Below are 54265 nucleotides of genomic sequence, written 5' to 3' on the forward strand. Positions count from 1 at the left end.
GAGCCCGCCTTCGGGGTCGCCTTGCAGGATTAACTGGCGGCCCGCTTCGGGCGCTGCCGGGGGCATACACGCGCTGAGCAGGGCCAGCGGCAACAGCAACGCCAGCACCAACTGGCGCGGCGGACTCTTGAAAACAGCTAATGACGCACGCTTCACGGCGTTCCTCCGACGGGCAGTGTCTGCACCTGATTCAGCGGCAGATAGGTAAACGTGATCGCGTCACGCGTAACCTGATCCACACGGTAAATCCCGAGCAGCACTTCTCCTTGTTGTATGCGGCCCAATGCATCGCAGCGAGCGCAGATCACATATTGCTGGCCGCCCACTTCCACCACGATGCGGTCATTGGCCCCTTCGCGCCAGGTGCCGACCACCTGGAAGGGTAGCGGCGGTGCCATTGGCTTGGGCGTGGGGGTGGGTTTGGGCGTTGGGGTAGGCGGTGGTGGCGGCGGTTGCCAATTCTGGCGCGGAAACAGATCCACGCCGCTGGCACTGCTGGCCGCGCTGGCGTGGCTGGCCACGGCCGAGGCATTCATCAGCGCAGCGCTATGCGCCAGCGCGGCTTCGCTGGCGATGGATGCAATCGCATGGCTGCGCGCGCGCACCGGCATTGCGTTCTCGGCGTTCTCATCATCATTGCGGCCTTGCCACCACGCGTATCCGGTCAGGATGACGGTAATGGCCAGCACAATCTGCAGTGGGCGCGACAGCATCAGCGCACCTCCGTCAGATAGCTGAGCGTCAGTTGCGCGCTCAGATTGTCGTCGCCGATCTGGCTGCGGCTGAACATCAGCGACTCGACGCGTACGCCCGGCAAGGCCTGCAAATCAGCGGCCAGACCGCGCAAATCCGGATAGCGGCCTTGCGCTGGAAATTGAATGCCAAAGCGCATCAGATGGCCGTCGCCTTCGCTCACCGATTTGTATTCGCTTTGCGTAATCGCCACATGGCGCGCATTGGCCAGCTCGGTCAGCTGGCGCAGCAGGTCGGTAAACTGGTCCGGTGTGTCCAGCGGCGCGGGCGCGGCGGCGGCGGCGGCACTGGCCTGGGCGGCGGCGCGTAGCTGATGCCGCGCAGTGTCGAGCGCAATTTCGCGCCGGTCCAGGTCCTGATTGACCGGCACCACGTCCTGGCGATAGATCAACCAGCCCGCCAGCATCAAAGCCAGCCCCACCCAGCCCAGCAAACCGGCCTGGCGCGGCCATTGCCGCAAGGTCCATAACAGGCGCGCGCCATTCATCGCACCACCTCGCGCCAGGTGAATTCCAGTTGCGATTGGGTCGGCTTGAACGGATCAACCACCTTCAAGCCCTGATGCGCAAAGGTCACCTTGCCCACGCGCGGATCGCTGGTCAGGTTGTCGACCAGGCTGAGCGTGTCTTCCAGCGTGCGCGATTCAAGTTCCAGCTTGATGTCATGGTCGGCGGTGACCACTTCGAGCTTGGTCAGGCCGATATCCTTGCTCCAGTATTCTTCCAGCAACGCCAGCGCCGGCATGGGGCTGAGCAACTGGCCCCGGCGGATGGCCGCCACTTTATCGTTCATGGGGGTTTCTTTGCGCGCGGCGATTTGCGCCTGGTCTTGTTTCTGCTTGAGCCACGCCACGGCGTCTTCGCGATCGGCCACCTGTTGCTGGCGTTGGCGTGCAATATCCTGCTGCGCCAATGCCCACAAAATCACCGTCACGCCGACGGCGACCAGCAACAGACCCAGCCACGGCGTGCTGCTCGGTTTACGTTGAAAGTCGAGTTGCACCGGCTTCATGCCGCCACCTCAACCGCGTCGCTGCTGCCACGCAGATCAATGGGCTGGCTAAAGCGCGGATGCACGCCGCCCAACCATTGCAGCGGGCCGTTGCCGGACAAGCTGGCCAGCGGCACATCAGACGAGGTCACATAGATGTGCAGCGGCATGGTTTCGCCACCCAGCACAGCGGCGTCGCGCACCAGTGCGCTCAGTTGCTCGATATCGGGTGCTTGATGCGGCGGCACCGCGTAGGGCTGGGTGATAACGCTACGCCAGCCTTTTTGATAGAACAGACAGGTGGCGTATTCGCTCTCCAGCAGCACCAGCGCAAATTCGCGCGCCTTGAGCCGGGCGTGATGGCGGTTGAGTGCGGTAATCAATAATGGCTCGCACTGACTCAGGCGCAATTTGCCCGCGCGCGCCATCTCAAACACGGTCTGGAACAAACCCTGGTCCACCGCCGCCGCCAGCCGCGCCTGGCCAAAGCCGCCAGGGGCCACGCGTATGCGCCAGGTATCGGTGGCAACCCCATATTGCTGCGCCAGCAAGACCCGGGCGTAACCTTCCCAATCGGCCTCGCGCTTGAGCGACGCTTGCCAGGGCAGCACGGCATAGCGCACCCACGGCGCGCCAAGAATAAGGTTGAGCTGATCCAGCCCCAGACTGCCGCGCGGCGCGTGGCTAAGCAGTTGCTGCAAACGCAGTACCGCGTCGTCACCCACCGCTTGTACTGCGGCATGCGCCCGCTGCAGCAGCGGCGCGCCTTTTTTCTGGCCGAGGGCTAACCGTGGCCCGCTGGCGAGCAACACGTGGCGGCGGGTCAGCCAGGCGGTGTGCTCAATCCACAAACGTGACACGGTTTACTTCCTGCAAAGTGGTTTCACCGCGCGCCACCACGGCCATCGCGGCCTGACGCATGCTCAAGAATCCCAGACTGGCCGCCAGTTGTTTGACTTCAACGGCGGGCGCGCGCCCGGCAATGGCTTGTTTCAATTCATCGTTCAGGCGCAGCACTTCGGCGATGGCTTTGCGGCCCAGATAGCCAGTGCCGCGGCAGTGACTACAGCCGCTGCCTTTGCGAAAGCGCCAATGCGCCACTTGCGCGCGCGTCACGCCGGAGGCTTCCAGCAATTCGTCATCGGGCGCATCGTCGGTCATGCAATGCGGACAAATCTTGCGCACCAGACGCTGCGCCACCACGCCAATCAGCGCATCGACAAAGCTGTTGGGCTCGACACCCATATGCATAAAGCGATCAAGCACTGAAAACACATTGTTGGCGTGCACGCTGGTTAGCACCAGGTGGCCCGTCAGCGCCGCTTGCACCGCGATATTGGCGGTTTCGCCGTCACGGATTTCGCCGACCAGAATTTTGTCCGGGTCATGCCGCAAAATGGACCGCAAACCGCGTGCAAAGCTCAGGCCTTTTTTATCGTTGACCGGAATTTGCAGAATGCCCTGCAACTGGTATTCCACCGGGTCTTCGATGGTGATGATCTTTTCTTCGCCGGTGTTGATCTCAGATAGCGTGGCGTACAGCGTGGTGGATTTGCCCGAGCCAGTCGGGCCGGTTACCAGCAACAAACCGTAGGGTTCGGTGGCCAGGCCGCGGATATTGGCCATGGTGGCGTCATCAAAGCCGAGGATATCCAGCCGCAATTGCTTGAAGGCATCGCCGCCGTTTTGCTTGTCCAGAATCCGCAGCACGGCGTCTTCGCCATAAATCGACGGCATGATCGAGACGCGGAAATCCACATCGCGGCCATTGGCCAGCACTTTAAAGCGGCCATCCTGCGGAATCCGGCGCTCGGAAATATCCAGATCGGCCAATACCTTGATGCGCGAAATCACCTGTTCGGCGGTTTCCACGCCATTGGCGCCGCCGATATGCAACAGCACGCCATCGATACGGTATTTGATCGACAAGCCGGTAGCGGTGCTTTCGAGGTGGATATCCGACGCCTTGGATTTGAGGCCGTCATACAGCGTGGAATTGACCAGCCGCACCACGGGCGAGGCATCGCGCGCGATGGTAGCCAGCGAGATTTCGGTAACGCCCTCATTGCCAGTTTCGGCGTCGGGGCCGGCCTGCATCTGGTCCATGGCGCGATGCGAGGTCTCGAAACTGTCCAGCCATGTGCGCACATCGGAGAAATGCGCAAACGCCGTCACATAGCTGACGTTGAGCCGCTGCTGTGCCCAGTTGCGCGTGATGCGATCAAACGGATCGCCCAGCACCAGGCGCAGATGGCCTTCGGTGTCTTCCACCAGCACGCATTGGCGGCCGACGGCTTCGGCATAAGGCAGCAGATCGTAGCGCGGAAACTGTGCGGTCAGCTCGTCCCGGTCCAGCGCGGGCAAGCCCAGAAAACGGCTGATTTCGGCGCGATAAGTCAGATCATCCAGCCCCAGCGTTTGCTGGATTTGCAGCGGTAGAGCGGCGTCGGTCTGGGTCTGGCGCAGATGGTTGATCAGTTCGAGCGTTAGCGCGGTCATTGCGTGCTCTCGGCCAGCTGGAAGATCGGCATATATAAAAGGAAGACGATGGAGCCGATCATCACGCCGATGATCAGCATCAGAATCGGTTCGAACAGACGGGTAAACATATCGATGGCGCGGTCGAGTTCTTCGTCGCAAAACTGCGCGGCGCGTTCGGCCATGGTGGCCAGCTCGCCGCTTTGCTCGCCCACCCGCAACAGGCGTTCGGCGACGGGCGTGGTCAGGCCATAACGCGGCAAGGTGGCGGACACGGTCTGGCCCGCCTTGATATCGACCAGCGCGCGCGTTAGCGCCAGCCGCATTGGCGTGGGTAGCAATTGCGCCGCCAGCTCCATCGCCGCCACCACCGACAAGCCGCCCGACAACAACAAGCCAACGGTGCGATAAAAGCGCGTGAGCGAAAACAGGCGACGATAGCCATCCAGGCTGGGCAAACGCCAGAACGCTTCTAATAAAGCGGCCTGCACTGCAGGCGTGCGCAGCAACACAATCGCCAGCGCAATCGTGCCGACAATGCCGGCAAACAACACCGGGCCATGGTCATGTACCAGATTGCCCCACCACAGCAGCACGGCGGCGGCAAACGGCAGGTCTTTCATGCTGGCGTAAATCTGGCTGAATTTGGGAATCACATAAAACAGCAGAAACAACATGATGCAGCTGCCGATACTGATGATCACGGCCGGGTAAACCAGCGCCGAAATAATCTTCTTTTTAACCGAAGCCAGCCGCGATTCGTAATGGTGGTAACGCTTGAGCGCATTGGCCAGGTGGCCGGTCTTTTCGGCCGAGCCCACGGTGGCGATATACAGCGGCGGAAAATGCTCGGGCATCTGCCCCAGCACGCGTGACAGCGGCAGGCCCTGATACAAGCCATCAATCAGGCGCGAGAGCACCACGCGGTTGCCGTCGGCAGCGGCTTTTTCCTTGAGGGTTTCTACCGCCTCGACCAGGGTCAGGCCAGCTTCGAGCAGGGCAATCAATTCCTGGGTAAACAGCGACAGCGCAAATTCGCTTTTGCGAAAACTGACCCGATGCTGGGCGTGCGCCGACACCAGCTCCAGCCCCTGCGACGACAGGCGCTGCTTGAGCTCGGCTTCGTTGGCGGCCTCCAGGTCCAGCTCTTGTAACAAGCCGGCCTGGAGCGCTTTGACTTTGTAGCGCATGGCTAGGGGTCAGTGACGCGGGCTGCGTTACTGAAAATACGAGATGTCGGCGTCTTCACCGGTGCCGCCGGGCTTGCCGTCGGCGCCATAGGTGATGAGGTCGAAATCATGGCCGTTTTCGCCAGGGCGGCGATAAACATAGGGGTGATCCCACGGATCGTTGGGCACGTCTTTGGTCAGGTAGGGGCCTTGCCATTTGGCTTCGTCGCCCGGTTTGACGCTGAGTACGGCCAGACCTTGTTCGGTGGTGGGGTAGTGGCCGACATCCAGCCGGTAATGATCAAGCGCGTCGGCCAGTGATTTCATCTGGCTGGCGGCGGTTTTCATTTTGGCTTTGCCGACTTCACCAAACAGCTTGGGCCCGACGTAACCGGCCAACAGCGCAATAATCAACAGCACTACCAACAGTTCGAGCAGCGTAAAGCCGTGCTCGCGCAGATTGCTTCGTTGCATGGATCGAATCTCGGTTCTTATGTATTTGTGGTAACAGCGCCGCAGTCGAAAACGGCGCGGCCGTTGCACATTGAATGTGTCCGTTTCGCGCCGGTTTATTTGTATCGACCGGTTCAGTGCGGTTACTTGTTTGCGGTTACGCCTTGTCATGCGCAACTCCATCCTCTGCGCATCCTATACGGCGCATTTTGACGCTGCAAGCGCATTCACGGCACCGTGCCAACACTGTGCAAACAGGCTTTACTGTAATCAGATCAAATGCCTGCGACGGATGCTTGCCAGAGTGCCGTAACTTACGCCGGGCGGTAAAAAGCGGCCTTCAGGCGGCCTGAATCAGCAAATTTGCGGGGTGCAACGCGGGTACGCATTGGTATCGCTGTAAGAAATGTACTGTCAATGATGGCGCACACCTGACGCAAAAAAGCCACGAAACCGTTTGTGGAATTGCGGCCTGCTGCACGAAACAGGTGCGCAGCCCGCGCGCGCAGTTCAGGGGGAGGGTTGCGGCTTAGCCGTGTAACTCATAATCCAGTACGTAACTATGCCCGCCATCCTGCAACACAATCCGGCAAACCCCACTGATGCCGAACAGATCGCCCGTGCCCGAATCCGGCACGATGCTGATCGATAATTGCGGCTGGCCGCGCGCCATGGTGCCGCTGTGTTGCAGTACAAAGCTGCCTTGCTTGCCGTGCAACATGCCTTCCACCTGTTCGATGGCCACATAGCCGGCCGAGCCTTCCACTTCCGTCATGGCGGTCAACATCTGGCCCCGCCCGGTGGCTTGCAGATCGCCGCTGTAATACTTGAGCAGTTGCAGGCGTGCCAGCGGCGCGGGCAGCAAAGACTGTTGCGTTTCAGGATCGAGATCAGGCGATGTGGGCGTCATCGCAACCGAAAACGCACCGGTGGCTTGGGTCATGCTGGCGGGCTCCGCGCGGATTAACTTGGCTGGTTCCGGGAGCATAGAAAGCCCTGCCCGGCGCCGCCAGCCGTATCCCGTATCTGGCGTGTACCGACGGTGGGCCCGCCCAACGCCAGACGTAAAAAAGACCCGCAGTGCGGGCCTCTCAGGGGTGCAATCAAACTGCGATTGCTTAGCCGAAGCGCTTGCTCACGGAATCCCAGTTCACCAGCTTCCAGAACGCGCCCAGGTAGTTAGGGCGGCTGTTACGGTAGTCGATGTAGTACGCGTGTTCCCACACGTCGGCGGTCAGCAGGGCGACGTCGGCGGTGGTCAGCGGGGTAGCGGCGTTAGAGGTGTTGACGATGTCCACCGAGCCATCCGGCTTTTTAACCAGCCACGTCCAGCCCGAACCAAAATTGCCGGCGGCCGAAGCGTTGAAGGCTTCTTTGAACTTGTCGAACGAACCCCACTTGGCGTTGATCGCGTCAGCCACAGCGCCAGTCGGAGCGCGGTCTGCATCGGATGGGTTCGGTGCCAGGCTTTCCCAGAAGAAGGTGTGGTTCCACACTTGGGCGGAGTTGTTGAACAAACCACCGGCCGGGGCTTTCTTGACCGTTTCTTCGATGCTGAGGTTTTCGAACTCAGTACCTTCGATCAGCTTGTTCAGATTGGTAACGTAAGTTTGATGATGCTTGCCATAGTGATATTCGAGTGTCTCTTCGGACATGTGCGGGGCGAGCGCATTTTTTTCGTAAGGCAGGGGGGGAAGGGTATGTGCCATAGATGTATCTCCTCGGTTGGCGGGACTCGGTTTGGCTACTGCGAGGCCACTCGCGGTCGTTTCAAGATCCCGGAAACGGCTTTTGCGGAAATGCGAGTTTATAACAAATGGGGCAGCGCCCAGCGCATTTCAACCCGAATTGCATAAGTCTTATGTCAGCGTAACGCGGCTTTAGTGCCATAGTGGGGCTGTGGTATCGTGCGTGCCTGGACTGGCGCCGCCAACGGCGCGCAGGCCCGCTTATCGAATATGCATTCTGAAAACTAGCAAGCGCGGTTGCCACCAGCGCTTCCCGGATGGGTTTTATGACCTTTTTGTCGTTGATCATCGCTTTGGCGCTGGAGCAACTCCGCCCCATCAGTAGTCGCAACCCCGCCTACCTGGCTTTTGTGCGGCTAGCCAATAATCTGGAACGCAATCTCAACGCCGGCGAATATCGCAATGGTGTCTACGGCTGGTTGCTGGCCATGCTGCCGCCGCTGATTGTGGCGATCTCGGTGTATTTTTTGCTGGCGCGACACAGCCCGTTAATGGCGCTGTTGTGGAATGTGGCCATCCTGTATCTGACCATGGGCTTCCGCCAGTTCAGCCACGCTTTTTCGGGCATCTCGCGCGCGCTGCAGATCGATGACGTCGATAGTGCGCGTCTGTTGCTGGCCGACTGGACCGGGCAACACACTTCGCAAATGGGGCCCGATGAAATCTCGCGCCTGGCCATCGAGCAAGGCCTGGTCGATTCTTTCCGTTATGTGTTTGGCACCGTGTTCTGGTTTGTGGCTCTGGGCTGGATTGCCGGCCCGGCTGGCGCCGTGCTGTATCGCACTTCCAGCTTGCTGGCGCAGAAATGGGGCGCTTTCGACAACCAGAATGCCTTTGGCCGCTTTGCCACCATGATGCATGACGCGCTCGACTATATTCCGGTGCGCCTGACCGCCGTCAGCTTTGCCATCATGGGCGATTTTCAGGACGCGGTGGATTGCTGGAATGCGCAAGCGCGCACCTGGGCCGATTACACCAGCGGCATCCTGCTGAGCGCGGGCGCTGGCGCCATCGGCATCCGCCTGGGCGATGTGCTGCATCAGGATCACACCGTCAAGTTTCGCCCCGAACTGGGCCTGGGCGAAGCCGCCAACCCGGATTATCTTGCAAGTGCCGTCGGCCTGATCTGGCGATCGGTACTGCTGTGGTTAGCGCTGATCCTGTTGTTCAGCGCCGCATTGTGGATACGCTAGGGCCACGTTAAGACAAACGCCGACGTAAGATTTACGTTGGCGGGCTTTGTCAGATTCGGCGCGCTGGCGCAAAATTACGGCTCTACCTTTGGGAGTACCAGCCGTGCCGCAAATCCAGATTGCCGATCGCACCCTCAACGTTGCGAATATCTTTTGTGTAGGCCGCAATTATCAGGCGCACGCGGCCGAAATGGGCTCCAGCATCGGCGCGGAGCCCATGGTGTTTCTGAAACCCAATTCCGCAATCGTCCGTCCTGGCACCCCGCTGCAACTGCCGGCATGGTCCAAAGAAATCCATCACGAAACCGAACTGGTCGTCGCCATCGGCAAAAGCGGCCGCCATATTGCGCGCGAAGATGCGATGCACTACGTGGCCGGTTACGCCCTGGGCCTGGATCTGACCGCGCGCGACGTGCAAGCCGAAGCCAAGAAAAAAGGCCAGCCGTGGACGTTGGCCAAAGGCTTTGCCGGCGCCGCTGTGCTCGGCAAATTTGTGCCCGCTGAGGCGATTCCCCATCCGGCCGATGTGAGCTTTACGCTGCATATCAATGACGCGCTGGTGCAGCAGGCGCACACGCGCGATATGGCGTTTGATATTCCGGCGCTGATCGCCTGGATTTCTGATCGCTTTGGTTTGACCGAAGGCGATCTCATCTACACCGGCACGCCGGAAGGCGTGGGCCCGATTGTTTCGGGCGACCAGTTGATGCTGCAATTGGGCAATGTGTTGCACGATCACTATCAGGTGGCCTGATGCTGATTCGACAGGCAGGCCCGGACGATCTGGCGGCGTTGCAAAGTTGTTTCTTTGCTTCGGTATCAGTATTGGCCGCGCCGCATTACACGCCGGAACAGCGCCGCGCCTGGGTCGAGCGCGGTCTGGCCGACGGCGCGGCCTGGCGCAACAAGCTGGCCCACAATCATGTCTGGCACGCGCTGGAAGCAGATGTGGTGGCGGGCTTTTGTAGCCTGACGCATGAAGGCGTGGTCGATTGGCTGTTTGTGCATCCTGCATTTGCGCGCAAAGGCGTGGCGCGGGCCTTGTTGCAGCAAGCTGAAACCATGGCGCGCTACGAAGGCTTGAGCCGCATGGAAGCCTTTGCCAGCCTGGCAGCACAGCCGGTCTTTACCGCCTGTGGCTACACGCTGGAGGGGCGCCAGCAAGTGGACATCAATGGCATCAAGCTGGAGAACGCGCATATGCTGCGCGTTCTCGAATAACAGACTGAGCGAGCAGGGCGCTCAGCACGCTTCCAACGTCGACAGATCCCAACGTGGACGCGCGCCGTAACTGTATTGCGGCGTGGCGTACTGCAAGCGCATCGCACCGGCAAACGCAATCATCGCGCCATTGTCGGTGCACAATTCCAGCGGCGGATAGAACACTTCGAATTTGCGCCGACGTGCTGCTTCATTCAACGCGGCGCGCAATTGCTTGTTGGCGCCGACGCCCCCGGCAATCACCAGTCGCGACATGCCGGTCTGCTGCAGCGCCGCCACACATTTCTTCAGTAGCACCTCAACCACCGCTTCCTGAAAGGCCGCACAGATATCGGCACGCGTTTTGTCGTCGATGGGCGCTTGCTGATTCACCAGATTGAGCACTGCGGTTTTAAGGCCAGAGAAACTGAAATCCAGATCGCCGGAATGCAGCATCGGGCGCGGCAATTTAAAGCGCGTGGCGTCGCCGGTATCTGCCAGCTTCGACAAGGCCGGGCCGCCGGGATAACCCAGGTCGAGCAGCTTGGCGGATTTGTCGAAGGCCTCGCCGGCGGCATCATCGACGGTCTCACCCAGAATTTCGTACTGACCTATGCCGCGTACCGCCATCAGTTGGGTATGGCCGCCCGACACCAGCAATGCCACAAACGGGAAATCCGGGCGCGGCTCCGACAACAGCGGTGACAGCAAATGGCCTTCGAGGTGATGCACGGCGACGATGGGTTTTTCCAGCGCAAAGGCCAGTGCATTGGCCACGCTGGCGCCCACCAGCAAGGCACCGGCCAGGCCAGGCCCGGCCGTGTAGGCAATCGCAGCAATGTCCTGGCGCGTGCGGTTGGCTTCCGCCAGGCAGGCTTCGGTGAGCGGCAGCACGCGGCGGATATGGTCGCGTGATGCCAGCTCGGGCACGACGCCGCCGTATTCGGTATGCATGGCAATCTGCGAATGTATGCGATGCGCCAGCAGGCCCTGTTCAGTGTCGTATAATGCGACGCCGGTTTCGTCGCAGGAAGATTCGATGCCTAGCACTAGCATGGGCTCGCCTCGTAAGTCGGGTGGGCAAGGGCGACATCGTACCTGTTCACGCAACACCCGCAAAGCACAGGGTTTTGACACGCGGGCTCAGGTCGTGGATAATCCGTGGCTTTCTTCCGGGCACTAAGCCCTAACAACAGGATTTACGCTCGATGCCTTCTGTTCGCGTTAAAGAGAACGAGCCCTTTGAAGTCGCAATGCGCCGCTTCAAGCGCTCTGTAGAAAAAACCGGTCTGCTGACCGAACTGCGTAGCCGTGAGTTTTACGAAAAGCCCACTGCAGAACGCAAGCGCAAGCTCGCTGCCGCCGTCAAGCGCCACTACAAGCGCCTGCGCAGCCAGCAACTGCCCCCGAAGCTGTACTAAGCCCGGGCAGTCTGCAAGCCAGATTATGAAAGGCCGCACACGTGCGGCCTTTCCGTCTTTGTGTTACGTCGCCGACGTAACGCTTCAATCGCCAAGAGAAATTGATCATGAGCCTTAAAGTACGCATCACGGACGACATGAAAGCAGCGATGAAAGCCAAAGAGACGGATCGTCTGGGCACCATCCGCCTGCTGTTGGCGGCGATGAAGCAACGTGAAGTGGACGAGCGCATCGAACTGGATGACGCCGCCATCGCTGCCATCATCGAAAAGATGCTCAAGCAGCGCAAAGACAGCATCAGCCAGTTTGAGGCAGCCCAACGCCAGGACCTGGCCGACAAAGAAAAAGCCGAAGTTGCCGTGCTGTCGGCTTATCTGCCCGAGCGCATGTCCGAGGCTGAAGTGGCCGCCATCGTCGATACCTGCATCGCCGCACATGGCCAGACCCCGGCCGCCATGGGCAAGATCATGGCCGATCTCAAAACGCAGCTCGCCGGCAAGGCCGATATGGCCGAAGTCAGCAAGCTGGTTAAAGCGCGCATGCAATAAGGCACTGATGCATGATGCCGCGCGCAAACAACGGCCCGGCATTGTGCGTTGTCGACTATGGCGCGCATCCCCGAAGCATTTATTCAGGATTTACTGAACCGCGTTGACATTGTCGACGTGGTTGAGCGCTATCTGCCGCTCAAGAAAGCGGGCATGAATTACTCCGCCTGCTGCCCGTTTCACAAAGAAAAAAGCCCCTCGTTTACGGTAAGCCACAGCAAGCAGTTCTATCACTGCTTTGGCTGCGGTGCGCACGGCTCGGCGGTGAACTTTGTGATGGAATATGAGGCGCTGTCGTTTCCCGAGGCCATCCGCAAACTGGCCGAGAGCGTCGGCTTGCAGGTGCCCGAAGAAGCCGGTGGCGCCGCGGCTGCCCCCAAAGGCGAGCCGGGCGTCTATGACGTATTGAAGACGGCCAGTGAATTTTACCGACAGCAACTGAAAAGCGCGCCCGCCGCCATTAATTATCTGAAGGGCCGCGGGCTGGAAGGGCGTACCGCCGCCCGCTTTGGCTTGGGCTATGCGCCGGGTAGCGGTGGTAACGGCCTTAAAAAGGTCTTTGAAGATTACGACTGGAACAAATTGCTGGCCGAGGCGGGCCTGGTGGGTGAGGACGAAGAATCGCATCGCCGCTACGACCGCTTTCGCGATCGAGTGATTTTTCCGATTCTTAACCAGCGCGGGTCGGTGATTGGTTTTGGTGGCCGCATTATTGGCGATGGCAAACCCAAATACCTGAACAGCCCGGAAACACCGGTTTTCCAGAAAGGCAACGAGCTGTATGGCCTGAGCCAGGCCCGCACCGCCATACGCGACAAAGGGCGCGTGCTGGTCGTAGAAGGCTATATGGATGTGGTGATGCTGGCGCAGCACGGCGTGGAATATGCCGTTGCCACGCTCGGCACCGCTTGCACACCAGTGCACGTGCAGAAACTGCTGAAGCTGGCCGACGAAGTGGTGTTTTGTTTTGATGGCGACAAAGCTGGCCGCAAAGCCGCGTGGCGGGCGCTGGAAAACAGTCTTGAATATCTGGTGGACGGCAAACGCCTGGCCTTTCTGTTTTTGCCGGAAGAGCACGACCCGGACAGCTACGTGCAGCAGTTTGGCCGCGACCGCTTTGAACAGGTGCTTACCCAGGACGCGGTGCCGCTGGCGCAGTTTCTGCTTAGAGAACTGGCAGCCCAGGTTGAGCTGGAAAGCGAAGAAGGCCGCGCGCGACTGGTGCATCTGGCCCGGCCATTGTTAAGCAAGGTCACGGCCCCGGCCTATGGCCTGATGATCCGTAAACGTCTGGCTGAACTATGTCGGCTGGAATTGTCTGAACTTGACCCGATTTTGTCAGGTCGCACCGAACCCGCCCACGCAGCGGCGCCGCAAACTTACGATGATGCGGGCTATCCGCCCGAATTCGACGATGGCTTTGTGCCACAGCGGCGCTTTAAACCACGCGACAGCAATAGCTGGCGCAATGAGGGCGGCAATGGTCGCGGTAACTGGAAAAAGAAGGGCAACTGGCGTGATCGCGACGAAGAACGGCCGCGCTTAACGCCACGCGTGCAGCCCGATATGGTGCAAGGGCTGCTGCAGTTGTTGTTGTTTGAGCCGGTGTTGGCCACCCGCTGTGAACCGGTCTGGCAAAACTGGCCGGCGCATGGCGACGAGCTGCTGCAGGACGTATTGCAATCGGCCCGCACGCATGGTGCGCGCATGAATTCGGCGCAACTGCTGGAATTGTGGCGGGATGATCCGGTGTATGTACGACTGGCTGCGTTGGCCAGTGCCGGGATGTCACGCTTTGAGCGTTGGTCGGAAGAAGAGCGCGAACTGGAGTTTGCCAACGCGCTCCAGGCGGCCGGGCAAAGTCTGATTCGCGCGGCTACACTGAACCGCAAGGCGGAACTCGAGTACCGCCAGGCACATGGAGGATTGTCCGATGTCGAAAGGCAAGAATATATGGCTTTGCTGACGCAGTCCCGAAGCGCCACTACATAGGCGAATTAACTGCCGATACAAATAAACGCCGGCAGATGGCTTGAAATGTGGGCACGTGATAATCACTTCCCACTAAGAACATTGATCTGGCTTCTGGCATCCAGAAGCCGGGTTATCTGATATAATCCTCGGTTTTTCCGAATCTTTCCGAGTCTCACGAGTCATGGCGGCAGAACACGATACTGACAAAGTAGACCTCACCCGCGGCACCGCTCCTGGCGGCAAGCACGGCGAAGAGGATCAGCAACTTGATGCTGAAGCCCGTAAGGCAAAATTCAAGTCCCTGATCGTGCTCGGTAAAGAGCGCGGTTATCTTACGTACGCTGAAATCAACGATCACCTCCCGGAAGACATGCTCGATGCTGAGCAGATCGAAGGTGTGATCAGCATGATCAGCAACATGGGCATTCAGGTTTACGACGAAGCCCCTGATGCTGAAGACCTGTTGATGTCTGATGCTACGCCGGCTGTCGCCGATGACGACGCCGTCGAAGAAGCCGAAGCCGCATTGTCTTCGGTTGATTCCGAGTTCGGTCGTACGACTGACCCGGTGCGGATGTACATGCGCGAAATGGGTACGGTCGAACTGCTGACCCGCGAAGGCGAAATCGAAATCGCCAAGCGGATCGAAGACGGCCTCAAGCACATGATCCAGGCGATCTCGGCTTGTCCGACCACCATCACCCAGATTCTGGAGCTGGTGGACAAGGGCCTGAACGACGAAATCCGCATCGACGACATCATCGACGGCTTTATCGACCCCAACGCGGTTGAAGAAGTAGCGCAACCGCCGGTCGAAGTGGTCGAAGAAGAAGAACTCGAAGACGCTGAAGAAACCGAAGAAGAAGACGAAGACGCTGATGGTAGCGCCGTCTCCGCCGCCAACCTGGAACTGCTGAAGGGCCAGGCGCGCGAACACTTCGAGGTGGTGCGCGAGATGTACGCCCTGATGGTTGCCTCTTTGCAAAAAGAAGGCGTGCAAGGCAAGGGCTATCAAAAAGCGCAACAAGGCATCGCAGACCAGTTCCAGAACATCCGCTTTTCGGCACGCCAGGTTGAAGCACTGTGCGACCAACTGCGCTCGATGGTTGATGAAATCCGCGGTTACGAACGCGAAATCATGGACCTGTGCACGCAGAAAGTCCGCATGCCGCGCGAACATTTCATCAAGACCTTCCCGGGCCGCGAAACCGATCTGGATTGGGTGCAAGAAGAATTGTCGTCGGGCCAGAAGTACGCCGAGGTCCTGGAGCGCTATCAGCACGCCATCGTTGAAAAACAAGGCCGTCTGAAAGAGCTGCAAGAAAAAGCGATGCTCCCGATCAAGGAGCTGAAGGAAATCAACCGCCAGATGTCTACGGGCGAAGCCAAGGCACGTCGCGCCAAGCGCGAAATGATCGAGGCCAACCTGCGTCTGGTGATTTCCATCGCCAAGAAATACACCAACCGTGGCTTGCAGTTCCTTGATCTGATCCAGGAAGGCAACATCGGCCTGATGAAGGCGGTGGACAAGTTCGAATATCGTCGCGGCTATAAATTCTCCACGTACGCCACGTGGTGGATCCGCCAGGCCATTACCCGCTCGATTGCGGATCAGGCGCGCACCATCCGGATTCCGGTTCATATGATTGAAACGATCAACAAGATGAACCGTATCCAGCGCCAGATTCTGCAAGAGACCGGTCTGGAGCCGACGCCGGACGAACTGGCAACGCGCATGGAAATGCCGGAAGACAAGATCCGCAAGATTCTGAAGATCGCCAAAGAACCGATTTCGATGGAAACGCCGATTGGCGATGACGACGATTCGCATCTGGGCGACTTTATTGAAGATGCGGTGACGGTGGCCCCAGCAGAAGCGGCAGTGTATGCCGGCCTGCGCGAAGCCACGCGCGAAGTGCTCGACACCCTGACGCCACGCGAAGCCAAAGTGCTGCGCATGCGTTTTGGTATCGATATGAGCACCGACCACACGCTGGAAGAAGTGGGCAAACAGTTTGACGTGACGCGTGAGCGTATTCGTCAGATCGAAGCCAAGGCTCTGCGCAAGCTGCGTCACCCGACTCGTTCGGAACGCCTGAAGAGTTTTCTTGAAAGCGTGAGCAACGAGCCGTAATATCACGCCTCTTCGTGTGGGCCTTTAGCTCAGTCGGTTAGAGCAGAGGACTCATAATCCTTTGGTCGTGGGTTCGAGCCCCACAGGGCCCACCAATTAGAAGCAGGAATATCAAGCACTTAGCGAAAGGTCAGACGTTGCCGCGTCTGGCCTTTTTTCTTGGTATGGCGTAGTTATGACGAAGTGGTCATCAAGCGCTCTCGCGTGCGATGCCAGCGGTTCGGGCGAACGGTGGGCATAACGCCTTACCATTTCGACCGATTGCCACCCGCCCATCTCCTGTAACGCGGCCAACGGCGTGCCTGCCTGGACTAGCCAACTTGCCCAGCAATGCCGAAGGTCGTGCCGCCGAAAGTTTTCTATGCCAGCCCCCTTGAGGGCTTCTCGCCAAGCTTTGGTATTGGCTGCGGTAAACGGCTTGCCCTTGTACGTGAATACCCGGCTGAGGTGCTTGCCGATCTGGCTGCGCAGAATCGCAACGGCGGTATCGTTAACCGGTGCGCCTATTGCGCGGTCGCTTTTGGATTGGTCGCCGTGCAGGTGAGGGCAATTGAGTAGGCGCTCATTATTAAAAACCCTCAGTTCCAGAATCAAATTAACTCGATTGCACCTGGCCGGACCTGTATGACGAAGCCGTTCAGTGGGGACGTCAATGGTTGGCGGACCATCACTTTTAGTATTGTGGAATGAGAGACAAGATGTACTTGGATCTAATGAGAGAAACTGCTTCAGTGTTTTCAGTTCCGGAACAAGCCGAAAATGTGACTGCATTGCGAATATGGCATTGCAAATACAAAAGCTTGAAGGCTCTCTCTGTGTTCAAGAATCTCGAGGAGTTAATGATCGCTGGCTATCCTGATTCGTCTCTTGAGGTATTGCAGTCACTGAAGAAACTCAAGTTTCTTAGTATTTTGCATATGCCAAAAATTTCTGACCTTGCAGCCTTGGCAGGCTTGGACAACGTGGAAACTCTTTCGCTGGCAACCTCACCCGCTTGGGATGCTGCTGGCAAGCGAACTACAATTGATTCTCTTGAACCCGTTGCAGAAATGGCATCGCTGAAGCACCTTGAACTACTTGGTGTGTGCCCTCCTGACAAATCATTGGCAGCGCTAGTTAGATGCACCGGTTTGCAGACTGCTCGTTTCTCGCAATATCCTCTTGATGAGGTTGAGAGGTTCTACTCCACAACAAAAGCAGTAAACCAGTTCAATCCAAAGTCGAAGTTCTTCAACATTTGAATATCCCGCCACATAGCGATAAGCGCCCGCCAGACTGGTGGGCGTTGTTGTTTCTAATGTCTGGGGTCTGTTTGGCAGGGGCCGAGGCATCAGTATTGGCCGCTCCCTTGTCGTTTACTTACCGGGCCGATTCACATTGTGCAGTTGATCCCATGCGAAATAAATGTTTTGCACAATACGGAATCAAGGTTTTTTTTGCGAGTACGCCTCCGCAATGGCTTGAGCGGGTGGCGCTACCGTATTGGGGTGCCAATGACTGATAGCTGAGCTGGCATGACCACGGGCGATGCGAACAAGGTCTACAGCTACGACAACGTCGGCAACATCACCGATATCGTCGACTCGAACCATCCGCAAGTTACCGCCGCGTATCGCTATGACGGTCTTGACCGGATGACCACCAACAGCATCGCAGGCACTGGCAGCTGGAGCTACACCTACGACGCCAACGGCAACCGCACCTCATCGTCCGGCCTGCCCTTTGTCCACAGCACCACCAGCAACCGCCTGAACAACATTCCCGCCAGCCCGGTGGTCTACTTCGGCTATGACGCCGCCGGCAACCAGACCAGCCGCGGTGGCGCGACCTTTGTGTACGACAACGTTGGCCGCATGGTCAAAACCACCGAAGGCAGTACGGTGCTGGGCACGTACACGTACAACGCCATCGGCCAGCGCATGCAGAAGACCGTCAGCGGCGTGGTGACGCGCCTGGTTTACGACGAAGCCGGCCACATCCTGGGCGAGTATGACGGCACCGGCAAAATGGTGCCGGACACGGTCTACCTCGGCGACTGGCCGGCGGCCACGGTGCGGCTGAACAGCGCGGGCACCGCTGTCGCGTACTACGTCTGGCCCGACCACTTGGGCAGCCCGAAACAGGTGACCGACCCCGCCACCAACAAGGTGGTGTGGCGCTGGGAAGCCAATCCGTTCGGACCGTCACCCAATCCCTATGAAGATCCGCAAGGCACGGGCAATACGTTTGTGTATAACCTGCGCTTGCCGGGACAGTATTGGGACAAGGAGATTTCGCGGAGCAGTAACGGGTTCCGGGAATATGATCCTTATATGGGGCGGTATATCCAGAGTGACCCGATCGGGCTGCGTGGGGGCGTCAATACATATGCATACAGTGGCGGAAACCCGATCAGCTTTAATGATCCCTCTGGGCTTGATATCAGCTATGCAAATCATCAAGTTGCTTTTGGCATGCTGGGTACAACTCGAACAGTTTCGCCAGAGGGCTAGGCGAGGCTGCTGGGTTCTCCATGCCGCCAGAAAATGCTGTCGGTGGCCCAGTTCCTGGCTATACACATCCGCTTCCAGCATGGCGATTCGGGGGGCGTTAAAGTGACGGTGAAGAAGACAAAGATGATTTGGCTTGGGCTTCTTGTTGTTTTGGTCCTAATCGTTGGCTATCAGAGCACATACGTAGTCCGCTTGCGTCTTCTTTGGAAGACGCCAATTGGGTCGGAGATGCAAGCGGTCTATGCCTTATGCAACAAGAACTATACCGATTGTAGAAGCAGCCTGAATGCTGGCTATTTGGATCAGGATAAGAATATTACTGTTGGTGTCCGATCTGTTTGGGCAAATGTCTATAAATTCCGCTTCATGACCGTTACCGCTTTTTGGGGGTTCGACAAAAATAATCGCTTGGTCGATATTTGGGTCTGGAGAACTATCGACGCACTGTAGATATAACGGCAAAACAGGTGACCGACCCCGCCACCAACAAGGTGGTGTGGCGCTGGGAAACCAACCCGTTCGGACCGGCACCGAATCCGTATGAAGATCCGCAAGGTACGGGCAACACGTTTGTGTATAACCTGCGCCTGCCGGGGCAGTCCTGGGACAAGGAGATTTCCCGGAGTAGTAACGGGTTCCGGGAATATGATCTTTATATGGGGCGGTATATCCAGTCCGATCCGATTGGGCTGGGTGGGGGGTTAATACTTATGCATATGTTGGCGGCAACCCGGTTGTGAATGCAGATCCGAAAGGGCTCAAGTCCATGCGCTGGCTGGTAATGGTGTGGTTCGAGCGGGTGCCATGGGTGTTCGCGCATAGGCGCAACCGCCGCAGCGGATGCATCCGTTGCACTCTGGGAGCATCCCGTAACCGCAGTTCTCTTTGCTCCAGGCATTATTGGAGAGGTACTGGAGACATGTGCTTGTGGCAAATAAGAAAATAGGTCCCATTGGTAACATTCTTATCGTTCTTGGGCTCATCGGTATTGGCATACTGGTTCGCTTTGCCGTGATCTTTGCCCCTTGGTGGGGGGATGTACTTCTCCTTTTGTTTTTTTGCGGGATTGCCATCCTCGTCAAGTATTGTGTCGATCGATCTCGCAATCGAGGTGGCCAGCAAGGGGGTACTTCCGACAATCCAGAGTCATCAGGAAAAAATACTCCTGCTGGTGGAGCATGATGTTTTAAAAGTGCGCACATCCACCTTTGGAAAAAAGAACGCCCACCGGCCAGGTGGGCGTTGTTGTTTGTGCTGTATGGGGTCTGTTTGGCAGGAGCTCTAGCCGCAACCTGGTTGTTTACCTTGTCGGGCCGGTACTGGGACAAGGAGATTGCGCGGAGCAGTAACGGCTTCCGGGAATATGATCCTTATATGGGGCGGTATATCCAGTCCGATCCGATTGGGTTGGGTGGGGGGGGGTAATACTTATGCCTATGTTGACGGCAACCCGGTTTCTTTGACGGACCCGATGGGGTTGCAAGCGTCTGGCGGTGGTTCGGGTGGCGGTTCTGGCGCATCGCAGCAGAGTAATTGCCAATGCGATTGCTCTCGCGATTGGTCCAATTATTGGAATGACTACATGAATTTCGTCACCCAATATGCGGTCAACTTGGGGCCATACGCGGCCGCAATGGCGGGTGGTGTTATGCCGAAATCATGGGCGCCGGCTACCGTATTTAGAGGGCCATTGCCTGGTTCATCCAACCCGCTGACCAGCGTACCGCGTGGCCTTGACGTGCCTGGTATGGGTGGTGCGGTACCTCGCATGGGATCGGCAGCTATTGGGCTGTCCGGTTATGCTCAAGGTGCGCGTGGTATTGCAGAAGGGCTCGGCACAACTTTAGAGCAAACCCCTATTGGTGGAGCTATGGATTACCTGGCGAACACAGCAGGGGTCAATTTGCCAAATTGGCTTTGGAAGGCAGCTTCGGCCACATTTGCAGCTAATGCGGATGGCACTGCAACTGCGGCAATTCTCTCGACCAATCCGGCATCTGTTTGGGCAACTATTGAATCGCCCATATTGGCCTGGCGGGCAATTCCAATCGTGTTTCATTAACGAAGAGATAGCCATGTTGAATAGTAAAGATGTACGGATCCAGCTTACCGCAAGAAATGAGGGGATATCATACCAGGATGGAAATGGGCTCTTTCTTCACTTCGACGTGTTACTTGAAAATGGTCGTTGGCAAATTTTTTTACCCGGTAGCCGAGGCCCCGGGTTTACCAGCTATGTCATGAGTCCAGAAGAGCGCGACATGGTCGTGCCGCGTATCGCTGCATTTCTGAAAAAGGTGAAGTGGTTTGGGCTTTTTCCTCGCACGTATGTCGTCGAGGTAATCGAGAAAGATTAGTCTTGGCGTGACCGGGATCTTTGTAAGCCAAGTCTTGAAACCGCGGAGTTAAATATCTTCCTTTGCGGCTGGAATGCCCTCCAGCCAGGTGGGCGTTGTTGTGTGTGCTGTTTGGAGTCTGTTTGCTGGGTGCAGACGGATCAGCGTTGGCCGCCACCTTGCTGTTTACGGTTTGTTTGAAACCACTGAATCCCGGCGGGATTTGCTAACCAATTTCGGGTAGAAAGCCATGCCCCGCGCTGGTTAGTGCTTGTCTTTTGCAGCGCGGTACAGCATGCCGCCGGCGCAGCCCACGAACGTGACTACACCGCCAATGACAGCCTCCATGCCTCTGGCTGGATAGAAGTAAGCGGACACTGCGGCGCTACAGCAGAGCGCGATAAAAATCTCGGTGCATATCTCGACGGCCAATTTCTTTCGCATGTGCATCGCTTCCTTTTCAACCGTCCCCATCACTGGTAGGCCCGATCTCGTAACCGGCGCTCGGGCTTTCTACCATTATGTCGTGGCACATGCTGACGCTAAACGCAAGCCATGCCGTCTTGAGCGCAGACATAAAGTGCGATCTGGATGCGTGCACTTCCCGGCAGAAGGCGGCGCGCTGTGTCGCGTAAAGCAGGCGCCAGATGATCGGGCAAAGTCCCGGTCAAGCACATAGCGCGGTGGCTTGCATTCTGTTCCGGGTCTGCCAGGATGTCGGCACAAGGAGACCGTCATGCCCTACGATACCGATGCAATCGTTCTGATCTTGCTACTGGCGAGCGCTGCCGTGGTCGCGCTGGTTTATTTCACCGGTGGCATCCCGGCGATCTACAAGTACTTCGACACCATCCCCACGCTGGCGCAGTACGCCGCCGCACACCCCGGCAATGTGCAGGGCCAGCGCGTCACCTGCTTTAAGTGCCAGCACGCCGAAATCCTCGATATCGGACTGACCCGCTACGCCGACTTCCGCCGCAAACATATCTGCGCGCACTGCAAACAACTGCTGTTCCGCGACGAAGCGGGCTAACAGGTCCGCAGCTGCAGCGGCTCTCGTCTTGAGGCCGAAAAAATATCCTGGCAGGATCAGGCTTACCCGCTGCAAACCGTTAGCCGTGGTCCCTGCGCCTTATTGTTCCGGCACACCCTGATCCAGTTCTTCCAGCCAGATGCGTGCATTGCCATCCGATGGTGCGCGCCAATCGCCGCGTGGCGACAGCGACCCGCCCGCTACCACTTTCGGCCCGTTAGGCACGGCGGAGCGCTTGAACTGGCTAAAGCCGAAGAAGCGCTGCACAAACACCCGCAGCCAGCGGCGGATGGTGGCTAGCTCGTATTGATTCCGCGCGTCCGTCGGGAAGGCGTCAGGCCATTCGCCAGTGGTTGCGTCGCCCCAGGCGTGCAGCGCCATAAAGGCAATCTTCGACGGCCGGAAGCCGTAGCGCAGGATGTAGAACAGATTGAAATCCTGCAATTCATACGGTCCGATTTTGGCCTGGGTGCTTTGCAGCGGTTCGCCTGCAGTGGCGGGCACCAGTTCGGGCGAGATTTCCTGGTTCAGGATTTCCAGCAGCGTGGCGTTGACGTCGCCGGCAAACTGTTCGGTCTCGATCACCCAGCGCAGCAGGTGCTGAATCAGCGTTTTGGGCAGACCGGCGTTGACGTTGTAATGCGACATCTGATCGCCCACGCCATAGGTACACCAGCCCAATGCCAGCTCCGACAAGTCGCCGGTGCCGATGACCAGCCCGTTGTGCTGATTGGCCAGGCGGAATAAATAGTCGGTGCGCAAACCCGCCTGCACGTTCTCGAAGGTCACGTCATACACTGCCTCGCCGCGCGAATACGGGTGGCGCATATCCTTCAGCATCTGTTCGGCGGCGGGGCGGATGTCGATTTCGTGGGCGCTAACGCCCAGGGCTCGCATCAGGCGATGTGCGTTGGCCTTGGTGCCTTCTCCGGTAGCAAAGCCGGGCAGGGTGTAGGCCATGATGGCGCTGCGGGGCAGGCCGAGACGGTCGGCGGTCTGGGCGGCGACGATCAGGGCCTGGGTGGAATCCAGCCCGCCCGAGATGCCGATGACCATGGTTTTGCTGCCGGTACTGCGCAGCCGTTGCAGCAAACCGGCCACCTGGATGTTGTAGGCCTCGTAGCAATCTTGATCCAGCTGCATCTTGTTGGCGGGCACAAACGGAAAGCGCGAAATCTTGCGCTGCAAGCCGAGGTCGCGGTTGGTCGGATTCAGCTGGAATTCGATGCGGCGAAACGTGCGACCGTGCACGCGGCGATTGTCATCAAACGTGCCCTGGCGGGCGCGCTCCTGCCGCAGCAGGTCAAGGTCGATGTCGGCGATGGCAATGCGTTCGCCATCGGGGAAACGGTCAGTGGCAGCCAGTTCAACGCCGTTTTCATAGATGGTGGCTTGGCCATCCCAAGCCAGATCGGTGGTCGATTCACCATTGCCGGCTGCTGCATATAAATAAGCGGCCAGGCAGCGTGACGATTGCGACTGGCACAGTTGATGCCGGGTATTGGCCTTGCCCACGGTGATATTGCTGGCCGACAGATTAGCCAGCACCGTGGCGCCGGCCAGTGCGCCGATCGAACTGGGCGGGGTGGGCACCCACAAGTCTTCGCAAATTTCGGCGTGCACGACAAAGCCCGCCAAGTCACGCGCGGCAAACAATAAATCGGGGCCGAACGGCGCGTGCTGGCTGCCGATGCGCACCGTGCCGCCTTCGGTATCCATGCCCGAAGCAAAGTGGCGGCGCTCGTAAAATTCGCGGTAGTTGGGCAGATAAAGTTTGGGTACCACGCCCAGTAACTGCCCGGCCTGGATGGCCAGCGCGCAGTTATAAATGCGGTCGTTATGGCGGATGGGCGCGCCGACCAGCAACAAGGTGGCCCAGTTGCCCGAGGCGCTGACCAACCGTTCCACCTCGCGCGCTACGCTTTCCAGCAAGGCGTCCTGCAACAGCAAATCGTCAATCGAATAGCCGGAGATACTCAGTTCCGGAAACACCGCCAGCGCCGCGCCCTGGTCATGGCATTGCTGCGCCACGTGGATGATGGCGTCAACGTTGGCACGTGGATCAGCCAGCGTGCAGTTGATGGTGGCGGCTGCGACGCGCGCAAAGCCGTGGTGGTAGAGCGAATAAAACGCAGCGGGGATTGTCATCGGTAACGGCCAGACAGAGTTCGGCGCGCGGGGCGCAAGGCTGACAATATACCACCCGGCGCGACGCGGATTGAGCCCTGCCGCGTGTTGTGGGCGCCTTACTTGGGGCGTGGCGGGCGCAGCTCGGCATCGGCGCGTTGTTCGCCCGCACGGATGCGTTTGACTGCGTTGGCGACTGCGCGGGCCAGATTGCGGGCTTCTTCCTGGATGGCAGCATCCTGGTCGAAGGTTTCGTGGTTGGTGGCATACGGTTCGTAATAGCCGATATAGCGGTCCAGCTTGGCCATCGAGCCCGATTCGACCAGGCCCATCCAGTCCAGCCAGTCGGTCAAAGCGCGGCGCGTGCCTTCGATGCCCGCGACGTCGCCATGCACCAGCACCCCATAAGCGCGGCCCGCCAGATGCTTGGGATAATCCCAGCCATCCAGTTCCAGCGCCTTGGCTTCGGCGGTTTTTTTGCCGTGTGTGCTGGTCGGGTCGGGATTGCCACCGTCGGCGCACACCAGCCGGTCCATCAGCAATTTGAGTGGGCTACTCACCTGAAACCAATGCGTGGGCGTGATAAACACCACGCCATGGCAAGCGGCAAAGCGCTCGTAGACGTCATTCATGATGTCGTTGACCTGGCCGAGCGAATGATTGGGGTAGCAACTACAGGGCCAATGACACAAGGGCATCGCGGTCGAAACACAGCCTTTGCAGGGATGAATATGCAAATCCGGATCTGATGTCAGGCGGGACAAATCCAGCCGGTCCACCTGCAGGCCTTGCAGTTGCAGCGTTTGTTCCACCAACGTCAGCAGACGGAAACTTTTCGACATCTCGCCAGGACAGGTGTAGTCGTTGCGCGGCGAGGCGTTGATCACCAGCACGCGTGACAGCGTCGCCGGGTCTTGCTGACGTTTCTCGGCGGCCAGGATGCGATCGTGCGCCGCGCGCCATTCCACCGACAGATCGTAATCCGGGTCGTGATACCCAGCGCCCGCTTTCGCAGTGAGCGGGGATTTGCGGCCTTCGCTATATGCTTGCCAGGCGATGGCCTCCAGCTTGTCGATTTCGGCAGCGGCCTCACGGAATGCCGGGTCGTAAAAGCGCGCCAGATAGCGGCTGCGAAACTGCTCGCGGGCGAGGGGATCAGTCACCTGGCCGGTGCGGGCGGCGGGAACGGCGGGCATCGCGTAATCCTTATGGTGGGATGAGGGCCACCTCAAGCTTGCAGCCTGCGCCGGTCAAATCCGCCCGCCCATCCGGCAATATCCGGCGTGCGCTGTAGGTGGCGCACTTATTCAAAAGCCCGGGCAATGGGCCGATACTCGGCCAATACAAATCAGCGCGTTACCGACAAACTGCCGATACACGTTTTTGCTGTACTATCCTGGCCCGGATTTCGCGCCGGTTTTGCATGTAGGGGAAAGTTCGATGTCCAGCATCTCTTCGTTATCGCAGATCGCCTCGTCGCTCGGTGCCAGCAACACCGCAGCCAGCAGTGCCACCAGCGCCAGCAGCAGCGCGTCGGGTACCACGTCCGACAGCAGCACGGCCACACCGGCGGCCAGCACCCCCAGCAGCACGGTCAGCCTGGGCACCGGCAGCACAGCGGCCAGCGGCACCACCTACACCTCGGCCGGTTTGCTCAATACGCTGAACACGATCAAGGCCGAAAACATGGCCAGCAATCCCTTGTACAGCCTGGCGGACAGCAGCACCGCCGATAGCGGCAATACCAGCAGCCTGATGAGCATGTTGGGCGGCACCAGCAGCGATGATTCGAGCACCAGCCTCACCGATACCGTCAACAATCTGCTGGGCCAGATTGAAGACATCAAATCCAATGCGGCCTCTACCGCCACGGCGGCAGCGTCGGGCAGCAGTAGTACCAGTGCGGCGTCGAGCACCAGCAGCAGCGATGCGGCCTCGGGCACCACCAGTACGGTGACGGATGCCACCTCTGCGGACGCCATCTCCAAACAATGGGCCGCCATACTCAAGCAGAACCCGCAAGCCGCCGCCCTGGTCACCAAGAATTCGCTGGATCAGAACCTGATCAACAATCTGCTTACCACGTCCTGATCCCGCGCCTGCCGCTGCGCAGCAACAAGCCGCCGTGCTAGATTGGCGGCTTTGCTTTGTGTGGGCGGCGTCCATGAGCTTTTCGCTCAAAAATGTGCGGTATTTTATTGCGGTGGCAGAAGCCGAATCGATTACCGGCGCCACGCAAACGCTGAATATTTCGCAATCGGTGGTCACCGAGGCGATCAAGGCGCTGGAAGGCGAACTGGGCGCGCAATTGTTCCAGCGGCACGCGCGCGGCATGGTGCTCACCCATGCAGGCCACCAGTTTCTGCGCCACGCCCATCAAATTCTGGCAGCGGTGCGCAATGCGCAACAAGCGCTGTCGGCGCGGCCCGATACCATGACCGGGCGGCTGAATGTGGGCGTTACCGCAATGATGACCGGCTACTTTTTGCCGTATCTGCTTGACCGCTACCGCCGCGTGTTCCCCAAAGTTGAAATCCGTGTGATTGAAGATCAGCGCGATTACATCGAGCATTTGCTGGTCAATGGCGAGCTCGATGTGGCGGTGTTGCTGGTTTCCAATATCGAGAACCGTCAGGCGATCGAAGCTGAGTCGCTGGTCAAGGCGCCGTGGCGGCTGTGGCTGCCGGCCAATCACCCGATGCTGGAACTGGGCAGCGTCTCGCTCAACGAAATCGCCAGCGAAGCCATGATCATGCTCAAGGTGGACGAGCTGGAAGACAACACCACCACCTGGTGGCGCGCGGCGGGCTTGCGGCCCAATACCGTGATGCGCACCAGTTCCGTCGAGGCGGTGCGTAGCCTGGTGGCCACTGGGGCAGGTCTCGCAATCTTGCCGGATATGTTGTACCGGCCGTGGTCGCTCGATGGTGACCGGCTGGAAGTGCGCAACATCATGGAAGAGATGCCCACCGTCGAGATCGGCATTGCCTGGCGCCGCGGGCTGAAGATGTCCGAAGCCACGCAGAACTTCCTGGTGGTCGCGCGCGAACATAGCCGCGCCCACGCCCGCTAGGCAGCCGGATAGCTATCTTTTTACAAGATAGGTGGGCCGCCCGCATCGCTTAATCCAATACCTTGCCGTAGCGGCCGGTGAGCCACTACAAGCGCGCGGCCGTTTAAAACGCACGCGCACCCAAACTGGCTCTAAGGCTTGCCGCGCTGCACCACGTCGGGCAAGCCGCGCGCTTGCTGCATTCGCCCCAGCGCCCGGGCAAAAAGGCGGTCGCTCGCACCCGATCTGCTGCGCCATCCTGGCGCAAACGCCATTTGCCGCGCGCCGTCCGCTATCGCTTAAACCGATGGCGTGTATCTGCAAACGCGGCTGGCGGCCGTCAGCACGCCCTTTCTAGAATGGCCCTCAGCCTTACCGCACCGGCCCGGCCTCGGGTCGCCCTCGCGCAGCCAGACCCAAACGGAGAGAAAGCATGAGACAAATCAAATACATGGCTTTACCCCTGGCAATCAGCCTGTTGTGTACGCAAACCTGGGCGGCCGCCCCGGTGACTCAGCTCGGAAAACCCGAAGGCCAGCTCAATATCATTGCCTGGCCCGGTTATATCGAACGGGGTGACAGCGACAAAAAGTACGACTGGGTTACCGGCTTTGAGAAAAACACCGGCTGCAAGGTCAACGTCAAAACCGCCGCCACTTCGGATGAGATGGTCTCGCTGATGAATCAGGGCGGCTACGATCTGGTCACGGCCTCGGGCGACGCCAGTCTGCGTCTGGTGTATGGCAAGAAAGTGCAAGAGATCAACACGGCGCTGATCCCGTCGTGGAATACCGTAGAAAAGCGCCTGCAGGATGCGCCGTGGCATACCGTAGGCGGCAAGCATTACGGCGTGCCGTATCAGTGGGGTGCCAACTTCCTCGCCTATAACACCAAGGTTTTCCCCAAGGCGCCCGATAGCTGGTCGGTGGTATTCGAAGAACAGAAACTGCCCGATGGCAAATCCAATAAAGGCCGCGTGCAAGCCTATGACGGCCCGATCTATATCGCCGATGCCGCGTTGTATCTGATGGCCAAACAGCCTGAGCTGGGGATCAAAGACCCGTACGAACTCAACGAGAAACAATACGCCGCCGCGCTCAAATTGCTGCGCGGGCAAAAGCCGCTGGTGCATCGCTACTGGCATGACGTCACCGTGCAAATGAATGACTTCAAGAACGAAGGCGTGGTGGCCTCCAGCGCATGGGGTTATATGGTCAATTCGCTGCAAGGCGAAAAAACCCCGTTCCCGGTGGCCGGGGTCATTCCGAAAGAGGGCGCGTCGGGCTGGGCCGATACCACCATGCTGCACGCCAATGCCAAAAATCTGACGTGTGCCTACAAGTGGATGGATTGGTCGCTTAACAAAAAACTGCAATCCGATCTGGCGGAATGGTTTGGCTCCAATCCGGTGATTGTGGACGGCTGCAAAAACAAACCGGTGGGTGGCAGCGATGTCTGCGCCAGCAATGGCTACGCTCGCTTCGAGCATATCCATTTCTGGAAAACGCCGATCGCCAAATGCACCACGCAAGGCAGCTGCGTGCCCTATAGCCGCTGGACGCAAGACTTTATCGCCATCATGGGCGGGCGCTAACCGCGTGCTGAGTTCCACCCAGCGCCTTGGCCGGCGCGGACCACGCACCGGGCCGGCCGTACGCTGCATGTTTTAAATTTTCTGGAAAACGCACCATGACCCACGCCGTGCAACTGATCGATATCACCCGCCAGTACGGCGCGGTGACGGCGGTCGATCGTGTCTCGATCGACATTGCCGATGGCGAATTCTTTTCGATGCTGGGGCCGTCCGGTTCGGGCAAAACCACCTGCTTGCGCATGATTGCCGGGTTTGAACAGCCCAGCACGGGCCGCATTGTGTTGCACGGGCAGGAAGCCGCCGGCCTGCCGCCGTATCTGCGCGATATCAACACGGTGTTCCAGGATTACGCGTTGTTTCCGCATCTGAATATCCGCGACAACGTGGCTTATGGCCTGATGGTCAAAGGCATGGGCAAAGCGCAGCGTTACCGCGAGGCCGAAGCCGCGCTGGAAATGGTGGCGTTGGGCGGCTATGGCGCGCGCAAGCCCGGCCAGTTGTCCGGCGGCCAGCGGCAACGGGTGGCGCTAGCGCGCGCGCTGGTCAACAAGCCACGGGTGTTATTGCTGGACGAACCGCTGGGCGCGCTCGATCTGAAACTGCGCGAGCAAATGCAATCCGAACTCAAACAATTGCAGCGCAAGCTGGGCATTACCTTTGTCTACGTCACGCATGATCAGGGCGAGGCGTTGTCGATGTCGGATCGTGTGGCGGTGTTCAACAAAGGCCGCATCGAGCAAGTGGCCAGCCCGCAACAGTTGTACACCCGGCCAGCCACCGCTTTTGTGGCCGATTTTGTCGGTACCTCCAACGTCATCGATGCCACGCTGGCGCAGCACATTACCGGGGTGGCGCAGCCGTTTGCCATCCGGCCGGAACACATTGGCTTTGGCCCGGCCGATAGCGCGCGCGTTCAGGTCAGCGGCCAGTTGCTGGATATCCAGTACCACGGCGCCCACAGCCGCTTTGAAGTCCGCACCGCGCAGGGCCCACGCTTGTGGGTTACCGTGGCCAACCGCGATGTGGCCGACGCCAGCCTGCCGCAGCCCGGCCACACCGTCACGCTGAACTGGGCGCGGCACGCCATGGTGGCGCTGGAGCAAGCATGAGCATGGCCGCTACTTCTCTCCCCATTGCGCCGATCAAACGGCCGCGCCCCATCCGCTGGATCAGCACCGCCTTGTACCGGCGCAGCACGCTGTATCTGTTGCTGCTGCTGACGCCGCCGTTGCTGTGGTTTGGCGTGGTGTATCTGGGTTCCTTGTTGTCGTTGTTGTCGCAAAGCTTTTTTACCTTCGACGATTTCACCATGGGCGTCACCCGCGATCTGACGCTCGCCAACTACGGCGCGCTGGTGCGCGACGCCAGCAATGTCGACATCGTGTTACGCACCTTGAGCATGGCGGTGTGCGTTACCGTGGCCAGCGCGGTGCTGGGTTTTCCGGTGGCGTATTACATGGCGCGCTATGCCAGCGGCTGGCGCAAAGGCTTTTTCTATATCGCGGTGATGCTGCCAATGTGGGCCAGCTACATCGTCAAGGTGTACGCGTGGACCGTGATCATGGCCAAGGGCGGCGTCATTTACTGGATGGCCACGCGGCTGGGCTTGCTGTCCACGCTGGAAGGCCTGCTGGCGCTGCCGCTGGTGGGCGGCAACTCGCTCAACACCTCGAATATCGGGCGCTTTCTGGTGTTCACCTATATCTGGCTGCCGTTCATGATCCTGCCCATCCAGGCCGCCATCGAACGCATCCCCGGCAATCTGTTGCAAGCCAGCGCCGACCTCGGGGCGCGCCCGGGCCAGACCTTGCGCACGGTGATTCTGCCACTGGCGTTTCCCGGCATAGTGGCGGGCTCGATCTTTACGTTTTCGCTAACGCTGGGCGATTTCATCATCCCGCAACTGGTGGGCCCCAGCGGTTTGTTTATCGGCAATATGGTTTACACCATGCAAGGCTCGGTCGGGAATGTGCCGCTGGCCGCCGCGTTTACCGTGGTGCCCATCGTCATCATCGCCGTCTACCTGACGCTGGCGCGCAAACTGGGAGCTTTCGATGCACTCTGAGCGTAACGCAGATCAAAAAGCTTCAATCTGGCTGCGTCTGGCGGCGTGGGGCGGATTGGTGTTTCTGCATTTTCCGATCGCGATGGTGGCGCTGTACGCCTTCAACACCGAAACCAGCGCTTTCAGTTTTCCTCCGGCCGGATACACCACGCACTGGTTTGGCGACGCGCTGGCGCGCAGCGATATGCTGGCGGCGGTCGCGCTGTCGCTCAAGGTGGCGGCCTGTGCCACTTTGCTGGCGCTGGTCTTGGGCACCCTGGCGGCCGGCGCGTTGTATCGCCGCAGCTTTTTTGGCAAAGACAGCATCACGCTGATGTTGATTCTGCCCATCGCCTTGCCCGGCATTGTGACCGGCATCGCCTTGTTGTCGGCCATCCGGCTGGCGGGCTTTGAGCCTGGCTTTACCACCATCGCCATCGGCCACGCCACCTTCTGTGTGGTCATTGTTTACAACAACGTGGTGGCACGTTTGCGCCGCACGCCATTCAGCCTGATCGAGGCCTCGATGGATCTGGGCGCGGATGGTTGGCAGACCTTCCGCTATGTCGTGTTGCCGCAAATCGCTACGGCCTTGCTGGCGGGCGGCATCCTGGCGTTTGCGCTCAGCTTTGACGAAATCATCGTCACCACCTTCACCGCCGGGCAAGAGCGCACGCTGCCGATCTGGTTGCTCAACCAGTTGGGCCGCCCGCGGGATGTGCCGATTACCAATGTGGTGGCGATGGGCATCATGTTGCTGACTTCCATCCCCGTTTTTGCCGCGTGGTGGCTCACCCGCGACACCGAAAGCACGGCCGGCGCCAGCCGTTGATGGCCCGTTTAATTGAGGACTTGTGGACATGACCATGCAAACCAGGCTGCTGATCAACGGCGAATTCCAGGCCGGGCAGGGCGATATCGAAGACGTACTCAATCCGGCCACCGGTGATGTGGTGGTCAAGGTGGCCGAGGCCTCGCTGGACCAGGTGCAAGCGGCGGTCGCCGCAGCGCAAAAAGCGTTTGCGGGCTGGGCCAGAACCACGCCCAAAGACCGCGCTACCTTGCTGCTGAAGCTGGCCGATGGCATTGAAAGCCGCGCCACTGAATTTGCCCGGCTGGAATCGCTGAACTGCGGCAAGCCGTATCAAGCCGTGCTCAACGATGAAATTCCGGCGGTGGCCGATGTGTTCCGTTTTTTTGCCGGCGCGTGTCGCACGCAACATGGCCCGTTGGCTGGGGAATATCTGCCCGGGTTTACCAGCATGGTGCGACGCGATCCGCTGGGCGTGGTGGCCTCGATTGCGCCGTGGAATTACCCGCTGATGATGGCGGCGTGGAAACTCGCCCCGGCCATCGCCGCGGGTAACACGGTGGTGCTGAAGCCGTCCGAGCAAACGCCGTTAACCACGCTGAAACTGGCCGAGCTGATCGCCGATCTGTTCCCGCCCGGCGTGGTCAATGTGGTGACCGGGCGGGGCGATACCGTGGGCGCGCCGCTGATCTCGCAGGCGGCCGTGCGCATGATTTCGGTGACCGGCGATGTATCGACCGGCCAGAAGATACTGGAAGCCGCCTCGCGTTCGCTCAAGCGCACGCATCTGGAACTGGGCGGCAAAGCGCCGGTGATTGTGTTTGATGACGCCGACCTGGCCGAAGTGGTGGCAGGCATCCGCACCTTTGGCTATTACAACGCCGGCCAGGATTGCACCGCCGCGTGCCGCATTTATGCCGGCCCCAAAATCTATGACAACCTGGTGGCTGATCTGGCCAGCGCCGTTAGTGGCATCAAATTTGGCGAGCAGCATCTGGAAGGCGTGGAGATGGGCCCGCTGATTTCGGAGCGTCAACGCAGCCGCGTCGCCAGCTTTGTTGAGCGCGCGGCCAGCCAGTCGCATATCGAAATTGCCACGGGTGGCAAGGTTGGCGCGGGCAAAGGCTTTTTCTATGAGCCGACCGTGATTGCAGGCGCGCGCCAGGACGATGAAATCGTGCGGCGCGAGGTGTTCGGGCCGGTGGTCTCAGTCACCCGTTTTGAGCAGCCGGACGACGCCATCGCGTGGGCCAATGACTCGGATTACGGCCTGGCCAGCTCGGTCTGGACGCGCGACGTCAGCAAGGCAATGCGCGTGGCCGCCGAATTGCAATACGGCTGCACCTGGATCAATACGCACTTTATGTTGTGCAGCGAAATGCCGCATGGCGGCATGAAGCGTTCGGGTTACGGCAAAGATATGTCGGTGTATGCGCTGGAGGATTACACCGTGCCGCGCCACATCATGGCCAAGCTGTAACGGCGCAGCCGCCCGGCAAAGCGCGTCCGGCTCGCAAGCCGGACGCGCCAACCGTACCAGGGTGTGCGCAATCAGGCGGCGTAAACCGCTTCTGGCCGCATTTCGCGCCGGATGATGGGATTGAGGGTTTGCGGCGGCATGGTCGGCGGTGCCAGCAAACCGCGCGCCTGGGCAATCGCCGCCGCTTCGGTGCGGGTGGTGGCCTGCAATTTGCCCAGTATGGCGGCCACATGCGATTTGGCGGTGCCGACTGAAATCCCCAGCATGGTGGCAATCGCCTTGTTGCAGGCGCCTTGTGCCATCACGCCCAGCACATCCAGCTCGCGCCGGGTGAGCGACACGCGCGACAAGCTGTCCACCAGTCGTTGCGACACCGAATCGCAGACATAACGATTGCCGCGCTTGAGCGCCAGCACGCCGCTGACCAGTTCATGCCGCTGGCAATCAGTCAGCACATAGGCATGCACGCCCAGATCCAGCGCCTGGCGTACTTCCCATTCGCGTTCTTGCGCGGTGACGATCATCAGGCGCGGGGCCGAGGTCGGGTAGTCGGACTGGCCGCGCAGGCGCGTCATAAAGGCAATGATGGTGTCGTAATCGCCAACCAGCACATCCACATTGCTAAAGCTGGTCTGGCTGATTTGCTGGGCGTCGCTGCGGGTCAACAACAGGCCGGGCTCTTCGGCCAGCAGGGCCGAGACGCCCGCACCGATGACGGGATTGCGGTGGGCCACCAGTACCCTGATATGCGTTTCTTTGCTCATCTTCGTGCTCCAGATTCAAAAGGCAGTTTGAAATCGTGATCCCTGGCGTGGTCCGTTCCGGTGTCCCGCTCGGGTAAATATCTGTTCGGGGGATGTTCCACACGATATACAACGCAGCGCCATCGCAAATCCCTGTTTGGTGACCCCGCCGGACTACCCGAAAGAGTAGGCGACGGTGCTCAATGCCTATGATCGTCGGGCGAGTGCGACAGCACGATGCGTCGCCCGAACATGCGCGCGTCCACCGACCATGCGCCGGGGCCGAGCAAAGCCAGTACCGCCGCGTTCATGCCGGTGAGCAAGGCCATCGGCAACTGCGGTGGCGTGCACAGCGCCAGCCCGGCCAGTTGCAATAACACCGTCACGCCCGCGCTCATTGGCGTAAACAGGCCCAGCGCCAGCAAGCCGGCCAGCGCGGCGGCGGCCAGATCAATGCCGGGCAGCGGCGCATCGGCGCAGCAGTTATACAAGGGCAGGGCCACGGCGGTGGCCAGGCGCAACAACAGCAGGCCTACGCCCGGCGCGCCGCCCGGAAACATGGAATAGAGTCTTTGCATCGGGCCAGCTTAGGCAGCGCCCGCGCCAGCCGCATCCTTCAATCCGGGCGCATCAACCTCACCCGCAAGGGTTACTGCGCGCTACGCTGAGCGCACACACTGCATCGAGGTAGTTGTAGGTGCTTGCCGGACAAGAAGCAAATGCCATTGGCGTGGTTCTGCTTGACGTTTGTCAGCAAATACGCAGTCGCGAAAGCCTTTCTCAAATCGGTGTAATCGATGGCACAGCGCGCTAGGGCTGCGGGCGCAAATGCTTTAAAGTGTGGCCTGGCGCGGCTTGGCGGGGGCATAACACCCTGCTTGCCGTTGGTCGGAAGGCCCGCCGCCGTCGATCTTTTACCGACGCAATCTTTGCCACTCACCACTTCTATTTTTGCTACAAAATTACTTTATGAGTAAAATTGCCAGCCGGAATGTCAGTGAACGGCAGGTGGCGCAAACGATTCCGGCCCCCGCCTTGCTGTGTGCTCTCTGCTTTGCTCCAGGACCTGACCATGTTGACTTCGCCCCTTGCCGCCACGCCCCGTCCCATCACCGTGCTCGCCGTTGATGACCATCCGCTCTTGCGCGAAGGCATAGGTGGCGTGATCGGCAGCCAGCCCGATATGCATCTGGTGGGCGAAGCCTGCAACGGGCGCGAGGCGCTGGAAATGTATCTGGCGCATCGGCCCGATGTGACGCTGATGGATATCGTCATGCCGGAGATGGACGGGATTGAGGCGCTAACCCGCATCCGCCAGCAAGACGCCGCCGCCCGCGTGGTCATGCTGACCACTTACCGCGGCGATGTGCAGGCCCTGAATGCCATCAAGGCTGGTGCTTCGGGTTATTTGCTCAAAAGCATGTTGCGCAAAGAACTGCTGGAAACCATCCGCTCGGTGCACGCCGGGCAGCGCCGCATTCCGGCTGAAGTGGCGATGGAACTGGCCGAGCATGTCAGCCAGGATAATCTGAGCCAGCGTGAAATCGAGGTGCTGGAACAAGCCGCTGCTGGCCGCTCGAACAAACGGATCGGCGCGCAGTTGTCGATTTCAGAAGAAACCGTCAAAGCGCATATGAAAAACATTCTGGCCAAGCTGATCGCCAACGACCGCACCCACGCGGTGACGATTGCGCTCAAGCGCGGGATTATTTCGGTCTAGGCCAGCGCCTGGCGCCGCCGGCGCAGGCATAAAAAACGCGCCCCAGCGGGGCGCGTTTTGCTGCGTAGCGGGCTGTGATTACAGCTGGTTCAGCGTGGTGGCGTTGAATTTCTGCCCCAACGTCGTCTCCAGATTGTTGATTGCGCCCTCCAGGATGCTGAAGATCTGCGCGCGATCCGCCGCTTTGCTCAGGTCCAGCGTGGCATCGGCTGGCACGCTGACTTGTGCGCGTGCGGTATCGAAGGCTGCCCGCGACGTCGCCGCCGGGATAAACGCCGCCTTGCCCGTGCTATCCACATACGACAACGTGCCAAACACATTGGCGAACACGCTTTGCAACTGCGTCAGATTAAAGGCGACGTGGTTGTTCGGCGTGACCAGGGTCGTGGCGCTGGTGGTGGGGATCGGATTGCCATACAGCTGATCCAGGTAATACCGCACCTGATACGGATATTGCGCGTAGGTATCGGTCTTGCCCCAAACCGAGCTGAAGTCGTTGACCGTGGCCACCGTGCTGGTGGTGGCGGTGGCGCCCAGCTTGCTGTAACTCGACATCAACGGACCATAGAAGCCCTGGTTGTAGGCCACGTTCAACAACACATCAAAGAAGTTGCCAGGCAGGGTTTTGAAGGTGACCAGTGCCTGATCAAACGCCGGTTGCCATGGCGTGGTCCAGCCGCCGGTGCCTTTGCCGGTTTCCACCAGCGCAACAAAGTCGTTGTAGTGGAAATAGCCCGTCAGCATCGGGCCGTAATACTTGTTGTTGAACGACGGCGGCGTGACCTTGGTGTATTGCGTGGCGGCATCGGCCATCGAATAACCGATGTTCTTTTGCAATGCCACGTAATTGATCAGCGAATGCCCGGCCGGCGCATAACCGCCGGACACCATATCGGCCGCGTAGTTGTTGATCTGGTACGGGCCACCCTGGCCCTGGCCCATGACGGCTTGCTGGTCGGACGACGGGTCGATCAGATCGCCGCTGGCTTTGTACAGGCCGGTCTCGATGTTCTCCTGCAGCAGCTGGCCAAGGATGGAGCCGTAGAGAAAGTCCTTGTTGAACTGGATGCCGGGGTAATACGTCTGCACCAGATGCCCGGTCATTACACCCGCGATGATGTTCGACATAAACAGATCGGTGTAATTGTCGCCATCGAGTGTGAGCGTGTCTTGCGCAGTGCCAGCGCCCAGCAGCAAATGGAAGTTGAGCGTGCCGCTGCTGACCAGACTGCCGGACGGGGTGGGTGCGGGCGTTGGGGCCGGTGTCGGAGCGGGCGTCGGAGCGGGTGTCGGAGCCGGTGTCGGAGCGGGTGTTGGTGCTGGCGTCGGAGCCGGTGTCGGAGCCGGAGTTGGGGCGGGGGTCGGCGCCGGTGTCGGCGTGGCGGTGCCACACGTGGCCTGCCTGGTCCACGGCTGGCCGCTCCCGTCGCCGCCATTATTGGTGGATGGGTTAACGCCTTGCGTCCACCAGTTGGCTTTGTAGTTAATGCCGTTCACGCTGACGATGGCACCGGCGGAATAGGCGGTACTGGCGTTCCATGCGGCCGCACAACTGCCGGAAGGCGTCGGTGCTGGCGTGGGCGCGGGCGTTGCCGCCGGGGCCGGGGTCGGCGCCGGGGCCGCAACCGGCGTGGGTGCTGGCGTGGCTGCGGGGGTCGGCGTGGCGGCGCTGCTATCGGCACCCAGGTCTTGCCACAAGCTTGGCGTGCTGGCCGGGTTCCAGTTGGCGCCCACGTAATCGGTTTGTGTTACCAGCGCTTTGTAATCGTGGCCGTTATAAACCACCACGCTGCCGGCGCTATAGGTGCTGCCATCTACCCAGGCCGGATAAGCGTGCGCCAGGGCGGCGCTGCCACCAAAAATCAGCGCGCAAGCGCCCGCCAACCGGCGGTATGTCGGTTTCTGCATGATTTCCATCCTCTATGTATGTGTCTGTTTTAGTGCCCTGCAGTGCAAGGCTGCTGCAGTCTAGTTCAAGCTTTCAGAAGCGGTAGGCGGACGGAGGATGAACGCATGGCGCGGAAGGATGACTGGCAGTTTCGGCGCCACTTTATGGTGCCCCGGTCTGGCGTGACAGCGCCGCAGCCAGCGCTTGCACGCCGCGTTGCAACTGCTCGGCCTGCAGGGGCCCAAAGCCCAGCCGCAAGCCATGTACCGGGCGCTGGTCGGCGGCAAAGGCGGCGCTGTCCGGCACGCGTACGCCCAGCGCCAGGCTATCGCGCAACAGCTGCGCCATATGCGTTTGCGGCGGCAAACGCAGCCACAGTGCCAGCCCCCCATCGGGCAAATCAAACTGCGCGTGTTGGCCAATGTGCTGGCGCAGGGCGCTGGCAAACCCGGCGCGCCGTTGCTGGTAAATCCGCAGCGTGCGGCGGATATGGCGTTTGAGTTCGCCGCTTTGCATCAGATCGGCCACCGCCAGTTCAGTGACTGCATTGCCTTGCCGATCAATCGCCATGATCTGCGCGGCGCAGCGGGCAATCAGCGCCTCGGGCCCGGCCAGGTAGCCCACGCGCAAACCCGGCGCCAGCACTTTGGACAAGGACCCGATATACACCACCTGGTCGGGTGCGGCCGCCGCCATCGGGTAGGTGGGGCGATGGGTGAACTGGAATTCATGGTCGTAATCATCTTCGACCACCGCAAAGCGATGCCGCGCCGCCAACGCCAGCACCTGCAAACGGCGCTCGGCATTCAGCAAAACGGTGGTGGGAAACTGGTGATGCGGCGTTAGATACACCGCTTTGATCGCATGCGTCTGGCACAGCGTTGCCAGATGATCCGGCCGCATGCCGCAGGCATCTTGCTCAATGCAGACTATGCGCGCGCCTGCCGCGCTGAATGCCGCGCGCGCAGGTGGATAGGTGAGGGCGTCCATGGCCACTACATCACCCGGCTGGACCAGCACCCGTGCCGCCAGATAAATGCCCATCTGGCTGCCGCGTACCACGCAAAGCTGGTCTGGATTGAGGCTGAGACCGCGTTCCAGATTGAGCATCGCGGCAATCTGCGCGCGCAGTTCCAGTTGCCCGCGTGGATCGCCATACGCCAGTTGCCCGGCGCGGGCGGTGCTGATCAGCGCGCGCCGATAAGCCCGGCCGAGCACGTCAAACGGAATCAGGCGCGAATCCGGCACGCCGTCGGAAAACTCGATCACGTCCGCCGCGACGACGGCGGGCTCGCTCCAGCTGGGGCCGTGTAGTGGGTAATGCGCGCTCTGTGGCGGTGCGGCCCGCAGATCGGTGGCACTGGCGCTGGTCAACAAGGCCGGCGCCACGCGCGTGCCACGGCGGCCTTCCGCCACTAGCCAGCCTTGCGCCACCAGTTCGTCATAGGCCTCGACCACGGTTTTGCGATTGATGCCAAGTTGCTGGGCCAGCTCGCGCGTGCCGGGCAACAGCGTGTCACCAGGCAAACGGCCCTGGCGGATGGAGGCGGTCAACTGCTGCACCAGTTGCAGATGCAAGGACACCTCGGCGGCACGGTCGAGGCTGAGTTTCAATTTCCACACACGTTGCATTGCGGCTCCGGCCCGCATCTGGACCAGTGAGATTTACCAAACTGGCTGATTTTGCTCAGCCAGTATCCGGCTAGCATCCTGCTCCTGATTTCTGTCTGAAGGAAGCCCGCATGACCGCCACCGCCCAACCGCCCTCCATCCGGCTGACCGTGCTCAGCGCGCAAAAGCTGGCGCCCGATGTGTTGCAACTGCTGCTGCAGGCCGAGCGCGCATTACCGTATCGCGAAGGCCAGTTCTTGAGCCTGATCCTGCCGCATGGCGCGGCGCGCAGTTATTCGATGGCCAATGCCTACAACTCGGCAGGCCGCATTGAACTGAATATCCGCTTGATCCCGGGCGGCGCGGTTTCCGGCTGGTTGGCGGCCCATGCCCAGCCCGGACTGGTACTGACTGCCAGCGGCCCCTACGGCGACTGCTGTTGGCAAGCGGGCGACGCCAGCGTCGATCTGATGTTGGCCACCGGCACCGGCATTGCGCCGATCAAAGCCATGCTCGAACAGCGCTTGCGCGATGGCCTGAGTCGTCCGCTCACGGTGTATTGGGGCGCGCGCCAGCCTGGCGATTTATATCTGCGCGATCTGTTCGATGTCTGGATGCAGCAACATCCTTTGCTGCGCTTTGTGGGCGTGATCGATGCCAACGCGACACCGCTGCGCACCGTACAAGGCTGTGCGGCTGCCGATTATCCTGATCTGAGCCAGGCGCACGTTTACGCCTGTGGCGGCCCTGCCATGGTGCAGGCCGCGCAGCAATTGCTGACCACGCAGTGCGGCCTGCCCGCCGAGTGTTTTCATGCCGATGCCTTCGAACCCGCCACACCCAGCGCGCCCCTGGCTGCACCCGACACAGCGCCCGGCTTGACGCTCCAGGTCACCGACCGCGCCGGCCACACGCAAAGCCTGGCGGTCGCTGCCGGGCAATCGCTGATGCAAGCGCTGGCGGCGGCCAAGGTGATGCAGGGCGTCTGCGGTGGCAAGGCCTCGTGCGGTACTTGCCGCGTGGCCTTGCCCGAGCAATGGCTGGCGCAATTGCCGCCCGCCAGTCGCGCCGAAGCCCGTTTGCTGCGCACGCTGGATCAAGCCCACGCCAATCAACGTCTGGCCTGCCAGATTGCACTCAATCCCACGCTGGACGGGTTGCAGGTTTCGTTCTGATCCCCGCGCTGGCCCGCCATCCTTCTTTACTTTTAGTCCCCAGGAAGTCTGTATGAACGCCCCTATGCAATTTACCGCCGAGCAAGTCGGCGCCGCCTATGACCCCGAAAAACTGCTGCTGGTGCGCGCCAAAACCCGCGCTGCCATCCTGCGCATTGCGGCCGCAGTCAAACCCGGCATGGTTGAAGAAGACGCGGTCGAAATGGCCAAAGACATGCTGGAAGAATGCGACATGCTGCGCGGCTGGCACGATGTGTACGTGCGCTTTGGCAGCAACACGCTCAAGACTTTTGGCGCAGAGTCCGACCCCGGCATCGTGTTGGGCGAGGACGATATCTTTTTGCTGGACATCGGCCCGGTGTGGCAGCAGTGGGAAGGCGACGGTGGCCAGACCTTTGTCACCGGCCACGATCCGGAAAAACGCCGTTGCGCCGACGATGCCTGCGCCATTTTTCATGAAGTGCGCCGCCACTGGCTGGCCACCGGCGCCACCGGGCGCGAATTGTATGACTTTGCCAGCGACTGTGCGCAGCGCCGCGGCTGGGTGCTGAACCTTGATTTGTCCGGCCATCGCATCGGCGATTTTCCGCATGCGGCCATCCATGAAGGCCCGATGGCCGAGATCGAATTCAAGCCGTCACGTTTGCTCTGGGTGTTGGAAATCCATATCCGCCATCCGGACCACACCTATGGCGCCTTCTATGAAGACATGTTGCTGGAAGACAGTTATTTCGAGGCATAAGCTGCGGCCCCGCCGAGTACAACAAGGCCCACGCGCTACACGTGGGCCTGTTTGCGCGGCCATTCGGGGGCAGCCCTCAGGTCAGCGCATGCGCCAACTGGTCTTGCTGCAAGCGCACCAGCACTTCGGCCAGTGAATCGGCCACAGGCAGATCGCCCGCCACGGCGATGGTCGCCGGCGAAGGGCGCAGCAAATAGCCGTAGGTGGCGGCTTTGAGCATGCCGATGTCGTTCAGCGCATCGCCCACGGCCAGCACGTCGATGCCATCGCGCACCAGCGTATTCACCACCTCTTGCTTGCCCTGGCGCTGGGCAAATCGACATTGCGTGATAAAGCCATCGGCATCGGTATCCAGGCGGTGCGCCATCAAGCGTGGATAACCCAGGCCGGGCAAAAAGCTCTCGGCCAGTTCTTCAAAACAGTCGGACACGATAAACACCGCCCGGTCCCGCGCCAGTACATCCAGAAACCGGCGGGCATCGCGGTAGGGTTGCAGCATCGATACGATGGCGCGCACATCGCTCAGGCGCAGATTGTTCTCGCGCAGGGCCTCGATGCGGGCGCGCATCAGTTTGGGGTAATCCGGTTCTTCCCGCGTGGTGCGGTTGAGCGTGGCGATGCCGGTGTGGCGACTGATGTGCGGCCACAATTCAGGCACCAGCACGCCTTCCAGATCAATGCAGGCAACTTTCATGGTATTGGCTCCAGAGCGGGCAATTTGCGATTCGTTGAGCGGCACCGGGCCGCGACGGCGTAAAGGGGTGTTACTCATCGTCCTACTCCGGCAAACAACAAGGAAAAGCCAAGGCCGACCAGTGCCGAACCAATGGCACGGTTAAGAATGTGCTGGCGTTGCAGCATCAGGCTGCGCAAACGTGGCGACGAAAAAAACAGCGCCACCAAGCTAAACCACACCCAATGCGCCAACGACATAAAGCCGCCCAGCAACAAACTGGTGCCCAGCGCGGTATTGGCGTGCATGACCTGGGTGTAACAGCTGACCACAAACAGCATGGTTTTCGGGTTGAGTGCATTGGTCAGAAAGCCGGTGCGAAACGCGGCGCGCAAAGAGACGGCGGCGGTTTCGCGGCTGCCTTCGGTGGCTTCGTTGGCGGCGGCCACCGGGTGACTGAAGATGGATTTGAGGCCGATATACACCAGGTAGCCCGCACCGATCAGCTTCATCACCATAAACAGCGCCGGGGTATGCTGCACCAGCACGGCCACGCCAAAAATCGTATAGAACACATGCACCTGCACCCCCAGACCAACGCCGAGCGCAGACAGCAAACCTGCGCCGCGGCCCAGCTGATAGCTGTTGCGGGTGACCATGGCAAAGTCTGCGCCGGGGCTGATTACGGCCAGAATGGTAATGATGGCGACTGCGGCAAATTCATTCATACAAGCACTCCTACGAAAAAAAGGCGCACCGGGAAGGGCAGTGCGCCACCGAGGTCGACACGGTTATTTTTTGCTGAAGGTCACCACCAGCACATCGCGATACGCTGCTTGCGTTTCGTCGAGTTGCACGATGGGGGTCACGCCATGCATCACCCGCTCATCGTTGACGATGGCGGCATCAAACGGCTGCATCAGCGTGAAATCAGTCAAAAAATGTCGGTTGCGGTCGTAGATGCTGGTGGTGCCATTCACCACGTTCTGGCGACGCACCATCATCATGAAGACGTAATTGACACCATCGCGGTGTACGCCTTCGGGAGTGGGGTTACCCGCTTGCTGGCCCTGGGTATAGATGCGGAACTGGTGCGCTTCGATATGCCAGGCAAAGTAGGGTGACAGCGCGCCGAATGTGGCGCAGCACAAGCCGAGGATGGCTTGCATGACGTCGCCGTGTACGGTGCTGTCTTCAAACGGGGCAAAGTCGCGGGCGATGCCGCCGTTGAGGTTGTTGTAATCCAGGCTCTGGTAGTGCGGCTGATGTTTTTCCAGATAGGCCTGGCGGCCGGAAGGCAGCGCGCTGAACGTGGCGTGGCGGCGATAGCGATAGGTGCCGCCATCACGCATGAACTGATCTTGCTCCAGCCGGTTCCAGCTGTCGGCAAATTCGGCCCAGGCTGCGCTGTCCTGGTTAAGGTCCAGTCCCAGCAGGTGTCGGGTTTTCTGCGCATTCAGAAAGCAAAAGTCTTTGCGTGCCACCAGGTTGCAGAGCCGCTCGACCTCGGTGCTCTCGGTTTCAGGCGTTCTCGTGTACAGATCTTGCGCATTTTCAACGACAAGTTGTTCCATCGGATTGCTCCAGATCGCAGTCAATTTTTAAAGCGCAACGTGTGCGCCGTTCTCACCGAATACACTGATGTATGCGCCTTAGGGCCGCATGCACAAGTCCTGTGAATCGGCTTGCAGAGCCGTTTGGCTGGGGTGCGAAGTCATTATTGACAGCTTCACGTCAAGAAAAAAGCGATTAATATGCAGGTTTTGTGTGAGGAAAAATCACCGATGCGATTGCCCCCGCTGAATACTTTGCGCATTTTCGATGTGGCCGCGCGCACGCTCAGCTTTGTTAAAGCGGCCGAAGAATTGCACGTCACGCACGGTGCCGTGAGCCGCCAGATTCGCCAATTAGAGGAAGCGCTAGGCGTGGAGCTATTCCAGCGCCGCAATCGCGCGGTGTTTCTGACCGATGCCGGGCTAGCCCTGCAGGCCGCCACTTCCGCTGCCTTTGCGCAGCTGATTACCGCCATCGGCAAACTGCAGTCCGACGAGGCGGGCAATGTCATCGTGGTGTCGTGCGAGCCCACGATCGCGATGAAATGGTTGATTCCGCGCTTGCCACGGTTTCAGCAGGCTTACCCGGAATTGCAGGTGCATTTATATGCCGCCGGGGGGCCTATCGATCTGGTGCGCGCGGGCGTGGACGTGGCCTTGCGGCGCAATGATTTTCAGTGGGATGAAACCTGGGATACCTGGCGCGTGGGCGAAGAGCTGGTCGGCCCGGTTTGTGTGCCGCAACTGGCACCGGGCGCGGGGCCATGGCAGGGCAAGTTGCTGCATACCTTGTCGCGACCCAATAGCTGGGCCAACTGGGCCAAAGCCACCGGCCACGAAATCCGCGCCACCGGCCGCATCAATTACGAACACTTTTATCTATGCGTGCAGGCGGCGGCAGCGGGCATCGGCGCGGCGCTGGCGTCTTGCTATATGGTGGAAGAAGAACTGGCGGGCAGCCGCTTGATTGCGCCCTGCGGTTTTGTGCCGGACGGCTCGGCTTATTACGTGCTATCGCCGCGCCGCATCCAGGATGACAGCCGCCTGTTGCGCTTTGCCGAATGGATTACCACCGAAATGGCCGCCACGCGCGACAAGGCCCGCGCAGCGGCACCCTGAAGCGCTGCGGCAGATTGATCAAGCCGCCAGCGCCTTGAGCGCGATGCGGGTGGCGTCGGCAAGTATCGCTTCGGGTGGGTCGGCGTCTTTGTGTTTGTTGCCGACATATATGGCGATGCAGATCGGGGCGGCGCCATGGGCGGGCCACAACACCGCGATATCGTTGGTGCTGCCATACGCGCCCGTGCCGGTTTTATCGCCCACTTGCCAGCCCGCGGGCACGCCGGCACGAATGCGCTTATCGCCTGTGGTATTGCCCTGGAGCCATTGCGTTAGGAGGCCCCGTTCGCGCTCGGGCAGCGCCGTACCTAACACCAGGGTTTGCAGGCTTTGTGCCATGGCGGCCGGGGTGACGGTATCGCGCACATCGCCGGGGATAGCGGTATTCAACTCAGGCTCCATGCGGTCGAGGCGGAAACTGGCATTGCCGGTTTTACGCGCAAACGCCGTCACTTTGGCCGGACCGCCCAGCAAGCGCAGCAAGGCGTTGGCGGCGCCGTTATCGCTGTATTCGATGGCGGCCTGGCACAGGTCGCCCACGCTCATGCCGTCGGCGACGTGTTTTTCGGTGATCGGCGAATGCGACGGCAATTGCTTGCGGGTAAACAGCAAGCGCTCTTGCAACAGCCGCGGTTGACGTTGTAGCTCGCCCAATACTGCGGCGGCCAACATGAACTTGAAGGTGCTGCAAAAGGCAAAGCGCTCGTCGGCGCGCCAGTCAAAGCGCTTGCCGCTGCCGGTATCGAAGGCGCTGACGCCGATGCGCACCGCGTTGGCTTGTTCTAATGCCGCCATGGCGGCGGTCAGCTCAGCATGGTCCGGCGTCGGGCTGGCTGCGGTGGCGGCCAGCAGGCGGCCGGGCCATGCCAGCGCCAGCGGCGCGCAGGCGGCAAGCTTGAGCAAACTACGGCGCGCTGGCACGGGCCGGGCGCAGGACGACTTCGGGCGGGTTGGGTTCATGCGGGCATCTCGTCGGGTAGGGGTGGGTGTATGCGACCGGTGCAGGCGGCGACTATCCACCGCTTGCGCAGCGATGACAAACGAGGATATTTTTGGCCAGCCCCCAGAAAATCTTTGGTCTGCGATGAACCCGCATCTTCCGCTCAATGCCTTGCGCGCCTTTGAAGCCTCGGCCCGCCATCTTAATTTCACCCGTGCCGCGCAAGAACTGAACGTCACCCAGGCTGCCGTCAGCCAGCAAGTGCGCGCGCTGGAAGAGCGCCTGGGCGCTGAATTATTCAAGCGTCTGCCGCGTGGACTGGGTCTGACTGACGAAGGCCGCGCGCTGTTGCCGGTGCTGAGCGATGCCTTTGGCCGCATTGCCCAGGTGCTTAAACAGTTTGAAGGCGGGCAGTTTCGCGAAGTGCTCACCGTGGGCGTGGTCGGCACCTTTGCCATAGGCTGGCTGATGCCACGCCTGCAAGATTTTGCCGCCGCCCACCCGTTTGTTGAGCTGCGGCTGCTGACGCATAACAACCTGGTTGATCTGGCGGCCGAAGGCCTGGATCTGGCCATCCGTTTTGGCGATGGCGGCTGGCCGGGCAGCCATAACCAGCGTTTGCTTGAAGCGCCGTTGACCCCGTTATGCGCGCCCGGCGTGGCCTTACGCCTGCATACGCCGGCCGACCTGGCACGGGTAACCTTGCTGCGCTCGTATCGCGCCGAGGAATGGCAGGACTGGCTCAGCGCCGCCGGGCTGACGCCATGGACGGTGAGCGGGCCAGTGTTTGATTCCTCGCGCTTGATGGTCGAGGCCGCCATCCAGGGCGCAGGCGTGGCGTTGGCGCCGTGGCAGATGTTTGAACGCGAACTGGCCGCCGGGTTATTGCTGCGGCCCTTTGCGCTGGAGCGGGTGGAAGGGGCTTATTGGCTGTCGTGGCTTAAATCGCGCCGGGTAACGCCCGCGATGCAGGCGTTCCAGCACTGGATCGCGGCGCAAATCTGATCAAGCGGCGAACTCGATCTCGGCGGTGTTGCGGGCGAGGATGGGCACGCCAAAGCTTTCGATATTCTGCAGCGTGGCGTTGTGGTGCGTGCGGATCAGTTCGGCCGAAGCATGCGGCTGATCGTGCGTGGTGTGAGCATCGGCCGCCAGCGTGACGTGATAGCCCAGCCCGGCCGCGCGCCGCGTGGTGGTATCGACGCAGTAATCGCTGGCATAGCCGCAAATGACCAGATGCTGTGCACCGATCGCCTCCAGCTGGGCCTGCAGCGTGGTGTGCAAAAACGAATCGGGCGTGGTTTTGCTGATACGCACATCGCCCGGCGCCACCTCGAGTTGTTGCTGCAATTGCCAGCTGTCGCTGCCGGCAGACAACGGTTCATCGGCGCGCGTGTGCTGGATAAAGATCACCGGCACCCGCGCGGCGCGGGCGCGCGAGGTGAGCGTGTTGATACGCGCGACCACATCATCGGCTTGCCACGGACGCGGCAATGGATTGAACAAACCTTGTTGCACATCAATGACCAGAACAGCGCTTTGCATGGCAGGGCTCCGCAGACGAAGCCGCAAGTTTAACAATTTACGCAAGGCCTGGCGTCTGGCGTTGGGGCGCGGCAAAACCGGGCAGCCCAGGCAGCGCGGCGGCCAGATAATCCAGCAGCAAACGCGCGCGCAGCGGCTGGTAGCGTCGTTGCGGATACACCAGCCACGCCGCCTGGGTGGGGCCGGACCAATCCGGTAATACGCGTAACAGCTGACCGGTTTCGATCAGATCGGCCACCAGCCATGCGGGAGTCAAACACAGGCCCGCGCCTTGCAGCATGGCGTCGCGCAGCGCGAGCGAACTATTGCTGCGATACCGCGCCGCAGCCCGCACCGTCAGCCGTTGCTGCTGTGGCCCGCTGAGCGTCAGATCAGCTTCATCCAGCCAGGCATTGCGCAGCCACGCGTGCTGTGTCAGATCAGAAGGCGTGGCCAACGGTGCTGCCTGGTGCAGATAGGCCGGGGCCGCCACCAGCCAGCGCGGGCTGCTCGCTACAGAGCGCGCCACCGCGCTGCCCGGCGGCTGCCCGCCCAGACGCAAGGCCACATCGACGTTCTCTTCCACCAGATCGATAAAGCGGTCGTTCAGGACCAGCTCGACCTCGATGTGTGGATGTTGCTGCATAAACGCCAGCAGCAGGCGGTTCAGTCGCAATACGCCCAGGCTGACCGGAGCGTTCACCCGCACCAGGCCACGGGCCGTTTCGCTTTGCTCGCGTACATCGGCCAGCGCGGTGGCATATTCCTCCAGCAGCGCGCGCGCTTTGGGATAAAAGCGCTTGCCGGGTTCGGTCAACGCCAGCGCCGTGGTACTGCGCGCCAATACGCGTGCGCCCAGGTGTTTTTCCAGCGCGGCCACTTGTTTGCTGGCGGTGGGTTGGCTCAGGCCCAGCTCGCGTGCAGCCGCGCTCAAACTGCCCAACTCAACCGCACGTACAAAGCAGCGCATCGCTTGTAGATGATCCATAAGCCCATTCCATTCCCGCATAAAGGATATGCAGTTTAGCCTGCTACTACATGCTTATGGCATAGGCGAAGCTAAGGCCTCTTGAACCCCAAGCGGACTCGCGCCATGACTCGTTTTTTTCCCAAACTCATCCTTAGCCTGAGCAGTATTTGCGCTTGGAGCGCAGCGCCCGCGCAGGCAGCGTGGACCACCAGTTGGACTGCCAGCCCGCAGCGGGTCTGGTCCGCGCCGGAATTGCCGCTGCCTACGCGTATACCGCTGCAATTGCAGGATCAAACCGTGCGCCAGACCCTGCGCCTGAGCATAGGCGGCCATGGCGTGCGGGTGGCGCTGTCGAATCGCTATGGCACGCAAGCAGTGCATTTTGCCGCCGCCAGCCTGCGCCTGCTGCCCGCCGGGCCGGCCCTGGCTTTGCGCTTTGCCGGGGCCACCGAGCTTACCGTGGCAGCGGGCGCGCAAAGCTGGAGTGATCCCTTGCCGCTGGCTGTGCCGCCGCTGGCTGAGTTGCAGATTGACTTGTATGTGGCCACGCCGACCCCGTTGACCACGTTTCATTGGGACGGCAAACAAAGTGCCGACCTGCTCGCCGGTGATCAAACCCGAGCTGTGCCAGCGCCAGCGCCAGGCGCGCAAATCGAGGCACGGCTGTGGCTGGCCGCGGTCGAGGTCGACGCAGCCCCGCTCGCGCCCGGCGTTGCCGCGCTGGGCGATTCGATCACCGACGGCAACGGCGTGCCACTGAACGCCAACCAGCGTTGGCCGGATTTGCTGGCGCAGCGGGTGCGTGGCAGGCCGGTGCTGAATGCCGGGATCTCCGGCGCGCGTTTGTTGCAGGACGGGATGGGCGAACGTGCCAGCGTGCGGCTGCAGCGTGATGTGCTGAGCGACCCCAGCGTGCGCGACATCATCGTATTACTCGGCAGCAATGACATCGCCTGGCCAGGCAGCACGTTTGATCCCGCCGCGCCGCTGCCCACGCTGAGCGCGTTGCAAGCGGCTTATCTGCAACTGATCCAGCTGGCCCATGCGCAAGGACGTCGCCTTTATCTGGGCACGCTGCCGCCGTTTGAAAACGCGCTGGCTGGGTCACCGATCGCGCATTACGCCAGTCCCGCCAAAGACGCGCTGCGCCAGCAGCTCAACCGCTGGCTGCGGGCCGGGCAGGGCGCGGACGGGGTGATCGACTTTGATGCCTTGCTGCGCGACCCTCAGCATCCAACCCGGCTGCGCGCCGAATATGACAGCGGTGACCATCTGCATCCGGGGGCTGCGGGCAATGCGGCCATGGCCGCGGCGGTGGCCCGGGCGCTGGCCGCTACGCCCAAAAAACCGAGCCATTTTCCGAACCCGATCGGGCAAAATTTTGCGAATTAAGAGTTTGATATTTGCTGTTTAATCAAGGGCTTGGTCGCGGAGTTCCGGGGCAGATCAAAGCCCGCTTGAATAAACTCAGATTTGTCCTTTGCGCAGGTCAGCGTGCCTGTACCACGATGCACGCCAGATTCACCGCACAAGGATAAAAACCATGTTCCGCAAACACCCGATTGCGCTGGCGCTGCTTGCCGCGCTGAGCGCCGCCAGCGCACTGGCCGCCACGGCCCCCAAAGAAGCCACCGCGCAGACGCAAGCCGCCAATGCCGCCGTATTGCAGCAACTACCGTTTGCCGATCAGCAGGATTTTGCTGATGCCCAGCGCGGCTTTGTTGGCACCTTGACGCCGATGACCATCCAGGGCGCCGATGGCAAAGTGGCCTGGGATCTGACCAGCTACGACTTTATCAAGGGCGACGCGCCGCCCACGGTCAACCCCAGTCTGTGGCGCATTGCCCAACTGAACCTGGCCAATGGCTTGTTCAAGGTGACCGACAAGGTCTATCAGATTCGTGGTTTTGATCTGTCGAACATGACGCTGATCGAAGGCAACACCGGGCTGATCATCATTGATCCGCTGGTCACCGCCGAAGTGGCCCGCGCCGGGCTGGAGCTGTATTTCAAACATCGTGGCGTCAAACCGGTGGTGGCCATCATCTACACGCACAGCCACGCCGACCACTACGGCGGCGTCAAGGGCGTGACCACGCTGGCGGACGTCAAAGCCGGCAAAACAAAGATCATCGCCCCGGATGGATTTTTGAGTGAGGCGGTGGAGGAGAACGTGCTGGCTGGCAATGCCATGAGCCGCCGCACGCTGTACCAGTACGGCGCGTTGCTGCCACGTAGCGCCAAAGGCCAGCTTGATGCCGGGCTGGGCAAGACCACTTCGTTTGGTACCTTCACCCTGATTGCGCCGACCGATACCGTCAAAAAGAGTGGCGACAAGCGCACGGTGGATGGCGTGGAGATGGAATTCCTGATGGCGCCAGGCACCGAGGCGCCCGCCGAATTCCTGATCTGGTTTCCGCAGTTCCATATGCTGAACACCGCCGAAGACGCCACCCATACGCTGCACAATCTGTACACCTTGCGCGGCGCGCAAGTGCGGGACGCCAGTACCTGGTGGAAGACGCTGAACACCGCCATCAATCGGTACGGCGACAAGGTCGACGTCGTGATTGCGCAACATCACTGGCCGACATGGGACCGCGCGCGCATCAATACCTTCCTGGCCGACCAGCGCGACATGTTCAAGTATCTGCATGACCAGGTGCTGCATATGGCCAATCGTGGCTACACCATGGACGAGATCGCCGAGCGCATCCGCCTGCCCGACAGCATCGGCAACAAGTGGTACAGCCGTGGCTATTACGGCTCGGTTAATCACGACGCCAAGGCGGTGTATCAGCGTTACCTGGGCTGGTATGACTCCAACCCGGCGCATCTGTGGGCGCTGCCGCCCGCAGCCGGTGGCAAACGCTACGTTGAATTCATGGGCGGTGCCGACGCGGTGGTGGCCAAGGCGCGCGAGACGTTTGCCGCGGGTGATTACCGCTTTACCGCCGAGGTGCTCAGCCACGTGGTATTTGCCGATCCCACCAACAAAGCCGCGCGGGAGCTGGAAGCCGATGCGCTGGAACAACTGGGTTATCAAACTGAAAACCCGACCTGGCGTAACGAGTTTTTGATGGGGGCCTACGAGTTGCGCAATGGCGTGCCCAAAGTGGAAGGGGTGAGCACCGCCAGCGCCGATATGGTTGCGGCCATGAACCCGGAATTGCTGCTCGACTATATGGGCGTGCGTCTGAACGGCCCGGCCGCCGTTGGCAAACACACCACGCTTAACTGGCAACAGCCCGACGGCAAAGTATTCGGACTGGAATTGCGCAACGGTGTGCTGATCTACTCGGCCGATCGCCCGCACGCCAAACCGGATGCAACCTTGCAGATCGACAAGCTCGGTTTTGCCGAACTACTGCTGGGCGGCGCCCGGCTGGATCAACTGACCGGTGCAAACAAGGCCACGGTGCTGGGGGACAGGGCGCAGGTCGAACAGTTGTTTGGCTTGCTGCAGGCGTTTAACCCGATGTTCCCGATCGCGGCGCCCGATACCGAGCGCTAAGCCAGGCAGACACAACAGCCGCGCCGGGCTGTTGTGTCTGTATGCGGCGGGGAATTACTTGAGTTCGACGTAACTGCCCGCGCCATCCGGCGCCAGCAAACGCACCTGATCTTTGCTGACCGGCCCGGCCACGTTGTAGCTGAATTTGAAACCGCTCATAGGCCCAGCGCCCGGGCGCAATCGGGCGACATCGTCTCTGGGCAGATCCGGCCGGATTTCGCCCACCAGGCCGCCATTGATCAGCACAAACACTTTTGCGCCGTCCGGCCCTTCGGCATAAGCCCAGCCGTACACGGTGACTGTGGTGGTGGCCAGACCCATCCCGCGATAAAGCTCAGAGCCGCTCGGCGTAATGGTGACCAGATCCCGGCTGGCGATTACTTTGGAGCGACTGGCCCGGCTGTAGTGGAAATCATCGATAAATGCATCGTGATCAAGCGCCGTATAAGCAGTGGCAGCGCTCAGCAGTGCGCAAAGTGAGATGCCGGCAAGCAGATGCAATGGGCGCTGAATGGCAATCGACAGATGTTTATATAAAACATTGATGACCGCCCCCAGCCCGATCATGGCAACCGGCACGATGCCATACGCGAATATCTGGCCATTCAGGTGGTAATGCACGCTGGTGTGGTGCCACGCCAGTATCTGCCACGAAAACACGCCCAGCAGCACCAAAAAAGCACCCAACGCAAACCATTGCAGGTCCGCGCTAATCCGGATGACGCGCGGCATGGCCGCCGCCACCGCACCCATGCACGCGGCAATCAAGCACACCAGCACAAACCAGCCAAATGCCACGGTATAGCCGTCCAGTACCAGACCGGGCATATAGAAATATTCTTTGAACGCCGTCCAGGCAAACAGCAGCTTGTGCTGATTGACCGCGCTACTCAGCACCGCAATTAATTGCTCATTACCGGGCCGTGTGACCAGATGGGTGATCAACAGCCTGGCATCATCGCCGCCGCCATCGGTACCGGTGTGCGTTTCTACCCGATTCAGAATGGTGCTGAAGCCGTAGGTGTCATTGATGTGATGCAACTGAAAGACATGCACGGCCAGTGCAACCAAAAAACCTGCAACGCAGGCGGCAAAGATCAACCCGATATCTGATTTGCTGGCCTTGAACGGCGTTCCGATATGGGAAAAGACATATCCCGCACACGCAAATAGCGTCACCGTGGTGATGTATTCATAGCCGCACAAACATTTGATAAACATGGCCACAAACACGCCGGCAATCACGGCTTTGCGGTATTTGCCATGCATAAAGTGGCCAAACAGAAATGCCGTCATGACCGGCAGCATGATGGCAAACGGCACCCAGTACAGCGAGTACGAAAACGTTAGAAGCCAAGGCGAAAATGCCAGCGAGATCCAGTACAACGCCACTGCCGGAAAGCCTGCAACGCGCCGGATTTTGTAAACCGGTAGCGAAAAGGCGATGGCGGTGAGTAGCGAAAAAACGCTGGCAGCGGCAAGGCTGAGGGGCGCCACGCCGGGACTGAATGGCAGATTGTGGATTGCAGCCAGCGCAATGCTCTGCAATCCAAATTGCGAGGTATAGGTCTGCTCAAACCATTTGAGGGTGTGCGAATTCAGGATCTTGCTCACGATGATGTATGAATCGGAGCCAAGAAAATGGTTGTCGTAGCGATGGATCTGGATATTCCAGAGCAGAAACAAAGCGAGACAAAAGCCAAAGGTAATCGGGAAAACTGCATGCGGACAGCGTGACTGGGTGTTGCTCACAACCTTCATCGGGCACTCCATCGTATTGCCATATACGGGAAAACATAGAAATTTTGTTGCAGCCGCGGGCGGCAAAGCCTGTTGCGGCGGGGCCAGCAGCAGCGTGCGGCATGGCCCGGACCTTGGCGTTTTGCATCGCAGTGTATATGGCGCCGGACTTGGCCTTAGCAAAAAAGTCAAAAAGTGTCAGTTTGGAGACAACTCCGGGGCAGGGCTGGACGCGATGCCTAGTGCAATGCGGCCGCGCCGCGCTCAGGCAGCCTTGCCGCGCTTGTTGCAGGCCTGGCGCCACAATAAATAAATATCTAGTTTCAGGAATTAAATCCCGCGAATATTTTATTGATATCTGTATATGGGAAACTTCTTTTGAGAAACGTCCGTAATCAAATTATTGCGTTTGTATAATTACCGAATTGGCCAGATTGTACGGTGAAAGCAATAAACGCCGTCTAACGTGAAGATCGATGACACAACTGCATTGAATCAATGCCGGTTATTCATCGCAAACGCAATAAATCAATTTTATTCAGGAGTCGATCTTCATGACTGACAGCATAAAAAAAGCGGCGTTATTGCCCGCACTGTCTTATGACGCCACATTTACCGTGGCGGCATCGAGCAATCCCTTTATTGTTTTGCGCTATTACGGCCAATGGGGTGACGGTGGCACCGAGGGTTGGCAGCAAGCGGTGCAATTGCCCGTGGTTACACTGGATGGCACCGCGGTGCCTCTGTACGACTGGTTTTCCTATGCCTGCAATTATCAGCAGGGCCAGGTGGGCGAGGGCTTTGATCAGCATGCGCAGTATTACGCGGCAGAGTTGTATCCTGGCGCGCAGGCGGCGCAGCTATCCGTCAGCGGCCCCTTTGCCCAAGCGGCCTATTTCAGTGCCGCACTTTATTACGCCGGCGCGGCGCCGGTGCCGGCTCAGCAGGAACTGGTGGACAGCGAGATGAGATCTTCCGGGCCGAATCCTTTTGTAGCAGGCAACACCAGCGTATTTGGCTACGCGCCATTACAACCCCAACCCACGCCCGCGCCATGCACCGCCGCCAGCATCCAGCCCACGGCCCGTGTGGCCCGGCCCGGCACCTTGCGCGAGGGTGAAATTGCGCTGTACCGCCCCGATGCCACTACCTCGGCCGCCAGTATTGTTGATCAAATGGCGACTGATGGATGTAGCAAAGGTTATTTCTTTGGCAGCAAATCACCGGGCCAGGAAGTTGAAATCCTGCGTATAAAATTGCCGACGCTATTTATTCAAAATGGCAATCCGGATACGGTATTCGGCAATTATCAATGCCGCGAAC

Annotated in this window: 56 protein-coding genes and 1 tRNA gene (1 of these 57 cut by a window edge); 32 read left to right on the forward strand and 25 right to left on the reverse strand. The window is 60.0% G+C overall.

Going from position 1 to position 54265, the window contains the following annotated elements:
• Positions 1-152: 152 nt before the first annotated feature.
• The 9 genes from ACYQ1A_RS16120 to ACYQ1A_RS16160 all read right to left on the reverse strand — a co-directional run bounded on the left by ACYQ1A_RS16120 (position 153) and on the right by ACYQ1A_RS16160 (position 7552).
• A complete protein-coding gene (locus ACYQ1A_RS16120; protein WP_499363579.1) occupies positions 153-713 on the reverse strand; it encodes a hypothetical protein in 561 nt (186 codons plus the stop codon).
• Complete coding sequence (locus ACYQ1A_RS16125) at positions 713-1240, reverse strand: hypothetical protein (RefSeq protein ID WP_499363580.1); 528 nt, start codon at positions 1238-1240, stop codon at positions 713-715. Before ACYQ1A_RS16125 ends, ACYQ1A_RS16120 begins: the two co-directional genes overlap by 1 nt.
• On the reverse strand, positions 1237-1764 hold the full coding sequence (locus ACYQ1A_RS16130; protein ID WP_499363582.1) for a hypothetical protein: 528 nt from the start codon (positions 1762-1764) through the stop codon (positions 1237-1239). The genes ACYQ1A_RS16125 and ACYQ1A_RS16130 overlap by 4 nt, the downstream gene beginning before the upstream one ends.
• The gene (locus ACYQ1A_RS16135; protein WP_499363584.1) at positions 1761-2603 is read right to left on the reverse strand and encodes a hypothetical protein; all 843 of its coding nucleotides are present in this window, start codon (positions 2601-2603) and stop codon (positions 1761-1763) included. The genes ACYQ1A_RS16130 and ACYQ1A_RS16135 overlap by 4 nt, the downstream gene beginning before the upstream one ends.
• Positions 2584-4242 (reverse strand): GspE/PulE family protein, encoded by a 1659-nt coding sequence (locus ACYQ1A_RS16140; protein WP_499363586.1) that lies wholly within the window; start codon positions 4240-4242, stop codon positions 2584-2586. The genes ACYQ1A_RS16135 and ACYQ1A_RS16140 overlap by 20 nt, the downstream gene beginning before the upstream one ends.
• Positions 4239-5411 (reverse strand): type II secretion system F family protein, encoded by a 1173-nt coding sequence (locus tag ACYQ1A_RS16145; RefSeq protein ID WP_499363588.1) that lies wholly within the window; start codon positions 5409-5411, stop codon positions 4239-4241. Before ACYQ1A_RS16145 ends, ACYQ1A_RS16140 begins: the two co-directional genes overlap by 4 nt.
• Positions 5412-5438: 27 nt before the next feature.
• Entirely contained in the window at positions 5439-5864 is a 426-nt protein-coding gene (gene gspG, locus ACYQ1A_RS16150) for a type II secretion system major pseudopilin GspG (protein ID WP_062221543.1), read from the reverse strand.
• A gap of 508 nt (positions 5865-6372) precedes the next feature.
• On the reverse strand, positions 6373-6786 hold the full coding sequence (locus ACYQ1A_RS16155) for a DUF3224 domain-containing protein (RefSeq protein WP_062221580.1): 414 nt from the start codon (positions 6784-6786) through the stop codon (positions 6373-6375).
• A gap of 175 nt (positions 6787-6961) precedes the next feature.
• Positions 6962-7552 carry a superoxide dismutase gene (locus ACYQ1A_RS16160; RefSeq protein WP_053936253.1) on the reverse strand — a complete coding sequence of 197 codons (591 nt, stop codon included), beginning with the start codon at positions 7550-7552 and terminating at the stop codon, positions 6962-6964.
• 305 nt (positions 7553-7857) lie between these two features.
• Between ACYQ1A_RS16160 and ACYQ1A_RS16165 the strand changes: the two genes are divergently transcribed.
• The 3 genes from ACYQ1A_RS16165 (at position 7858) to ACYQ1A_RS16175 (ending at position 10005) form a co-directional block, all read left to right on the forward strand.
• Complete coding sequence (locus ACYQ1A_RS16165) at positions 7858-8784, forward strand: CobD/CbiB family protein (protein WP_499363591.1); 927 nt, start codon at positions 7858-7860, stop codon at positions 8782-8784.
• Positions 8785-8887: 103 nt separating this feature from the next.
• On the forward strand, positions 8888-9538 hold the full coding sequence (locus tag ACYQ1A_RS16170; protein ID WP_499363593.1) for a fumarylacetoacetate hydrolase family protein: 651 nt from the start codon (positions 8888-8890) through the stop codon (positions 9536-9538).
• Complete coding sequence (locus ACYQ1A_RS16175; protein WP_499363594.1) at positions 9538-10005, forward strand: GNAT family N-acetyltransferase; 468 nt, start codon at positions 9538-9540, stop codon at positions 10003-10005. The genes ACYQ1A_RS16170 and ACYQ1A_RS16175 overlap by 1 nt, the downstream gene beginning before the upstream one ends.
• Before the next feature lie 21 nt (positions 10006-10026).
• Here the strand turns inward: ACYQ1A_RS16175 and tsaD are convergent, their stop codons facing one another.
• Positions 10027-11040 (reverse strand): tRNA (adenosine(37)-N6)-threonylcarbamoyltransferase complex transferase subunit TsaD, encoded by a 1014-nt coding sequence (gene tsaD / locus ACYQ1A_RS16180; RefSeq protein WP_062221549.1) that lies wholly within the window; start codon positions 11038-11040, stop codon positions 10027-10029.
• 152 nt (positions 11041-11192) lie between these two features.
• Here tsaD and rpsU point away from each other — a divergent pair, with 152 nt between their 5' ends.
• From rpsU to ACYQ1A_RS16205, 5 genes are all read left to right on the forward strand, one after another.
• On the forward strand, positions 11193-11405 hold the full coding sequence (gene rpsU / locus ACYQ1A_RS16185) for a 30S ribosomal protein S21 (RefSeq protein WP_053936257.1): 213 nt from the start codon (positions 11193-11195) through the stop codon (positions 11403-11405).
• 107 nt (positions 11406-11512) lie between these two features.
• Positions 11513-11953, forward strand: a complete 441-nt coding sequence (locus ACYQ1A_RS16190) for a GatB/YqeY domain-containing protein (protein ID WP_499363597.1) — start codon at positions 11513-11515, stop codon at positions 11951-11953.
• Positions 11954-12010: 57 nt separating this feature from the next.
• Positions 12011-13945: a DNA primase gene (gene dnaG, locus ACYQ1A_RS16195; RefSeq protein WP_499363599.1), complete on the forward strand. Its 1935-nt coding sequence runs from the start codon at positions 12011-12013 to the stop codon at positions 13943-13945.
• Between the two features lie 163 nt (positions 13946-14108).
• Complete coding sequence (gene rpoD, locus ACYQ1A_RS16200) at positions 14109-16061, forward strand: RNA polymerase sigma factor RpoD (RefSeq protein WP_499363601.1); 1953 nt, start codon at positions 14109-14111, stop codon at positions 16059-16061.
• Positions 16062-16079: 18 nt separating this feature from the next.
• Positions 16080-16156 (forward strand) — tRNA-Ile (locus ACYQ1A_RS16205).
• Positions 16157-16172: 16 nt separating this feature from the next.
• Here the strand turns inward: ACYQ1A_RS16205 and ACYQ1A_RS16210 are convergent.
• Positions 16173-16655: a site-specific integrase gene (locus ACYQ1A_RS16210; protein ID WP_499363602.1), complete on the reverse strand. Its 483-nt coding sequence runs from the start codon at positions 16653-16655 to the stop codon at positions 16173-16175.
• A gap of 104 nt (positions 16656-16759) precedes the next feature.
• Between ACYQ1A_RS16210 and ACYQ1A_RS16215 the strand changes: the two genes are divergently transcribed.
• The 8 genes from ACYQ1A_RS16215 to ACYQ1A_RS16250 all read left to right on the forward strand — a co-directional run bounded on the left by ACYQ1A_RS16215 (position 16760) and on the right by ACYQ1A_RS16250 (position 20910).
• Positions 16760-17302 (forward strand): hypothetical protein, encoded by a 543-nt coding sequence (locus ACYQ1A_RS16215; RefSeq protein ID WP_499363603.1) that lies wholly within the window; start codon positions 16760-16762, stop codon positions 17300-17302.
• 273 nt (positions 17303-17575) lie between these two features.
• A complete protein-coding gene (locus ACYQ1A_RS16220) occupies positions 17576-18553 on the forward strand; it encodes an RHS repeat-associated core domain-containing protein (protein WP_499363604.1) in 978 nt (325 codons plus the stop codon).
• A gap of 42 nt (positions 18554-18595) precedes the next feature.
• Positions 18596-19003 (forward strand): hypothetical protein, encoded by a 408-nt coding sequence (locus tag ACYQ1A_RS16225; protein WP_499363605.1) that lies wholly within the window; start codon positions 18596-18598, stop codon positions 19001-19003.
• Between the two features lie 17 nt (positions 19004-19020).
• Positions 19021-19293, forward strand: coding sequence for an RHS repeat-associated core domain-containing protein (locus tag ACYQ1A_RS16230; RefSeq protein WP_499363606.1), 273 nt, complete (start codon positions 19021-19023; stop codon positions 19291-19293).
• A gap of 187 nt (positions 19294-19480) precedes the next feature.
• Positions 19481-19735 (forward strand): hypothetical protein, encoded by a 255-nt coding sequence (locus tag ACYQ1A_RS16235; protein ID WP_499363608.1) that lies wholly within the window; start codon positions 19481-19483, stop codon positions 19733-19735.
• Between the two features lie 69 nt (positions 19736-19804).
• Positions 19805-19978 (forward strand): RHS repeat-associated core domain-containing protein, encoded by a 174-nt coding sequence (locus tag ACYQ1A_RS16240; RefSeq protein WP_499363737.1) that lies wholly within the window; start codon positions 19805-19807, stop codon positions 19976-19978.
• A 157-nt stretch (positions 19979-20135) separates the two neighbouring features.
• Positions 20136-20615 carry a hypothetical protein gene (locus ACYQ1A_RS16245; protein ID WP_499363610.1) on the forward strand — a complete coding sequence of 160 codons (480 nt, stop codon included), beginning with the start codon at positions 20136-20138 and terminating at the stop codon, positions 20613-20615.
• Between the two features lie 13 nt (positions 20616-20628).
• Positions 20629-20910: a hypothetical protein gene (locus ACYQ1A_RS16250; RefSeq protein WP_499363612.1), complete on the forward strand. Its 282-nt coding sequence runs from the start codon at positions 20629-20631 to the stop codon at positions 20908-20910.
• A gap of 243 nt (positions 20911-21153) precedes the next feature.
• Here the strand turns inward: ACYQ1A_RS16250 and ACYQ1A_RS16255 are convergent, their stop codons facing one another.
• Positions 21154-21333 carry a hypothetical protein gene (locus tag ACYQ1A_RS16255; protein ID WP_499363614.1) on the reverse strand — a complete coding sequence of 60 codons (180 nt, stop codon included), beginning with the start codon at positions 21331-21333 and terminating at the stop codon, positions 21154-21156.
• Positions 21334-21625: 292 nt separating this feature from the next.
• Here ACYQ1A_RS16255 and ACYQ1A_RS16260 point away from each other — a divergent pair, with 292 nt between their 5' ends.
• Positions 21626-21922 carry a hypothetical protein gene (locus ACYQ1A_RS16260; RefSeq protein ID WP_062221574.1) on the forward strand — a complete coding sequence of 99 codons (297 nt, stop codon included), beginning with the start codon at positions 21626-21628 and terminating at the stop codon, positions 21920-21922.
• A gap of 99 nt (positions 21923-22021) precedes the next feature.
• Here the strand turns inward: ACYQ1A_RS16260 and ACYQ1A_RS16265 are convergent, their stop codons facing one another.
• Both ACYQ1A_RS16265 and ACYQ1A_RS16270 read right to left on the reverse strand, forming a co-directional pair.
• Positions 22022-24070: an NAD(+) synthase gene (locus ACYQ1A_RS16265; protein WP_499363616.1), complete on the reverse strand. Its 2049-nt coding sequence runs from the start codon at positions 24068-24070 to the stop codon at positions 22022-22024.
• 98 nt (positions 24071-24168) lie between these two features.
• The gene (locus tag ACYQ1A_RS16270) at positions 24169-25245 is read right to left on the reverse strand and encodes a flavodoxin family protein (protein ID WP_499363618.1); all 1077 of its coding nucleotides are present in this window, start codon (positions 25243-25245) and stop codon (positions 24169-24171) included.
• Between the two features lie 244 nt (positions 25246-25489).
• On the opposite strand from ACYQ1A_RS16270, the gene ACYQ1A_RS16275 reads away from it, so the two are divergent.
• From ACYQ1A_RS16275 to ACYQ1A_RS16305, 7 genes are all read left to right on the forward strand, one after another.
• The gene (locus ACYQ1A_RS16275) at positions 25490-26140 is read left to right on the forward strand and encodes a hypothetical protein (protein ID WP_499363619.1); all 651 of its coding nucleotides are present in this window, start codon (positions 25490-25492) and stop codon (positions 26138-26140) included.
• Positions 26141-26213: 73 nt separating this feature from the next.
• Complete coding sequence (locus tag ACYQ1A_RS16280; RefSeq protein WP_499363621.1) at positions 26214-27122, forward strand: LysR family transcriptional regulator; 909 nt, start codon at positions 26214-26216, stop codon at positions 27120-27122.
• A gap of 412 nt (positions 27123-27534) precedes the next feature.
• Positions 27535-28695 carry an ABC transporter substrate-binding protein gene (locus ACYQ1A_RS16285; protein WP_499363622.1) on the forward strand — a complete coding sequence of 387 codons (1161 nt, stop codon included), beginning with the start codon at positions 27535-27537 and terminating at the stop codon, positions 28693-28695.
• Between the two features lie 95 nt (positions 28696-28790).
• Entirely contained in the window at positions 28791-29804 is a 1014-nt protein-coding gene (locus tag ACYQ1A_RS16290) for an ABC transporter ATP-binding protein (protein ID WP_499363623.1), read from the forward strand.
• The gene (locus ACYQ1A_RS16295; RefSeq protein WP_499363625.1) at positions 29801-30760 is read left to right on the forward strand and encodes an ABC transporter permease; all 960 of its coding nucleotides are present in this window, start codon (positions 29801-29803) and stop codon (positions 30758-30760) included. Before ACYQ1A_RS16290 ends, ACYQ1A_RS16295 begins: the two co-directional genes overlap by 4 nt.
• A complete protein-coding gene (locus ACYQ1A_RS16300) occupies positions 30750-31571 on the forward strand; it encodes an ABC transporter permease (RefSeq protein ID WP_499363627.1) in 822 nt (273 codons plus the stop codon). Before ACYQ1A_RS16295 ends, ACYQ1A_RS16300 begins: the two co-directional genes overlap by 11 nt.
• Positions 31572-31605: 34 nt before the next feature.
• The gene (locus ACYQ1A_RS16305) at positions 31606-33030 is read left to right on the forward strand and encodes a gamma-aminobutyraldehyde dehydrogenase (RefSeq protein WP_499363628.1); all 1425 of its coding nucleotides are present in this window, start codon (positions 31606-31608) and stop codon (positions 33028-33030) included.
• A 71-nt stretch (positions 33031-33101) separates the two neighbouring features.
• On the opposite strand, the gene ACYQ1A_RS16310 is transcribed toward ACYQ1A_RS16305, so the two are convergent.
• Positions 33102-33794, reverse strand: coding sequence for a response regulator transcription factor (locus ACYQ1A_RS16310; protein WP_062225189.1), 693 nt, complete (start codon positions 33792-33794; stop codon positions 33102-33104).
• Between the two features lie 179 nt (positions 33795-33973).
• On the reverse strand, positions 33974-34351 hold the full coding sequence (locus tag ACYQ1A_RS16315) for a hypothetical protein (protein ID WP_499363631.1): 378 nt from the start codon (positions 34349-34351) through the stop codon (positions 33974-33976).
• A 494-nt stretch (positions 34352-34845) separates the two neighbouring features.
• Between ACYQ1A_RS16315 and ACYQ1A_RS16320 the strand changes: the two genes are divergently transcribed.
• Positions 34846-35493 (forward strand): response regulator, encoded by a 648-nt coding sequence (locus ACYQ1A_RS16320; protein WP_499363632.1) that lies wholly within the window; start codon positions 34846-34848, stop codon positions 35491-35493.
• A gap of 78 nt (positions 35494-35571) precedes the next feature.
• On the opposite strand, the gene ACYQ1A_RS16325 is transcribed toward ACYQ1A_RS16320, so the two are convergent.
• Positions 35572-37401, reverse strand: coding sequence for a carbohydrate-binding protein (locus ACYQ1A_RS16325; protein ID WP_499363634.1), 1830 nt, complete (start codon positions 37399-37401; stop codon positions 35572-35574).
• 142 nt (positions 37402-37543) lie between these two features.
• A complete protein-coding gene (gene pdxR / locus ACYQ1A_RS16330; protein ID WP_499363635.1) occupies positions 37544-39013 on the reverse strand; it encodes a MocR-like pyridoxine biosynthesis transcription factor PdxR in 1470 nt (489 codons plus the stop codon).
• Positions 39014-39123: 110 nt separating this feature from the next.
• Here pdxR and ACYQ1A_RS16335 point away from each other — a divergent pair, with 110 nt between their 5' ends.
• Both ACYQ1A_RS16335 and ACYQ1A_RS16340 read left to right on the forward strand, forming a co-directional pair.
• Positions 39124-40167, forward strand: a complete 1044-nt coding sequence (locus ACYQ1A_RS16335; RefSeq protein WP_499363637.1) for an FAD-binding oxidoreductase — start codon at positions 39124-39126, stop codon at positions 40165-40167.
• A 52-nt stretch (positions 40168-40219) separates the two neighbouring features.
• The gene (locus ACYQ1A_RS16340; protein WP_499363639.1) at positions 40220-40909 is read left to right on the forward strand and encodes a M24 family metallopeptidase; all 690 of its coding nucleotides are present in this window, start codon (positions 40220-40222) and stop codon (positions 40907-40909) included.
• Positions 40910-40985: 76 nt separating this feature from the next.
• On the opposite strand, the gene thrH is transcribed toward ACYQ1A_RS16340, so the two are convergent.
• The 3 genes from thrH to ACYQ1A_RS16355 form a co-directional block, all read right to left on the reverse strand.
• Positions 40986-41681 carry a bifunctional phosphoserine phosphatase/homoserine phosphotransferase ThrH gene (gene thrH / locus ACYQ1A_RS16345; RefSeq protein WP_499363641.1) on the reverse strand — a complete coding sequence of 232 codons (696 nt, stop codon included), beginning with the start codon at positions 41679-41681 and terminating at the stop codon, positions 40986-40988.
• Positions 41678-42310 carry a LysE family translocator gene (locus ACYQ1A_RS16350; RefSeq protein WP_499363643.1) on the reverse strand — a complete coding sequence of 211 codons (633 nt, stop codon included), beginning with the start codon at positions 42308-42310 and terminating at the stop codon, positions 41678-41680. Before ACYQ1A_RS16350 ends, thrH begins: the two co-directional genes overlap by 4 nt.
• A 63-nt stretch (positions 42311-42373) precedes the next feature.
• Entirely contained in the window at positions 42374-43156 is a 783-nt protein-coding gene (locus ACYQ1A_RS16355) for a 2OG-Fe dioxygenase family protein (RefSeq protein ID WP_499363645.1), read from the reverse strand.
• A 210-nt stretch (positions 43157-43366) separates the two neighbouring features.
• Here ACYQ1A_RS16355 and ACYQ1A_RS16360 point away from each other — a divergent pair, with 210 nt between their 5' ends.
• Positions 43367-44254, forward strand: a complete 888-nt coding sequence (locus ACYQ1A_RS16360) for a LysR substrate-binding domain-containing protein (protein WP_062225085.1) — start codon at positions 43367-43369, stop codon at positions 44252-44254.
• Between the two features lie 18 nt (positions 44255-44272).
• Here the strand turns inward: ACYQ1A_RS16360 and bla are convergent, their stop codons facing one another.
• A complete protein-coding gene (bla, locus tag ACYQ1A_RS16365) occupies positions 44273-45214 on the reverse strand; it encodes a class A beta-lactamase (RefSeq protein ID WP_499363647.1) in 942 nt (313 codons plus the stop codon).
• A 124-nt stretch (positions 45215-45338) separates the two neighbouring features.
• Between bla and ACYQ1A_RS16370 the strand changes: the two genes are divergently transcribed.
• Positions 45339-46199 carry a LysR family transcriptional regulator gene (locus ACYQ1A_RS16370; protein ID WP_499363649.1) on the forward strand — a complete coding sequence of 287 codons (861 nt, stop codon included), beginning with the start codon at positions 45339-45341 and terminating at the stop codon, positions 46197-46199.
• Here the strand turns inward: ACYQ1A_RS16370 and ACYQ1A_RS16375 are convergent, their stop codons facing one another.
• Together ACYQ1A_RS16375 and ACYQ1A_RS16380 are read right to left on the reverse strand one after the other, a co-directional pair.
• Positions 46200-46739 carry a cysteine hydrolase family protein gene (locus ACYQ1A_RS16375; protein ID WP_499363651.1) on the reverse strand — a complete coding sequence of 180 codons (540 nt, stop codon included), beginning with the start codon at positions 46737-46739 and terminating at the stop codon, positions 46200-46202. It lies immediately after the preceding gene.
• 37 nt (positions 46740-46776) lie between these two features.
• Entirely contained in the window at positions 46777-47706 is a 930-nt protein-coding gene (locus ACYQ1A_RS16380) for a LysR family transcriptional regulator (protein WP_499363652.1), read from the reverse strand.
• Between the two features lie 105 nt (positions 47707-47811).
• Between ACYQ1A_RS16380 and ACYQ1A_RS16385 the strand changes: the two genes are divergently transcribed.
• Both ACYQ1A_RS16385 and ACYQ1A_RS16390 read left to right on the forward strand, forming a co-directional pair.
• The gene (locus ACYQ1A_RS16385; protein ID WP_499363654.1) at positions 47812-49080 is read left to right on the forward strand and encodes an SGNH/GDSL hydrolase family protein; all 1269 of its coding nucleotides are present in this window, start codon (positions 47812-47814) and stop codon (positions 49078-49080) included.
• 151 nt (positions 49081-49231) lie between these two features.
• On the forward strand, positions 49232-51202 hold the full coding sequence (locus tag ACYQ1A_RS16390) for an alkyl/aryl-sulfatase (RefSeq protein WP_499363656.1): 1971 nt from the start codon (positions 49232-49234) through the stop codon (positions 51200-51202).
• A gap of 54 nt (positions 51203-51256) precedes the next feature.
• Here the strand turns inward: ACYQ1A_RS16390 and ACYQ1A_RS16395 are convergent, their stop codons facing one another.
• Entirely contained in the window at positions 51257-52963 is a 1707-nt protein-coding gene (locus ACYQ1A_RS16395; protein WP_499363658.1) for a hypothetical protein, read from the reverse strand.
• Positions 52964-53496: 533 nt separating this feature from the next.
• Here ACYQ1A_RS16395 and ACYQ1A_RS16400 point away from each other — a divergent pair.
• Positions 53497-54265, forward strand: the 5' portion of a protein-coding gene (locus tag ACYQ1A_RS16400) for a hypothetical protein (protein WP_499363660.1). 185 nt of this gene lie beyond the right edge of the window; the window shows 769 of its 954 coding nt (coding positions 1-769); the start codon lies at positions 53497-53499; the stop codon falls past the right edge of the window.

It is taken from the genome of Silvimonas sp. JCM 19000 (assembly GCF_054652575.1).

What these genes read in the sequence shown, in the direction of transcription:
- ACYQ1A_RS16260 (WP_062221574.1), top strand. Translation starts at nt 21,626, where the DNA reads ATGCCCTACGATACCGATGCAATCGTTCTGATCTTGCTACTGGCGAGC.
- ACYQ1A_RS16290 (WP_499363623.1), top strand. Translation starts at nt 28,791, where the DNA reads ATGACCCACGCCGTGCAACTGATCGATATCACCCGCCAGTACGGCGCG.
- ACYQ1A_RS16285 (WP_499363622.1), top strand. Translation starts at nt 27,535, where the DNA reads ATGAGACAAATCAAATACATGGCTTTACCCCTGGCAATCAGCCTGTTG.
- rpoD (WP_499363601.1), top strand. Translation starts at nt 14,109, where the DNA reads ATGGCGGCAGAACACGATACTGACAAAGTAGACCTCACCCGCGGCACC.
- tsaD (WP_062221549.1), bottom strand. Translation starts at nt 11,040, where the DNA reads ATGCTAGTGCTAGGCATCGAATCTTCCTGCGACGAAACCGGCGTCGCA.
- ACYQ1A_RS16145 (WP_499363588.1), bottom strand. Translation starts at nt 5,411, where the DNA reads ATGCGCTACAAAGTCAAAGCGCTCCAGGCCGGCTTGTTACAAGAGCTG.
- ACYQ1A_RS16340 (WP_499363639.1), top strand. Translation starts at nt 40,220, where the DNA reads ATGAACGCCCCTATGCAATTTACCGCCGAGCAAGTCGGCGCCGCCTAT.
- dnaG (WP_499363599.1), top strand. Translation starts at nt 12,011, where the DNA reads ATGGCGCGCATCCCCGAAGCATTTATTCAGGATTTACTGAACCGCGTT.
- ACYQ1A_RS16395 (WP_499363658.1), bottom strand. Translation starts at nt 52,963, where the DNA reads ATGAAGGTTGTGAGCAACACCCAGTCACGCTGTCCGCATGCAGTTTTC.
- ACYQ1A_RS16165 (WP_499363591.1), top strand. Translation starts at nt 7,858, where the DNA reads ATGACCTTTTTGTCGTTGATCATCGCTTTGGCGCTGGAGCAACTCCGC.
- ACYQ1A_RS16360 (WP_062225085.1), top strand. Translation starts at nt 43,367, where the DNA reads ATGCGATTGCCCCCGCTGAATACTTTGCGCATTTTCGATGTGGCCGCG.
- ACYQ1A_RS16350 (WP_499363643.1), bottom strand. Translation starts at nt 42,310, where the DNA reads ATGAATGAATTTGCCGCAGTCGCCATCATTACCATTCTGGCCGTAATC.
- ACYQ1A_RS16355 (WP_499363645.1), bottom strand. Translation starts at nt 43,156, where the DNA reads ATGGAACAACTTGTCGTTGAAAATGCGCAAGATCTGTACACGAGAACG.
- ACYQ1A_RS16245 (WP_499363610.1), top strand. Translation starts at nt 20,136, where the DNA reads ATGAATTTCGTCACCCAATATGCGGTCAACTTGGGGCCATACGCGGCC.
- ACYQ1A_RS16130 (WP_499363582.1), bottom strand. Translation starts at nt 1,764, where the DNA reads ATGAAGCCGGTGCAACTCGACTTTCAACGTAAACCGAGCAGCACGCCG.
- thrH (WP_499363641.1), bottom strand. Translation starts at nt 41,681, where the DNA reads ATGAGTAACACCCCTTTACGCCGTCGCGGCCCGGTGCCGCTCAACGAA.
- ACYQ1A_RS16140 (WP_499363586.1), bottom strand. Translation starts at nt 4,242, where the DNA reads ATGACCGCGCTAACGCTCGAACTGATCAACCATCTGCGCCAGACCCAG.
- ACYQ1A_RS16125 (WP_499363580.1), bottom strand. Translation starts at nt 1,240, where the DNA reads ATGAATGGCGCGCGCCTGTTATGGACCTTGCGGCAATGGCCGCGCCAG.
- ACYQ1A_RS16370 (WP_499363649.1), top strand. Translation starts at nt 45,339, where the DNA reads ATGAACCCGCATCTTCCGCTCAATGCCTTGCGCGCCTTTGAAGCCTCG.
- ACYQ1A_RS16190 (WP_499363597.1), top strand. Translation starts at nt 11,513, where the DNA reads ATGAGCCTTAAAGTACGCATCACGGACGACATGAAAGCAGCGATGAAA.
- ACYQ1A_RS16325 (WP_499363634.1), bottom strand. Translation starts at nt 37,401, where the DNA reads ATGCAGAAACCGACATACCGCCGGTTGGCGGGCGCTTGCGCGCTGATT.
- ACYQ1A_RS16265 (WP_499363616.1), bottom strand. Translation starts at nt 24,070, where the DNA reads ATGACAATCCCCGCTGCGTTTTATTCGCTCTACCACCACGGCTTTGCG.
- ACYQ1A_RS16335 (WP_499363637.1), top strand. Translation starts at nt 39,124, where the DNA reads ATGACCGCCACCGCCCAACCGCCCTCCATCCGGCTGACCGTGCTCAGC.
- ACYQ1A_RS16375 (WP_499363651.1), bottom strand. Translation starts at nt 46,739, where the DNA reads ATGCAAAGCGCTGTTCTGGTCATTGATGTGCAACAAGGTTTGTTCAAT.
- ACYQ1A_RS16155 (WP_062221580.1), bottom strand. Translation starts at nt 6,786, where the DNA reads ATGACCCAAGCCACCGGTGCGTTTTCGGTTGCGATGACGCCCACATCG.
- ACYQ1A_RS16390 (WP_499363656.1), top strand. Translation starts at nt 49,232, where the DNA reads ATGTTCCGCAAACACCCGATTGCGCTGGCGCTGCTTGCCGCGCTGAGC.
- ACYQ1A_RS16280 (WP_499363621.1), top strand. Translation starts at nt 26,214, where the DNA reads ATGAGCTTTTCGCTCAAAAATGTGCGGTATTTTATTGCGGTGGCAGAA.
- ACYQ1A_RS16275 (WP_499363619.1), top strand. Translation starts at nt 25,490, where the DNA reads ATGTCCAGCATCTCTTCGTTATCGCAGATCGCCTCGTCGCTCGGTGCC.
- ACYQ1A_RS16315 (WP_499363631.1), bottom strand. Translation starts at nt 34,351, where the DNA reads ATGCAAAGACTCTATTCCATGTTTCCGGGCGGCGCGCCGGGCGTAGGC.
- ACYQ1A_RS16310 (WP_062225189.1), bottom strand. Translation starts at nt 33,794, where the DNA reads ATGAGCAAAGAAACGCATATCAGGGTACTGGTGGCCCACCGCAATCCC.
- ACYQ1A_RS16380 (WP_499363652.1), bottom strand. Translation starts at nt 47,706, where the DNA reads ATGGATCATCTACAAGCGATGCGCTGCTTTGTACGTGCGGTTGAGTTG.
- ACYQ1A_RS16220 (WP_499363604.1), top strand. Translation starts at nt 17,576, where the DNA reads ATGACCACGGGCGATGCGAACAAGGTCTACAGCTACGACAACGTCGGC.
- ACYQ1A_RS16270 (WP_499363618.1), bottom strand. Translation starts at nt 25,245, where the DNA reads ATGCCCGCCGTTCCCGCCGCCCGCACCGGCCAGGTGACTGATCCCCTC.
- ACYQ1A_RS16320 (WP_499363632.1), top strand. Translation starts at nt 34,846, where the DNA reads ATGTTGACTTCGCCCCTTGCCGCCACGCCCCGTCCCATCACCGTGCTC.
- rpsU (WP_053936257.1), top strand. Translation starts at nt 11,193, where the DNA reads ATGCCTTCTGTTCGCGTTAAAGAGAACGAGCCCTTTGAAGTCGCAATG.
- ACYQ1A_RS16300 (WP_499363627.1), top strand. Translation starts at nt 30,750, where the DNA reads ATGCACTCTGAGCGTAACGCAGATCAAAAAGCTTCAATCTGGCTGCGT.
- gspG (WP_062221543.1), bottom strand. Translation starts at nt 5,864, where the DNA reads ATGCAACGAAGCAATCTGCGCGAGCACGGCTTTACGCTGCTCGAACTG.
- ACYQ1A_RS16215 (WP_499363603.1), top strand. Translation starts at nt 16,760, where the DNA reads ATGTACTTGGATCTAATGAGAGAAACTGCTTCAGTGTTTTCAGTTCCG.
- ACYQ1A_RS16295 (WP_499363625.1), top strand. Translation starts at nt 29,801, where the DNA reads ATGAGCATGGCCGCTACTTCTCTCCCCATTGCGCCGATCAAACGGCCG.
- ACYQ1A_RS16175 (WP_499363594.1), top strand. Translation starts at nt 9,538, where the DNA reads ATGCTGATTCGACAGGCAGGCCCGGACGATCTGGCGGCGTTGCAAAGT.
- ACYQ1A_RS16250 (WP_499363612.1), top strand. Translation starts at nt 20,629, where the DNA reads ATGTTGAATAGTAAAGATGTACGGATCCAGCTTACCGCAAGAAATGAG.
- ACYQ1A_RS16160 (WP_053936253.1), bottom strand. Translation starts at nt 7,552, where the DNA reads ATGGCACATACCCTTCCCCCCCTGCCTTACGAAAAAAATGCGCTCGCC.
- bla (WP_499363647.1), bottom strand. Translation starts at nt 45,214, where the DNA reads ATGAACCCAACCCGCCCGAAGTCGTCCTGCGCCCGGCCCGTGCCAGCG.
- ACYQ1A_RS16120 (WP_499363579.1), bottom strand. Translation starts at nt 713, where the DNA reads ATGCTGTCGCGCCCACTGCAGATTGTGCTGGCCATTACCGTCATCCTG.
- ACYQ1A_RS16305 (WP_499363628.1), top strand. Translation starts at nt 31,606, where the DNA reads ATGCAAACCAGGCTGCTGATCAACGGCGAATTCCAGGCCGGGCAGGGC.
- ACYQ1A_RS16255 (WP_499363614.1), bottom strand. Translation starts at nt 21,333, where the DNA reads ATGCGAAAGAAATTGGCCGTCGAGATATGCACCGAGATTTTTATCGCG.
- pdxR (WP_499363635.1), bottom strand. Translation starts at nt 39,013, where the DNA reads ATGCAACGTGTGTGGAAATTGAAACTCAGCCTCGACCGTGCCGCCGAG.
- ACYQ1A_RS16385 (WP_499363654.1), top strand. Translation starts at nt 47,812, where the DNA reads ATGACTCGTTTTTTTCCCAAACTCATCCTTAGCCTGAGCAGTATTTGC.